The following is a 55,693-nucleotide window of genomic DNA, read 5'->3' as shown; positions in this document are numbered from 1 at the left end:
GGCGTCCCGGAAGATCTGCGCCATCCAGCCCATGGTGATGTAGGCGGCGGTGGCCTGGAGCCCGAAGAAGACGGCCAGGGCCCAGGCGGTCCGGCTCCGTGCCATGCGCAGCCGGGGCGCCTGCACGCGCGCGTGCTCCGTCGAGGCCGGAGCCGGGCCCTGCGTCGGCGTCTCCGCTGCCTTCTCCCCCACCCCGGGCGGCGTGACGTGTCCCCGGGCGAAGAACAGCCACGGCAGGACGGCCGCCACGGCGAGCCCCGCCCACAGGGCCAGGCCCGTCTGCCAGCTACCTCCGAGCGCGTCGGTCACAGGCACCGTGACCGCGGCCGCGAGGGCCGTACCGAGGGCGAGGGCCATCGAGTAGAGGCCGGTCATGGAGCCCACGCGGTCGGGGAACCAGCGCTTGACGATGACCGGCATCAGGACGTTGCTGACGGCGATGCCCATGAGGGCCAAGGCGCTCCCGGCCAGGAAGCCGGGCGTGCCGCCCGCGTACGGGCGTATCAGCAGGCCGGTGGCGATGGCGGCCATGCCGGCGCACACCACCGCGCCGGGGCCGAAGCGGCGGGCGAGCCGGGGGGCCATGACGCCGAAGACGGCGAAACACAGCGGCGGCACCGAGGTGAGCAGCCCGGCCACGCTGCCGCTCATGCCGAGCCCGTCGCGGACCTCCTCGAGGAGGGCGCCGAGGCTGGTGATGGCGGGACGGAGGTTCAGCGCGGACAGCACGATGCCGACGACGAGCAGTCGCATCGTCCACGCGCGCGGGCAGACGCCGCCCGGTGTCCCGGACTCGCGCGCGGCCGCGCTGCCGGTCGGGGGTGTCGTCGTCCGGGTTTCCTCACGAGGCATGAGACCCATCATAGAATCATAGGATGATTGACTGTCCACTCCCCGGCTGCCCCCGGGCGCCGCGGCCGTGCGAAGGTGTGCCATGCCTCTGAGCCATCCCCGTCGCTCGGCCCTGTCCGAGCAGGTCATCGCAGCACTGCGGGCCCAGATCACCTCGGGCGAGTGGCCGGTCGGCTCCCGGATCCCGACCGAGCCGGAACTGGTCGAGCAGCTCGGTGTCGCCCGCAACACGGTCCGTGAGGCCGTCCGCGCCCTGTCGCACAACGGCCTGCTGGACATCCGCCAGGGTTCCGGCACGTACGTCGTGGCGACGAGCGAGCTGGCGGGCGTGATGCAGCGGCGCTTCGCCGAGGCCGACCCCCGGCATATCGCCGAGTTGCGCTCCACGCTGGAGTCGGCCGCCGCCCGGCTGGCCGCCGAGCGGCGTACGGAGAAGGACCTCAAGCAGCTCGACGCACTGCTGCGGCGGCGCGAGGAGGCCTGGGAGTCGGGTGAGAAGGAGGCCTTCGTGACCGCGGACGCGACCTTCCACCTGGCCGTCGTGTCGGCCTCCCACAACGACGTCATGACGGCCATGTACGCGGACCTGGGCGAGGTGCTGCGGGACTGGCTGCGCGAGGACGTCGGCGAGAGGCTGACGCCGGAGACGTACATGGACCACGGGCGGCTGCTGGAGGCCATCCGCGCGGGCGAGGCGGACACGGCCGCCGCGGAGGCCGCCCGCTACCCGTTCCTGTGCCGCCCGGGCGGGCTCGGCTCCCCCGCCGGTGACTGAGGCCGCCGGACAGGTTCAGCTCCCCCGCCGGTGACTGAGGCCGCCGGACAGGTTCAGTCCCCCGCCGACGACTGACGCCACCGGACAGGACAGGTTCAGCTCCCCTCGCCGACGACTGACGCCACCGGGCAGGTACCCCGCCGGACCCTGATGCCGCGCGGCGGATCAGCTCCCCCGCCGGTGACTGACCCACACGTCGCCGACCTCTTTCCAGCACCGTCCCGTCAGCCGCACGGTCTGCGCGGGGCCGGCCTCGATCGGTGAGCTGTCGGTGTCGATGTCCCACCAGCGGGCGCACTCCACGTGCAGGCTCACACGGTCGGTCTCCGGGTAGGGGTTGTGGCAGTACGCGCTCACCTTGGAGCCGGTGACGCGGATGCGGCACGCGGCGCCGAAGGGGTCCGCGGACTCGCGCTCGCCGACGGGCACGCGCGCGTGGGGCACCGCCTCGTACGCCAGGGTCAGCACGAGCGCGACGGCGAGGGACACTGAGGCCGTTCGGCGGGACAAGCGCACAAGGAGACCTCCTCGGCCGTGCTGGGGAGGGGCTCGCGTGGTGAACGCGTACTCAACAGTGCCTGGTCGCGGGCCTCGCCCGCCCGGCCGGCTGAGCCGAACGGGTGACGCCCCGCTCCCCGCGCGCTGCGGGAAACGGGGCGTCGGGACGTGCGGGAGATCAGGCTCCGATGGCGTGCAGACCGCCGTCCACGTGGACGATCTCGCCGGTGGTCTTCGGGAACCAGTCGCTCAGCAGCGCGACGATGCCGCGCCCGGCCGGCTCAGGGTCCTTCAGGTCCCACTCCAGCGGGGAGCGGCTGTCCCACACGGAGGCCAGCTCCTCGAAGCCCGGGATGGACTTGGCGGCCATGGAACCGATCGGGCCCGCCGAGACGAGGTTGCAGCGGATGTTCTGCTTGCCCAGGTCGCGGGCCATGTAGCGGCTGGTGGCCTCCAGGGCCGCCTTGGCCGGGCCCATCCAGTCGTACTGCGGCCAGGCGAACTGCGCGTCGAACGTCAGACCGACGACCGAGCCGCCGTTCTGCATCAGCGGCAGGCAGGCCATGGTGAGCGACTTCAGGGAATAGGCCGAGACGTGCATGGCCGTGGCGACCGACTCGAACGGCGCGTTGAGGAAGTTGCCGCCCAGGGCGTCCTGCGGGGCGAAGCCGATGGAGTGCACGACACCGTCGAGTCCGCCGAGCTCCTCGCCCACGACGTCGGCCAGCCGCCCGAGGTGCTCGTCGTTCGTCACGTCGAGCTCGATGACCTTGGTCGGCTTCGGGAGCTTCTTGGCGATGCGCTCGGTCAGCGTGGGCCGCGGGAACGCGGTGAGGATGACCTCGGCGCCCTGCTCCTGGGCCAGCTTGGCGGCGTGGAAGGCGATGGAGGCCTCCGTCAGCACACCGGTGATCAGGATGCGCTTGCCCTCGAGAATTCCGCTCATGGTGATCAGTGACCCATTCCCAGTCCGCCGTCTACGGGGATGACGGCTCCAGTGATGTACGAGGCGTCGTCCGAGGCGAGGAACCGCACCGTCGCGGCGATCTCCTCCGGCTGCGCGTACCGGCCGAGCGGGACCTGCGACACGATGGCCGAGCGCTGCTCGTCGGTGAGCACCTTGGTCATGTCGGTGTCCACGAAGCCGGGCGCGACGACGTTGAAGGTGAGGTTGCGCGAGCCCAGCTCACGGGCGAGGGAGCGCGCGAAGCCGACCAGGGCGGCCTTGGAGGCGGCGTAGTTCGCCTGGCCGGGACCGCCGTACAGACCCACGACCGACGAGATGAGGACCACGCGGCCCTTCTTGGCGCGCAGCATGCCGCGGTTGGCGCGCTTGACGACGCGGAAGGTGCCGGTGAGGTTGGTGTCGATGACCGAGGTGAAGTCCTCCTCGGACATGCGCATCAGGAGCTGGTCCTTGGTGATGCCGGCATTGGCGATGAGGACCTCGACGGGGCCGTGGGTCTCCTCGATCTCCTTGTAGGCCTGCTCCACCTGCTCGGCGTCGGTGATGTCGCACTTGACGGCCAGGCAGCCCAATTCCGTCAGGGCGGCCGGCGGCTCACCCGAGCGGTATGTGATGGCGACCTTGTCGCCGGCATCGGCGAAAGCGCGGGCGATGGCGAGGCCGATGCCCCGGTTGCCTCCGGTGACGAGAACCGAGCGGCTCAACGGATCACCCTTTCGATAGCGGTCTGAATACCCCGCCCGGGCGCCTGGACGACAGGCGGTGATGACAGGCGGCTTCCTCGAAAACCTATCGGTCCGGGCACGCCCGCGGACAATCGGGCACCGACAGTGGCGTAGGGGACTACCTGTCGGGTCCCTACAGAAACCCGCGAACCCGGCTCGGGAAACTCGTGGCCCGCGCGGGGGATGGGCGACATGATCGGAGCAGTCACGACGAGCACGGCAACCACGGTCACCTCGACAGAAAGAGACGGCGGTGCCTCATACCATCGACGAGGCCTTCACGGCCCTCCCCCTACGCCCCCTCGCCGACGCGGCCCTCGCACGCGCGCGTGCGCTGGGCGCCGAGCACGCGGACTTCCGGTTCGAGCGGGTGCGGGGCGCCTCCTGGCGGTTCCGGGACGCCAAACCCGCCGGGTCGTCGGACACCACCGACCTCGGGTACGCGGTGCGGGTGGTGCACGGCGGCACGTGGGGCTTCGCCTCCGGCGTCGACCTCACCCTGGACGCCGCGGCCAGGGTCGCCGGGCAGGCGGTGGCGATGGCGAAGCTGTCCGCGCAGGTGATCAAGGCGGCGGGGTCGGACGAACGGGTCGAGCTGGCCGCCGAGCCGGTGCACTCCGACAGGACGTGGATCTCGTCGTACGAGGTCGATCCCTTCTCCGTGCCCGACGAGGAGAAGGCCGGGCTGATCGCGGAGTGGAGCGCGCGGCTGCTCGCGGCCGACGGGGTCGACCATGTGGACTCCTCGCTGCTGACGGTCCACGAGAACAAGTTCTACGCCGACACCGCCGGGACCGTGACCACGCAGCAGCGGGTGCGGCTGCACCCGGTGTTCAACGCGGTGTCCGTGGACGAGTCGAGCGGCGAGTTCGACTCCATGCGCACCCTCGCGCCGCCGGTGGGACGCGGCTGGGAGTACCTGACCGGCACCGGCTGGGACTGGGAGGGCGAGCTGGAGCAGATCCCCGAGCTGCTCGCCGAGAAGATGCGCGCGCCGAGCGTGCGCCCCGGCCTGTACGACCTGGTCGTCGACCCGTCCAACCTGTGGCTGACGATCCACGAGTCGATCGGGCACGCCACCGAACTGGACCGGGCGCTCGGCTACGAGGCCGCCTACGCCGGCACCTCCTTCGCCACGTTCGACCAGCTGGGCAAGCTGCGCTACGGCTCCGAGCTGATGAACGTCACCGGCGACCGCACCGCCGAGCACGGCCTGGCCACCATCGGGTACGACGACGAGGGTGTCGAGGGCCAGTCCTGGGACCTGGTGAAGAACGGCACGCTCGTCGGCTACCAGCTGGACCGGCGGATCGCGAAGCTGACCGGCTTCGCGCGGTCCAACGGCTGCGCCTACGCCGACTCCCCCGGGCACGTGCCGGTGCAGCGCATGGCCAACGTGTCGTTGCGGCCGGACCCGGCGGGTATGTCGACCGAGGATCTGATCGGGGGCGTGGAGCGCGGCATCTATGTCGTCGGCGACCGGTCCTGGTCGATCGACATGCAGCGGTACAACTTCCAGTTCACCGGGCAGCGCTTCTACCGCATCGAGAACGGGCGGCTCGCCGGACAGCTGCGCGATGTCGCCTACCAGGCGACGACCACCGACTTCTGGGGGTCGATGTCCGCGGTGGGCGGGCCGCAGACCTATGTGCTCGGCGGTGCCTTCAACTGCGGCAAGGCCCAGCCGGGGCAGGTCGCGGCCGTCTCGCACGGCTGCCCCTCGGCCCTCTTCAAGGGCGTCAACATCCTCAACACGACCCAGGAGGCCGGTCGATGAGCCCTCTCACCAGCAAGCCGCACGAAGTGGTCGAGCGGGCCCTCGAACTGTCCCGGGCGGACGGCTGTGTCGTCATCGCCGACGAGCAGTCCACCGCCAACCTGCGCTGGGCGGGCAACACGCTGACCACGAACGGCGTCACGCGCGGGCGCACGCTCACCGTCGTCGCCACCGTCGACGGCAAGGAGGGCACCGCCTCCGGGGTCGTGTCACGGTCCGCCGTGACCCCCGACGAGCTGGAGCCCCTGGTGCGGGCCGCCGAGGCCGCAGCGCGCGGCGCCGGGCCCGCCGAGGACGCCCAGCCGCTGGTCACGGGCCTGGCGCAGTCGCCGGAGTTCACGGAGGCGCCCGTCGAGACCTCCTCGGCGGTGTTCGCCGACTTCGCTCCGGCGCTCGGCGAGGCCTTCGCCCGCGCGCGGGCGGGCGGCCGCGAACTCTACGGCTTCGCCAACCACGAGCTGGTGTCGTCGTACGTCGGCACGTCCACCGGTCTGCGGCTGCGGCACGACCAGCCCAACGGGACGCTGGAGCTGAACGCCAAGTCGCCGGACCGGACCCGCTCCGCGTGGGCCGGCCGCTCCACGCGGGACTTCAAGGACGTCGACCCGGCGGCCCTGGACGCGGAGCTGGCCGTGCGCCTCGGGTGGGCCGAGCGGCGCGTGGAGCTGCCTGCCGGGCGCTACGAGACGCTGCTGCCGCCGACGGCCGTGGCGGACCTGCTGATCTACCTGATGTGGTCGGCGTCGGGCCGGGACGCTGTCGAGGGTCGCACGGTGTTCTCCAAGCCGGGCGGGGGCACGCGGGTCGGCGAGAGGCTGACCGACCTGCCGCTGACCCTGCGCAGCGACCCGAACGAACCGGGCCTGGAGTCGGCGCCCTTCGTGATCGCCCATTCCTCCGGGGGCGACCAGTCGGTGTTCGACAACGGGCTGCCGCTCGCCCCCACCGAGTGGATGCGCGAGGGTGAGCTGCGGCACCTGACGACCAGCCGGCACAGCGCGGGCCTGACCGGCCTGCCGGTGGCGCCGGGCATCGACAACATCGTCCTGGACGGGGGCGAGGACCGTTCCCTGGAGGAGATGGTCGCGAACACCGGGCGCGGGCTGCTGCTGACCTGCTTGTGGTACATCCGCGAGGTCGACCCGGCGACGCTGCTGCTGACGGGCCTGACTCGGGACGGCGTCTACCTCGTCGAGAACGGCGAGGTGACGGGCGAGGTGAACAACTTCCGGTTCAACGAGTCGCCGGTGGGGGTGCTGGGCCGGGCCACGGAGGCCGGGCGGACCGAGAAGACGCTGCCCAGGGAGTGGAGCGACTGGTTCACCAGGGCGGCCATGCCCGCGCTGCGGGTCCCGGATTTCAATATGAGCTCTGTCAGTCAGGGCGTATAACCTCGTAGTCGGCTGTCACCCGACTGCCCCAAGATCATCGAGGAGACACGAGAACCGTGACGGACATCGTCGACGAGCTGAAGTGGCGCGGGCTGTTCGCCCTGTCCACTGACGAGGACGCTTTGCGCAAGGCGCTCGCGGACGGTCCCGTCACGTTCTATTGCGGCTTCGACCCGACGGCGCCGTCACTGCACGTGGGGCACCTGGTGCAGGTGCTCACCGTGCGCCGGCTCCAGCAGGCCGGTCACCGGCCGCTGGCGCTGGTCGGCGGTGCCACGGGCCTGATCGGTGACCCGCGCCCGACCGCGGAGCGCACGCTGAACGACCCGGAGACGGTCACCGGCTGGGTCGCCAAGCTGCGCGCCCAGATCGAGCCGTTCCTGGACTTCGGGGGCGAGAACGCGGCCGTCATGGTCAACAACCTCGACTGGACGGAGAACCTCTCCGCGATCGAGTTCCTCCGCGACATCGGCAAGCACTTCCGCGTCAACAAGATGCTGACGAAGGACTCCGTGGCCCGGCGTCTGGAGTCCTCCGAGGGCATCAGCTACACGGAGTTCAGCTACCAGCTCCTGCAGGGCATGGACTTCCTGCAGCTGTACAGGCGCTACGGCTGCACGCTCCAGCAGGGCGGCAGCGACCAGTGGGGCAACCTCACGGCGGGCCTGGACCTGATCCACCGGCTGGAGCCGGGTGCCACGGTGCACGCCATGGCGACACCGCTGATGACCAAGGCGGACGGCACCAAGTTCGGCAAGACCGAGGGCGGCGCCGTGTGGCTCGACCCGGAGATGACGACGCCGTACGCGTTCTACCAGTTCTGGCTGAACGTGGACGACCGGGACATCTCGAAGTACATGCGCATCCTGTCCTTCCGCTCCCGCGAGGAGCTGGAGGACCTGGAGCAGCAGACCGCGGAGCGTCCGCAGGCCCGGGCGGCGCAGCGCGCGCTGGCCGAGGAGCTGACCACGCTGGTGCACGGCGCCGATCAGACCGCCGCCGTGATCGCCGCGTCCAGGGCTCTCTTCGGGCAGGGAGAGCTGGCGGCGCTCGACGAGAGGACGCTGGCAGCGGCCCTGTCGGAGGTACCGCACGTCCAGGTGGCCGAGCTCGGCCCGGCCGTGGACCTGTTCGCCGAGGTCGGCCTGGTGGCCAGCAAGTCGGCCGCGCGCCGCACCGTCAAGGAAGGCGGCGCCTACGTGAACAACGTCAAGGTCGCCGGTGAGGACGCGGTCCCCGCGAAGGAGGACCTGCTGCACGGCCGCTGGCTGGTGCTGCGCCGGGGCAAGAAGAACCTGGCCGCGGTCGAGGTCACGGGCGGCTGAGAGCGCGACGGCGAAGGGGGCGGTCTCCGTTTTCGGAGGCCGTCCCCTTCGCCGTGCGCCCCGTCATGCCCTGCTCCCCCGTCATGCCCTGCTCCTGCCTCCTCTGGCCGCCGTCCAGGCCCGGTCGCCCAGACCCACGAGGATGATCGCCATCACCAGCTGGAAGACATGCCGCCACCAGTCGATTCCCGAGGTGGCGTCGACGCCGGCCGCCCGGGCGATGGCGTTGCCGGCGATGCCGCCGATCATGCCCAGGATGACGGTCAGCCACAGCGGAAGGTGCTGCTTGCCCGGAATGATCGCCTTGGCGAGCAGACCGAGTACCAGTCCCACGATGATCGCCCAGACCCAGCCCATCGCTGCCTCCTCGTACGGCTTGACGCGAGCCCTACGGCCAGTGTCGGCCCGGACGCAGTACGCCGCATGCCGACGCGGGCCGTACACGGGACGGCGCAGGCCTGTTCCGCGGGCGGTGCGCCACCCCGTCTCGTAGCCGGCCCGGCCGCGGCGTAACGTGGGAGCTGTCCCGGCCAGGTTCTCCGACCGGCCGAGGCTGCTACGGGGCAGGGAAAGTCCGATACGGGCGGATGGTGGAATGCGATGCGGAAGCAGCATGGCGGCGGCAACGTCCAGGTTTTCCGGATCACCGGCGCCCGGACGGGACTGCAGGAGGACGTACGCGGGCGGCAGCGCCGGTACGTGATCTCGATGACGGTCCGCACGATCTCCGTGATCCTCGCGGCCACCCTGTGGAACGTCGAACGGCACGTCGCCATCGTGGCGTTGGTGCTCGGGCTGGTGCTGCCGTACATCGCGGTGGTGATCGCCAACGCGGGGCGTGAGAACGCGCCGTCTCTGCCGTCGACGTTCGTGGTGTCACAGTCGCGTCCGATGATCGGCCCGTCGGGTCCGGATGACCGGTCGGGGGAATCGGTTGCGGAAGATGCCGTGTCCGGGCCGGGGGCGGGTGCGCGGAGCGAATCGCACGAGCGGTAGGGGCACCCCGGCGGGAGATCGCGGGAGAGCACGGAAGATCGGGAAGGGAAGTCAGCTTCTCGCCAAGCTCAAGAAAAGCTCAGATCAATCATGTTGTTCCAGTGCCGGGGTCGGGGTTACCCGTGACATACTTCGTACGCGCTCCGCATCCCCCGTCGGAGCGACGGACCGACGCCGGGCAGCTCCCCCCGTGGCTGCTCGGCGTCGCCTTTTCTGTGAGACGAAAGCTGTGAGTGACGAGACGCCCATCTGTTCCGCGAAGGGCTGCCGTGTCGACGCCGTGTGGGTGCTGGCGTGGAACAACCCGAAGATCCATACGCCGGAGCGGCGCAAGACGTGGTTGGCCTGTGAGGAGCATCGCGAGCATCTGTCGCAGTTCCTCGGGGTGCGGGGATTCCTGAAAGACGTGGTTCTTCTCAAGGACTGGGAAGCGCAGGACGCGTGACGCTTTCGGGTGCGGGTGCGCTGTGGCTTGTCGCGCGGTTCCCCGCACCCCCTGGGTGTCTCTAGCCACCGATCGCTGACATGGGCCTGGTCGGCTGCACGAACGTCGGGTCGTCCAGGCCCGCTCCCGCCTTCTTGCCCCACATCGCCAGGCGCCAGATGCGGGCGATCTCCTCGTCCGGGGCGCCGGAGCGCAGCGCGGCGCGCAGGTCCGTCTCCTCCTGGGCGAACAGGCAGGTGCGGACCTGTCCGTCGGCCGTGAGGCGGGTGCGGTCGCACGCCGAGCAGAAGGGGCGCGTGACGGAGGCGATGACGCCGACCACATGCGGGCCGCCGTCGACGAGCCAGCGCTCCGCCGGGGCCGAGCCCCGCTTCTCCTCGCCCTCGGCGGTCAGCTCGAAGCGGGTGCGCAGGGAGGCCAGGATGTCGCCGGCAGTGATCATGCCGTCGCGCTTCCAGCCGTGCTGGGCGTCGAGCGGCATCTGCTCGATGAAGCGCAGTTCGTAGTCGTGCTCCACGGCCCAGGCGAGGAGGTCCGGGGCCTCGTCGTCGTTCAGGCCCGGCATCAGGACCGAGTTGACCTTGACCGGGGTCAGGCCCGCGTCACGGGCGGCGTAGAGGCCCTCGATGACGTCCTTGTGGCGGTCGCGGCGGGTGAGGGTCTTGAAAACGTCCGGGCGGAGCGTGTCGAGGGAGACGTTGACCCGGTCCAGGCCCGCCTCCTTCAGGGCGGTGGCCGTGCGCTTGAGGCCGATGCCGTTGGTCGTCAGTGACATCTGGGGGCGCGATTCCAGGGCCGCGACGCGCTCGACTATGCCGACCAGGCCGGGGCGCAGCAGGGGCTCGCCGCCGGTGAAGCGGACCTCCTCGATCCCGAGGGAGGTGACCGCGATGTCGATCAGGCGGACGATCTCGTCGTCGGTGAGCAGATCCGGCTTGGCCAGCCACTGCAGGCCCTCCTCGGGCATGCAGTACGTACAGCGCAGGTTGCACCTGTCGGTCAGTGAGACCCTCAGGTCGGTGGCCACCCGGCCGTAGGTGTCGATGAGCACGTGGGCCCCCTCCCTCGTCGCGGATCGTGCGTGCGGCGCCGTTTCTCCGACACCAATGAGCCTACGTGACGCCACCGACAACGCCACAGGCCCGATCCCACGAGGCGGGACGCGGCCGGGCCGCAGGGACCTGGAGGTTCCTACGGCCCGGCCGCGCGGGAGTGGTCGTGCTCAGTGGGCTCCGGTGCCGGTCAGGGACCGCACCTCCAGCTCCGCGTACTTCTTGGCGTCGGGCTCCTCCTTGGACAGGACCGTGCCGAGCCAGCCCATGAGGAAGCCGAACGGGATGGAGATGATGCCCGGGTTCTTCAGCGGGAACCAGGCGAAGTCGACCTCGGGGAACATCGCCTTGGGGTCGCCGGAGACGACGGGCGAGAACAGCACCAGGCCGACGGCGACGATCAGGCCGCCGTAGATCGACCACAGCGCGCCCTGGGTGGTGAAGCGCTTCCAGAACAGGCTGTAGAGGATCGTCGGCAGGTTGGCGGAGGCGGCGACAGCGAAGGCGAGGGCGACCAGACCGGCCACGTTCAGGTCGCGGGCGAGGGCGCCGAGGCCGATGGAGACGATGCCGATGGCGACGGTCGCCCAGCGGGCCGCACGGACCTCCTCGGCGCCGGAGGCCTTCCCCTTGCGGATGACGTTGGCGTAGATGTCGTGCGCGAAGGAGGACGACGAGGCCAGGGTGAGGCCGGCGACGACGGCGAGGATCGTCGCGAAGGCCACCGCCGAGATCGTGGCGAGCAGGATCGCGCCCCAGGTCGAGTCGACACCGCCGAGGTGCAGGGCGAGCAGGGGTGCCGCCGTGTTGCCGGACGGGTTGGAGGCGATGATCTCCTCCTGCGAGATGAGCGCGGCGGCGCCGAAGCCGAGCGCGATCGTCATCAGGTAGAAGCCGCCGATGATGCCGATCGCCCAGTTCACGGACTTACGGGCGGCCTTGGCGTCGGGCACCGTGTAGAAGCGGATCAGGATGTGGGGCAGACCGGCGGTGCCGAGCACCAGGGCGATGCCGAGGGAGATGAAGTCCAGCTTGGAGGTGCCGGTCGCGCCGTACTGGAGGCCCGGCTCCAGGAAGGCGGCGCCCTTGCCGCTGTTCTCGGCGGCGGTGCCGAGCAGGTCGGAGATGTTGAAGTTGAACTTCAGCAGCACCAGGAAGGTGATCAGGAGGGTGCCGCCGATGAGCAGCACGGCCTTGACCATCTGGACCCAGGTGGTGCCCTTCATGCCGCCGATGGAGACGTAGACGATCATCAGGAGGCCGACGAGGGCGACGATGAGGATCTTGCCGGCGTCGGAGGTGATGCCGAGCAGGAGTGAGACGAGGACGCCCGCACCGGCCATCTGGGCCAGCAGGTAGAAGATCGACACCACGATCGTGGAGGTACCGGCGGCGGTGCGGACCGGGCGCTGGCGCATGCGGTACGCGAGGACGTCGCCCATGGTGTAGCGGCCGGAGTTCCGCAGCGGCTCGGCCACCAGGAGCAGGGCGACCAGCCAGGCGACCAGGAAGCCGATGGAGTAGAGGAAGCCGTCGTAGCCGAAGATGGCGATCGCGCCCGCGATGCCGAGGAACGACGCGGCGGACATGTAGTCGCCGGAGACGGCGAGGCCGTTCTGGAAGGCGCTGAACTGGCGGCCGCCGGCGTAGAAGTCGGCGGCGTCCTTGGTCTGGCGGCCCGCCCAGACGGTGATGCCGAGGGTCGCGAGGACGAACAGCGCGAACAGGGTGATGATCAGCGGGCGGTGCTCGCTGGCCTCGTTCGCGGCGAGGAAGGTGTGCTGTACGGGGCTCATGCGCCGCTCTCCATCCGGGACTTGATGGCCTCGGCCTTGGGGTCGAGCTTCGCGGCGGCGTGCCGCGAGTACCACCAGGCGATGAGGAACGTGGTGACGAACTGGGCGACGCCGAGGACGAAGGCGACGTTGATGTTGCCGAACAGCTTGGTGCCCATGAAGCCGCCCGCGTAGTTCGAGAGCAGGACGTACAGCAGGTACCAGGTGATGAAGCCGACGGTCAGCGGGAAGGCGAAGGAGCGGTAGGAGCGGCGCAGTTCACCGAACTCCGCGCTCTCGTGCACCTCGGCGAACTCCTCGGGTGAGGGGAGTTTGTGTTGCTCTTTCGAGGGGGGCGGTGCGTCGGTGGCCACGGAGTCTCCTCGCAAGGACGGCAGCGGTTGTGAACGTGGGCGGAGGCGCGTGTCCTCGCGCTCCTTGTTCAACGTCACGGCGGCGCGTGAGAACCGGTTCAAACGCCCGGCGTTGTTTCCCAAGTCGTTTCGAGAAAGCGTTGCTGGCCAGCGAGAGGCCGGGATAGCTTCGCCCTGCAACACGTCATGTACCTGCCCGGGCACCACCTGTGCCTCGGGCCGGTTTTCGTTTCCGGAGGATGTGGAGACCCCATGTCTCACTTGCGTTCCAGACGCCGGCTCGCTCTCGCCGTGCCCGTCGTGCTGTCCCTGACTGCCTCGCTGGGCTTCCTGCCCGCCGCCGCGTCGGCGGCCCCGCAGGCGGAGCCGGCCGTCCGGACGGCGGCGGACGCGCCGAAGCTGGCGTACGTCGTCAACACCAAGGTGGACCGCCACACGATCGCCTCGGTGAAGAAGGCGATCGGGAAGGCCGACGGCTCGGTCGTGGCCACGTACGCGCGAATAGGCGTGATCGTCGTCCACTCCTCGAATCCCGACTTCGCCAAGACGATCCGCAAGGCCCGGGGGGTCCAGTCGGCGGGTGCGACGCGGACGACGCCGCTGACGGCCGCGGGGACGAAGGAGGAGGGCGCGGTCGAGTACCTGACGGCCGCCCAGGCCAAGCGCGCCCAGGCCGCCTCGGCGAAGACGCCCGAGAGCGAGCCCCTCGAGGCCGACCAGTGGGACCTGCGCGCGATCGGCGCCGACAAGGCCGCGCGGATCAACCCGGGCAGCCGCAAGGTGACCGTCGCCGTGATCGACACCGGTGTGGACGACACCCACCCCGACATCGCCCCGAACTTCTCCGCGTCCCAGTCGGCCAACTGCGCCGGCGGCAAGCCCGACACCAGTGAGGGCGCCTGGCGGCCGTACACCGCCGATGACTACCACGGCACGCATGTCGCGGGCGAGATAGCCGCCGCCCGCAACGGCGTGGGCGTGGCGGGCGTCGCTCCCGGTGTGAAGGTGTCCAGCATCAACGTGACCGACCGGGCGAACGGCCTCTTCTACCCGGAGAGCGTCGTGTGCGCGTTCGTGTTCGCCGCCGACCACGGCGTCGAGATCACGAACAACAGCTACTACGTCGACCCGTGGCTGTACAACTGCATGGACGACCCGGACCAGCGGGCCATCGTCGACGCGGTCAACCGGGCCCAGCTGTACGCCCAGAAGAAGGGCACGCTGAACGTCGCCGCGGCGGGCAACTCCAACCACGACCTGGACGCGGACGCGATCGTCGACGACTCCAGCCCGGACGACTCCACCCCGGTCGAGCGCACCATCGACCCGCACGAGTGCTTCGACGTGCCGAACCAGCTGCCGGGTGTCGTCACGGTGAGCTCGACGGGCGTCAACAATGTCAAGTCGTACTTCTCCACGTACGGCAAGGGCGTCGTCGACGTCGCGGCGCCGGGCGGTGACGGGCGCTACCAGATCCCGGACACGCCCTCGAAGAACGGCCGCATCCTGTCCACCCTGCCGAACGGCACGTGGGGCTTCCTGCAGGGCACCTCGATGGCCTCGCCGCACGCCTCCGGCGTCGCCGCGCTGCTGAAGTCCAAGTACCCCTGGGCGTCTCCGGCCCAGCTGCAGGCACTGCTGAAGGCGCAGGCCGACAAGACCGCCTGCCCCGCCTCCTACGACCAGGACGGCGACGGCACGCAGGACGCGGTCTGCAAGGGCGGCAAGCGCGTCAACGGCTTCTACGGGCACGGCATCGTCAACGCGCTGCGCGCGGTCAAGTGACCCGTCCCGCCACCGAGGCCTTCGCAAGATCAGCTCGTATCGTGAACGAACTGGAGACACCATGACTGCGCCGTACGCGCGCTACCGACGCGCCGTCGCGATCCCGGCCGGGATGGCCGTGGCCACGGCCCTGGCGTTCCTGCCGAACACCGTGGCCACGGCCGCCGAGGACGCCCCGGCCCCCACAGCGGCCGAGGCGACCTCGCTCAGCTACGTCGTCAACGTCAAGCCGGGGCGCGGCACTTCGGCGCATGTGAAGAAGGCCGTCGCCAAGGCGGGCGGCACGATCGTGACGTCGTACGACCAGATCGGCGTCATCGTCGTCCACTCCTCGAACGCCGACTTCGCCAAGACGATCCGCACAGTGCGCGGCGTGCAGTCGGCGGGGGCCACCCGCACCGCGCCGCTGCCCTCGGCGTCGACGGGCGACCTGGGCGCGCCGAAGGTGCTGAGCGCGGCCGAGGTCGCCGCGGCCGATGCCCCGGCCGGGCAGGACCCGCTGCAGCCCCAGCAGTGGGACCTGCCCGCCATCAAGGCGGACAAGGCCCACGCGAAGACGCTGGGCAGCAAGAAGGTCACGGTCGCCGTCATCGACACCGGCGTGGACGACACCCACCCCGACATCGCGCCCAACTTCGACCGCAAGGCGTCGGCCAACTGTGTGTCCGGCAAGCCGGACACGACCGACGGGGCGTGGCGGCCGGGTGCCGCGGAGAGCCCGCACGGCACCCACGTCGCCGGTGAGATCGCCGCCGCCAAGAACGGCGTCGGCATGACCGGTGTCGCGCCCGGGGTGAAGGTCTCCGGCATCAAGGTGTCCAACCCGGACGGCTTCTTCTACACGGAGGCCGTGGTCTGCGGCTTCGTGTGGGCGGCCGAGCACGGGGTCGACGTGACGAACAACAGCTATTACACGGACCCCTGGTACTTCAACTGCAAGAACGACCCGGACCAGAGGGCGCTGGTGGACGCCGTCACCCGGGCTTCGCGGTACGCGGAGAAGAAGGGCGCGGTCAACGTCGCCGCGGGCGGCAACGAGAACTACGACCTCGCCTCCGACGAGATCACCGACCCGTCGTCCCCGAACGACAGCACGCCGGGCGACCGGGTCGTCGACCCCTCGAAGTGCCTCGACATCCCGACCCAGCTGCCGGGTGTCGTCACGGTCGCCTCGACGGGCGCGAAGGGCATCAAGTCGTCCTTCTCCAACTACGGTCTGGGCACCATCGACATAGCCGCCCCGGGCGGTGACTCGACCGCCTACCAGAAGCCGGAGGCGCCGGCCACGAGCGGCCTCATCCTGGGCACGCTGCCAGGTGGCAAGTGGGGCTACATGGCCGGTACGTCGATGGCGTCCCCGCACGTCGCGGGCGTCGCCGCGCTCATCAAGTCGACGCACCCGTACGCCTCTCCGGCCCTGGTGAAGGCGCTGCTGTACGCGCAGGCCGACGCCAAGGCGTGCACGGACCCGTACGACATCGACGCCGACGGCAAGATCGACGCGGTGTGCGAGGGCTCGAAGAACCGCAACGGTTTCTACGGCTGGGGCATGGCGGACGCGCTGGACGCTGTGACCAAGTAGAGCTCGTGGGAAGGTGATCCGGGCCGGGCGGGGGCACCCGTCCGGCCCGCTGCGCGTCCGCGGCAGGATTCGTTGTCATGAGGCCAGGCCCCGGACGCGGTCGAGAACCCAGCCCATGGTGGTGCGTGTCCTGGCCGGAGCTGCGTCACATGGTGGTGCGGGTCCTGGCCGGAGCTGCGTCACATGGTGGTGTGTGTCCTGGCCGGAGCTGCGTCACATGGTGGTGTGTGTCCTGGCCGGAGCTGCGTCACATGGTGGTGCGTGTCCTGGCCGGAGCTGCGTCACGAGGGCGACGCCGCGTACCACACGGCACGGGTGGACAAGGCCGTGGCGAAGTGGACGGAGCGGGCCCCGGCACCGGTCGTGCCGAAGAAGCCGAGGCCGGCCGTGGAGTGTGCGATGCCCCTGCGAACGTACCGGGGGGACGGCGGCCGGTGCGTCGCCGAGGTCGCCCTGGCGCGGGGGTGGGAGCTGCGGCCGACGGTCGGGCACAAGGAGGTGCGGCTACGGTGGTCGGCCGCACCGGAGGTTACTTGAGGCCCTGTGCCGACTTGCCCGGCCGTGTGAAGGTTGGTGAAGATCCTGGGGTGACCCTGACACAACCCCAGCCCGGGCCGGCCGATCGGGACGGGCCCGTGCGGCGCACCGGTGCGGGCCGGGCCGTCGCCGTCCTGGTGCTGGTGGCACTGGCCGCGCTGATCCCGCTGCTCGGCCCGTCCGCCGCGCTGCACGGCACCGGGGAGGCCGAGGCGCCCGGCGCCGGCGGCATCGCCCTGCTCCGCACGGTGCTCTTCGCGGCGCTGTGCATACCCGTCGGCGAACTGTTCGTGAACCGCCTGGCGCGATCGCTGCCCGGCACGGAGGCCGCTCCCCCGGTTCTGCCCCGCAGCCGGTCCCCGCTCGCGGCCGGCGCCGGTTTCCTGGCCGCCCTCGGGCTCGCCGCGGTCGTGGCCACCGGCAATCTCGTGCCGGGCGATGGAGCGGACATCGACGTCGGGGGGCTTTACGCCTCCCGGGACGGCAAGCTCGCTCTGCTGGAGGTCAACGCGTTCCTGGTGGCGGGGCTGTGCGCCGTGTCGCGCCGGCCGGTCACGCAGGTCTGGCCGCTGGCCGCCGTGGTCGCCGCCGAGGCGCTGCGCGCACACCCCACGACCGAGCACACTCCGCTGACCGGCGCCGGGCTGACGTTCGTTCATCTGACCTGCGCGGCACTGTGGGCGGGCGGCCTGCTGCATGCGCTGCGCGTCCTGCGGCTGTGGCACGGCCGGCCCGACGCGGCGGCGGGAGCGGCCCTGCTGGGTCTCTACGCGCGCGTGGCGGTCGTCCTGCTCGCCGCCATCACCGCCACGGGTGTGTGCAGTTCACTGCGCCGGATGCCACCGGAGACGATCCTGGAACAGCTGACCGGGACCGCGTACGGGCGCGCGCTGCTCGCCAAGGTGCTGCTCGTGGCGATCGTCGCCGCCCTCGCGGTGTGGGCCCGGCGACGGCTGCGCCGGGCGGACGACCCGCTGACCGCGTGTGCACCGGCCCGGGCGGAGGTCGTCGCCCTGGGCCTGGCGGTCGCTGTGTCCGGGGTCCTGACGGCGCTTCCGGTGCCCATCCGCTGGTGACGCCGGTGCGTCTGGGGCCTCGGGGATATCGGTACATCGGTTGACGCCAAGCCGGTGGCCCATCGCGTGCAGCGCAGGCGGCAGTCCCGGCGACGAGGTTCGGCGGAAGACAAACCCGGTCGTCTTGTTCGCCGTACCGATGTTCCCCAGGGCCCGTCTCAGACGGCGCGCATCTCGCCGTAGGTGGCGGCCGGTGCCCTGCGTGCGTCGAGCGCCCCGATCGTGCCGACCGTCAGCAGGGTCTGCGCGGCGACGTACGTGAGCATGATCCAGAAGTCCGGCGCGGGCAACTGCGGCCATTCGGCCACACCGGTCGCGATGAGCGTGTCGGACAGCAGGAACAGCGCCCCGCCGAGCCCTGCGAAGAGACCGAGCCGGATGCCGGAACGGTATGCCATGGCGGTGAGCAGCAGGCTGTAGCCGGCGACGGGCACGCGCAGGGCCGCGGGCAGGTCCGGCCAGAGCAGCGCGACGGTCGTCACGAGGGCGGCGGCGTAGCCGAGGGCCAGGACGCCCGCACGCGCGCGTGGCACCGCGTTCCGGCTGCCGTACGTCGTGAAGAGCACGAGGTAGCAGACGTGGCCCGCCGCGAAGGAGGCCATGCCCGCGAGGAAGGCCGGCTCGGCGTCCGACAGCAGCAGGACGTCACCGCCCCAGCCGAACAGCAGGGCGGCCAGAAGCGGCCGGGGTGCCTTGCGCAGGGCCGCCCACAGGGCCAGGAGCGGCATCAGCAGGGGCTTGGCGACGGTGTGCCCGGCGTCGGCACCGGTCGCGAGGCAGACGAGGTCGACGGCGACGGCGAGGCCGAAAGCGGTCAGGAGGAGACGCGAGGGGGTCACGCCGGCGTGCTCTTCCCGGCCGGAGCCGTCCCGGCACCGGGGGCGGTCCCGGCACCGGAGGCGGCCTCGGCGACCGGCACGGCCTCGGCGAGGGACAGGGTCTCGGGGTCCGGGGTGCCCTCGGACACCAGCCCGCTCTCGGCGACCGGCGCGCTCTCAGGGACCGGCGCGCTCTCAAGGGCCGGCGTGGTCGCGGCGGCCGGAGACGGAGCCGGTGCGGCGGCCGGTGACGGAGCCGGTGCCGCCGGTCCCGGCCCCCAGCCCGGTCCGCGGAACACGCGTCCCGCGCGCTCGCGCCAACTGCGAGCCGTTCGCAGGTCCTTGGCGATGGCCACGTACTCGTGCGTGGCCACTTTGAACAGGTTGTACGTGGTGATGTTCTTGGTCAGCCCGTACCGGGGCCGCTCCGTCTCCGCGACGAACGACCCGAACAACCGGTCCCAGACGATGAGGATGCCGCCGAAGTTACGGTCCAGATAGCCGCCCTGGGAGGCGTGGTGGACGCGGTGGTGGGAGGGGGTGTTGAAGACGAACTCGAACCAGCGGGGCATCTTGTCGATGCGTTCGGTGTGGATCCAGAACTGGTAGACGAGGTTCGCCGAGGAGCAGAACGCGAGCGCGGCGGGGTGCACGCCGGCGACGATGAGGGGGACGTAGAACGGCCACACGGTCAGGGACGTCCACGGCTGGCGCAGCGCAGTGGTGAGGTTGAACTTCCGGCTGGAGTGGTGGACGACGTGGCAGGCCCACAGGATGCGGATGACGTGGTGGCCGCGGTGGGACCAGTAGTAGAAGAAGTCCTGCCCGAGCAGCATCAGCGGGACGGTCCACCAGAGCACGGGCACGCGCAGCGGCGTGAGTTCATAGAGGGCCGTGTAGATCGCCAGAATCGGGATCTTCCATACGAAGTCGAAGGCGAGACTGCCGAGCCCCATGCCCACGCTCGTCGCGGCGTCCTTCACCTCGTAGCCCTCCGCGTCCTCGTCGGGATGGAGGCGGTAACTCACCATTTCGACCACGGTGAGCAGCACAAAGGCGGGGACGGACCACAGCACGACATCGGGCAGGTTCGGCATGCAAGCACCGTAGGACCGGAGTCCCGCGCCGACCAGACGTTGTTACCCACAAGTATTACCGACGGTACGCGCTTGCTTCTTGGCGATCTCCGCCAATCCGGTACGGGGCGAATTCAGACGTGGGAGGGCGAGACGTACGTCTGATCGACTGAGGACCGATCAGACGTACACCCCTCGAACGGACAGACCGGACAACACGCCTGAGGGGGTGTCGGAGGAGTCCGGCCGGCACACCTGACGGACGGCGGTGTCAGTCGCGGCCCGTATCCTCAGTGACCATGCTGGAAGACCTGACGACCGCAGTGTTCTCGGCCACGCCGTGGCCGGCCGCGTATCCCAAGGGGTACGCGGTCGTTGACGTGGAGACCACGGGCCTGGCCCGGGACGACCGCATCATCTCCGCTGCGGTCTACCGGCTGGACGAGCGCGGTGAGGTCGAGGACCACTGGTACACGACGGTCAACCCCGAGCGTGACCCGGGCCCCGTGTGGATCCACGGACTGACGAGCGAGGCGCTCGAAGGGGCGCCCCTCTTCCCGGACATCGCCGAGGAGTTCACTGCCCGGCTGGCGGGACGTGTGCTCGTCGCGCACAACGCCGTCTTCGACTGGCAGATGATCGCCCGGGAGTACGCGCGTGCCGAGCGCGAGGCGCCGGTGCGGCAGCGGCTGTGCACCATCGCGCTCTCCAAGGAGCTCGGGCTGCCGTTGCCCAACCACAAGCTGGAGTCCCTCGCGGCGCACTTCGGCGTCGTCCAGCAGCGGGCGCACCACGCCCTGGACGACGCGCGCGTGCTGGCGGAGGCGTTCCGGCCGAGCCTGCGGGCCGCGGCGGCGAACAACGTACGGCTGCCGCTGCACGAGTGCCGGCCGCTGACCGAGTGGACGGACCGCCCCGCCGCACCCCGCATCGGACAGCAGGCGGGCCCGGGCGGATACGGCGGCTACCGGCCGAGCAGTTGGCGCCCGGCCCGCAAGCGCCCCGCCTGCCCCTACCCCAACCCCGGCCGCTACGAGCCGGGCGGGCGGCTCAAGCAGGGCATGCGCGTCGCCTTCTCGGGTGACACCTCCACCGAGCGGGACCTGCTGGAGGACCGCGCGACCGAGGCCGGGCTGCATGTGGCCACGAGCCTGTCCCGCCTGACCAGCCTGCTCGTCACGAACGACCCGGACTCGGGCACCTCCAAGGTCGTCAAGGCCCGCCAGTTCGGCACGCCGGTCGTCGACGAGGCGGCTTTCGGGCAACTCCTCGCGGATGTGGAGCCGGCGTCGGAAGGGTGAGCCGCGTCCAGGCGTGACGCATGCCCCAGGGGGACGCCCGCCGCAGGGTGACACACGCCCCAGGGTGACGCACGTCGCAGGGTGACCGTACGGACGGGTGATTGCCGGGCGACTCGCCCGGCGCCCGCTCGCTCGCACGGGGACGACGGCTCACCCTGTGGCGCATGGCGACCTGTGAGGTATGTGGCAATCAGTACGGAATGACCTTCGAAGTGCACGCGCAGGGCGCGGTGCACGTCTTCGACTGCTTCTCCTGCGCGATCCACCGCATGGCCCCCATCTGCGAGCACTGCCGGGTGCAGATCATCGGCCAGGGTGTCGAGGTCGAGGGCCACTGGTACTGCGGCGCCCACTGCGCCCGCGCGGAGGGAAAGGCAGGAATTGTCGACAAGGTCTGACCCTGTACCCGACTGAATGCACCCCACGACCGAGTTGTACGGTCGTGGGGTGTACCGCTTCCTGATGTCCCGGCAGTGGGTGATCCTCACGTTGATCGCCCTGCTCCTCATCCCCACGATGATCAGGCTGGGCATCTGGCAGATGCATCGCTACGAGGAGCGCACCGCCCGGAACCAGCTGGTCACCGATGCGCTGTCGGCCGATCCGGTGCCCGTGGAGAAGCTGACCGCGCCCGGGCACACCGTGACCAGCGCCGAGCGGTACCGCACAGTGACGGCGAAGGGCCGTTTCGACACGGACGACGAGGTCGTCGTCCGGCGCCGCACCAACTCGGACGACGAGGTCGGCTACCACGTGCTGACCCCGTTCGTCCTGGACGACGGCAAGGTACTGCTGGTCAACCGGGGCTGGATCCCCTCCGACGGCCCGAGCCAGACGACGTTCCCGAAGGTGCCCGCGCCGCCGAGCGGCGAGGTCACCGTCGAGGGGCGGCTGATGCCCGACGAGACGACCGCGGCGAGCGGAATCAAGAACCTCCAAGGCCTGCCGGACCGGCAGATCATGCTGATCAACAGCGAACAGCAGGCCCGGCGGCTGGACGCCCGGGTGCTCGGCGGCTACATCGCCCAGACCGCCCCCGAGCCCAAGGGTGACGTCCCCGAACTGCTGGGCGACCCCGGGAAGGAGGACGCGGCGCTGAACTACGCGTACGCCGTCCAGTGGTGGCTGTTCTCCGCGGCTGTCCCGGTCGGCTGGGTGGTCCTGGCCCGCCGCGAAGCCCGCGAGCGGGCCCAGAAGGCGGCCAAGGAATCCGACACGACGCAGACCGAGCCGGCAGCGGTGTAGACGTCGCCGACGGATCGGCCCGGGGCGGGCGGAACTCCGCCCGGCCGGCCAGGATGCGTCACTCCCGGGGCCCCCGCCCCGCCGGCCAGGACACGTCACTCCCGCGGCCCCCGCCCCGCCGGCCGGGACACGTCACTCCCGCGGCCCCGCCCTGATTGCCGCGCCGACTTGCCGGGAACCCGCACTGGGTGCCCAGCATCGAGGACTACGCGCTCATCGGCGACGAACAGACCGCGGCCCTGGTCGGTACGGACGGATCCGTCGACTGGTTGTGCCTGCCCCGCTTCGACTCGGCCGCCTGCTTCGCCCGACTGCTCGGCGACGAGGACAACGGTTTCTGGCGCATCGCGCCCGTGGGGGCGGACCGCTGCACCCGGCGCGCCTACCGCCGCGACACCCTCGTCCTGGACACCGAGTGGGAGACCGAGCAGGGGGCGGTCCGGGTCACCGACCTGATGCCTCAACGCGACCGCTCCCCCGACCTGGTCCGTGTCGTCGAGGGCCTCGACGGCGAGGTGACGTTGCACAGCGCCCTCAAGCTGCGCTTCGACTACGGCTCGATCGTCCCCTGGGTGCGCAAGGCCGACGGCCACCGCGTCGCGGTGGCCGGCCCTGACTCGACCTGGCTGCGCAGTGAGCCGGAGGTGACCAGCTGGGGCGAGGACTTCGGCACGCACGCCGAGTTCACCGTCAAGAAGGGGGAAAAGGTCGCCTTCGTCCTGACCTGGCACCCCTCCCACGAACCGCGCCCGCCCCTCGTCGACCCGTTCGACGCCCTGCGCCACAGCGTGGAGGACTGGCGGGCCTGGGTGTCGCGCTGCCGCTACGACGGCCCGTACCGGGACGCCGTCGTCCGCTCCCTGATCACCCTCAAGGCGCTCACCTACGCCCCCACGGGCGGCATCGTCGCCGCCCCCACCACCTCGCTGCCCGAGGAACCGGGCGGGGTGCGCAACTGGGACTACCGCTACTGCTGGCTGCGCGACTCCACCCTCACCCTGAACGCGTTGCTCGCCGCGGGCTACCAGGAGGAGGCGGAGGCCTGGCGGAACTGGCTGCTGCGCGCGGTCGCGGGCGACCCGGCGGACCTGCAGATCATGTACGGCGTGGCGGGCGAGCGCCGGCTGCCGGAGTTCGAACTGCCATGGCTCTCCGGTTTCGTCGGGTCCGCCCCCGTACGCATCGGCAACGACGCCGTGAAACAGCTCCAGCTGGACGTCTACGGCGAGGTCATGGACTCCCTGTCGTTCGCCCGCGAGTCGGGCCTGTCCGCCCAGCCGGACGTGTGGGCGCTGCAGACGGCCCTGCTGGACTTCCTGCGCACCCACTGGCAGCGGCCGGACGAGGGGCTGTGGGAGGTGCGCGGCGGCCGGCGCCAGTTCGTGCACTCGAAGGTGATGGTGTGGGTGGCCGCCGACCGGGGCGTACGCACCCTGGAGCGCCATCCCGAGCTGGACGGCGACCTGGACGGCTGGCGCGCGCTGCGCGACGAGGTGCACGAGGAGGTGTGCGAGAAGGGCTACGACGCGGAACGCAACACCTTCACGCAGTCCTACGGCTCACGCGAACTGGACGCCGCGCTGCTGCTCATCCCGCGCGTCGGATTCCTGCCCCCGGACGATCCGCGGGTGATCGGCACGATCGACGCCGTCCGCGAGGAGCTGGCCCACGGCGGCTTCCTGCGCCGCTACAGCACGGACGACGCGGTCGACGGACTGCCGGGCGGCGAGGGCACCTTCCTGGTGTGCTCGTTCTGGCTCGCGGACGCCCTGTACATGACGGGTCGCACGAAGGAGGCCCGCGAGCTGTTCGAGCGGCTGGCGGGACTCGCCAACGACGTCGGGCTGCTGTCCGAGGAGTTCGACCCGGTGACGGGCCGGCACCTCGGCAACTTCCCGCAGGCGTTCAGCCACATCGGGCTGGTGAACACCGCCCTCGCCCTGTTCGGTGAGGACGGGGCAGGATAGGAACCATGGATCTTGGACTGAAGGACCGGGTGTACGTCGTCACCGGGGCCACACGGGGCCTCGGCAACGCCACCGCGCGTGAGCTCGTCGCGGACGGGGCGAAGGTGGTCGTCTCGGGGCGGGACGAGAAGACCGTCGCCGAAGCGGCGGCCGAGCTGGGACCGAACGCGGTCGGGGTCGCCGTCGACAACGCCGACCCGGAGGCGGCGGCCCGGCTGATCGCGGCCGCGCGGGAGCACTGGGGCCGTTTCAACGGCGTGCTCGTCAGCGTGGGCGGCCCGCCGGCCGGGTTCGTCGCGGACAACACGGACGAGCAGTGGCAGACGGCGTTCGAGTCGGTGTTCCTCGGTGCGGTACGGCTGGCCCGCGCCGCGGCCGCCGAGATGGAGGCCGGGGGTGTCATCGGGTTCGTGCTGTCCGGGTCCGTGTACGAGCCGATCCCGGGGCTGACCATCTCGAACGGGCTGCGGCCGGGACTCGCGGGATTCGCCAAGTCGCTCTCCGACGAGCTGGGGCCACGGGGCATCCGGGTGGTCGGTGTCCTGCCCGGGCGCATCGACACCGACCGGGTACGTCAGCTGGACGCGCTGTCGGCGGATCCCGAGGCGACCCGGGCCGCGTCGGAGTCGCGGATTCCGCTGCGCCGGTACGGGACTCCGGAGGAGTTCGGGCGGGTGGCGGCGTTCCTGATGTCGCCGGCGGCTTCCTATCTGACCGGGGTCATGGTGCCGGTCGACGGCGGGGCGCGGCACGGGTTCTGAGGGGCCGTGACCCGCTCGCGCGTCCTCAACTCACCCGTTCCGCGCCGTGCTTGACGCCCTTCAGCCGCACCTCTGCCGGGAGTGAGGCGAGACCCGCCGACGTCTTGGCGTGGGTGAGGGCGCCGGTGGTGAAGTCGTTCAGGGCCGTTCCCGGGTCCACGTGCGGTGCCAGTTCGAGGCGCACGTGGGCCTTGGGGGTGTTGCGGCGGCCCTTCAGACGGGCGCGCGCTCCGTCCACGCCGTCGATGTGGGCCGTCTCCTGGGTGAGGACGTTCTCCAGGGCCCGGCCGCGCAGGAGCGCGCCCTCGCCGTCGCCGGTGTCGACGAGGACCTCGGCCAGGCGCCGCCTGCGCAGCACCGCGACGAGCCACCACAGGGCGAGCAGCAGCAGGACCGCGAGGACGGCGATGACGACCGGCCACCACCAGCCGTCGTCGCGCCAGCGGGTGCGCTCGGCGTAGCTCAGCAGCACGTCGTGCTCGCTGTCGTGGATCCACCACGAGGGCGCCGGGGCGCCGAGGCCGACGGCCAGGACGGAGCCGCCGAGCACCAGCAGGACCAGGCCCACCAGGCCGAGGAACACGCGGTTGACGGTCCTGAGCACCACTCTCACCCCTTCCGGCCGGGCCGCCGGACGCGCACCGACAGCGAGGGCGACTTGGACAGCCCCAGCCCGTGGACCGCGTCGGCGAGCACGGCATCCAGATCGGTTCGTACGTCGTCCGGTTCCCGGAAGTGCGACACGGCACGGACGTCCGCCCGCCGCCGGCGCACCCTCACGCGTGCCGACTGCACGCCGGACACCTCCATGGCCCGGTCCCGCAGCGCGGTGGCGGCGGCGTCCCGGTGCAGTCCGGCGCGTACCTCGGCGTGTGTGCGCCGCATCGGGAGCACGTCCCGCAGGCCGGGTGTGGCGGCCAGGATCAGCAGCCAGAGGCCGAGGACGGCGGCGACCCCGGCGCCGACGAGCACCCACGTGTCGTCGAGGGGCCGTTCGGCGAGCTGCCGGGCCAGTTCCCGCCGCCAGTACGTGCCGGGCCGGTCGGCGCGCACCGAGACGATGTCGTAGAGGAACAGCCCGATGAGGCCCAGGAGCAGCAGGGCGACGATGCCGGCGGGGACGCGGCGCACCGACCAGAAGCGGCTCTCGTGGCCGCCCTCGCCCTCGGACGCGGGTGGCGGTTCGCCGGCCGCCGACCCCTCGGACCGGTCGGTTCCGTCGCCGTTCTCCGTCTCCTGAGTCTCCTGCTGGTCGAGGACGGGCAGGCGCTGCGTGGTGCCCTCGGGGGGTCGTTCCTCGTCCCGGGGTTCGCTCATCGCGTCCTCCCCTGTCCCGCTCCGGGTGCCGCGGTCAGGTGCAGTTGTTCCACCTGGACGACGACCTCCGGCACCCGCATCCCCACCAAGGAGTTGACCCGCTCGACGACTTGGTGGCGCACGGTGCGGCAGCGGGCGCCGATGTCGCAGGGGTAGTCCAGTTCGACGTGGACCCGGACGTGGGCGACCTCGTGGTGGACCGCCACGGACGCGGACGGCCGGCCGACGCCGGGCGGCAGCGCGCCGACGGCCTCGCGGGCCGCCTGCGAGGCGACCTTCGCGACGACCCGGTCGGCGATCCGGGTCGCGCCGCGCTCACCCGGCGGGACGACGGTCGCAGATCTGTCGAGCTCACCGGTCCCCGTACTCACGGGCGTCACCGTCGCCGTTCACGTTCGCGAGGGCGGAAGAAGTCGCCGAACTCCAGGTCTCCGTCCAGGAACCGGCCGACGACGAGGCCGACAGCGCCCAGTGCCGCCACCAGCAGGAAAGCGCCGAATCCGCCGAAATATCCGGCGAAGGCCAGCGCCATGCCGGCGATCATGCCGACCACTGCCATGCTCATGCGCTCCTCAGCTCCTCAGCCGCTGTGTCGTGGTGTGTTGGCCCGTGCCTCACTGGATTCGGCGCTCCGGTTCCTCTTCCTCTTCGTCCGGCAGCTTCACGTCGCTCACCGCGATGTTGACCTCGACGACCTCCAGGCCGGTCATCCGCTCCACGGCGGTGATGACGTTCTCCCGTACGTCGCGGGCCACATCGGCGATCGACACGCCGTACTCGACCACGATCTCCAGGTCGAGGGCCGCCTGGACTTCGCCGACCTCGGCCTTCACGCCGCGCGCCACCGACTTGGTGCCACCGGGCACACGGTCGCGCACTGCTCCGAACGTGCGGGACAGGCCGCTGCCCATGGCGTGCACGCCGTCGACGTCGCGCGCGGCGAGTCCGGCGATCTTCTCCACCACGCCGTCCGCGATGGTCGTCCGGCCTCGTGAGCCCGGGTCCCCTCCCGCACGCTTGGCCAGCGGGCTCCTGCGCGCTGCCGACGTCTCGGACTCCCCGCCCCGGTTCTCGGTCATGTCAGTCATCGCCGTACGTCCTTTTCGGTCGTCGTCCTTGAACCACCGTAAGCACGGTTGCGTGAGTGCGCGCTCCTGATACGGCAGGCTGGAGGAATGACGGCCGACCGATGGACGCAGGCAGTGAGATATCAGCTGGGAATCGGCAGGCTGCTGCCGCTGGGTGACGCGCGGGACGGCGCGTGGATCGCGGAGCGCGCAGCCGAGGCGGTGCTGCGGAGCGCGGCGTGGGATGCGCCGGGTGTGCGCCTCGACGCGCTCCGTATCGCGGTCGCCGACGCGGAGGACACCGTGGAGCCCGCCGTGCCGGCTCCGCCGAGTGCTCTGCCGCCCGGGCCGCTGCGGGTGACGGCGGAGTTCGCCGCCACGGCCTCGCAGCCCCTGCCGGCGACGGCGTCCCTGCTGCGGGCGACGCTGGCGACGGCAGCGGACCAACGGCTCGGCCTGCTGGTGACGGAGGTGGATCTGCGAGTGACGGGGCTTCTGGACGACGAGGAGCCCGCGCATCCCGGGGCCGACGCCACGGGTCTTCCCGAACCCCCGGCTGCCGCACGGGTCGAGGGCGGCGACGAGGCCCGGGTGGCCGACGCCGCGCTCGGAGTCCCGGGCGTACTCCGTCTGACGGGCACGCTGGGCCACCCGGTGCACATCGATGAACTCCCCGGCGCGGACGCCGCGCTGCCCCACCGCCATGTCCGGCTGGAGCTGGCGGTGGGCTCGGACCAGCGGGCCCGGGACGTGGCCCGCGAGGTCCGGACGGCGGTCAGGCGGACGCTGTCGGATCACCCGACGGTGGCGGTCGTGGTGAGCGCGATCGGCTGACTGCGCTTCCGGCCCCGACCCGGCGGCGCGCGCCGCGCGGCCCGAGGGCGGCGGCCGGGCCTCGCCCGGCGAGGCTCCCGCCCCGGGCGCGGCTCAGTCCTCGATGCCCGCGAGGTCCCGCAGCCTGCGGGCCTGGGACTGGCGCTCGGCCGCGCGCTGCTCCTCGTACGTGCGGTCCTGGGCGCCGCGCAGCAGGGCCTTGGTCTCGATGACCGCGTCGCGGGGCGCGGCGAGCACGGCCGAGGCGAGGTCGCGGACCGTGTCGTCCAACTGGCCGGCGGGCACGGCGAGGTTGGCCAGGCCGGTGTGCACGGCCTCCTCGGCCGTGACGAAGCGCCCGGTCACGCAGATCTCCAGCGCGCGGGCGTATCCGACGAGTCCCACCAACGGGTGCGTGCCCGTCAGGTCGGGCACGAGTCCGAGGCTGGTCTCACGCATGGCGAACTGCACGTCGTCGGCGACGACGCGCAGGTCGCAGGCGAGGGCGAGCTGGAAGCCCGCCCCGATGGCGTGCCCCTGGACAGCCGCGACGGAGACGATGTCGCTGCGCCGCCACCAGGTGAACGCCTCCTGGTATTCGGCGATGGTCGCGTCCAACTCGGCGTCGGCGCCGCGCGCGAGGTCGATGAACGACGGTTCGCCGTCGAAGCCCTCGGGCGTGAACGCCTGTCGGTCGAGTCCGGCCGAGAAGGACTTGCCCTCGGCCCGCAGCACCACGACGCGGACGGAGCCCGGCAGCTGCCGCCCGGCCTCGGTCAGCGCCCGCCACAGAGCGGGGCTCTGCGCGTTGCGCTTGTCCGGGTTGGTCAGCGTCACCGTGGCGATCGCGTCGTCGACGGTGAGCCGTACGCCGTCCTTGTCGAGTACGGGAACGAGGTCCTTGTCGGGCGAAGCCATGGGACGCCTCCGATGTGTGCGGTCTTACGAGGCCGCACGACGGCTGCGCCGTCGTGGCGGGCCACGCTCAAGTGACTGCACAGTAACCACCCGGCCGATCAGTCGACCGACCGGGTGGCCACCATCGGAGCCGAGGGGCCACCCGGGGTCAGGCCGTGGCCTTTTTGCCCCGGGTCGCCCCGCCACGCCCTCGCAGCGTGACGCCCGACTCACTGAGCATGCGGTGCACAAAGCCATACGAGCGGCCGGTCTCCTCGGCCAACGCCCGGATGCTCGCACCGGCGTCGTACTTCTTCTTCAGGTCTGCCGCGAGCTTGTCGCGCGCGGCGCCGGTCACCCGGCTGCCCTTCTTCAGAGTCTCGGCCACCCGTGCCTCCTCATGGGAAGTGCGCTCTGGTCTCCTCATGATCACCCCTCCGGGCCTTCCTGGCCACCCATTCGGCAAGGTCCGTGAGACAAGGTTGTGACGACGGGAGCACATCCCCACATGCGGAATGTGAGATTCCGAAGCGTGGTGTCCATACGGCCGAACGGATTGTTCCGGAAAATGCCAGGTCAGAAAGGCGGCGCGGCCGAGCCCGGAAGAATCGGGGACTCGGCCGCGAAATCGATGTAGGACACACCTCGGTACGAGGAGATCTCACACAGATGATGGATCACCGCTGGGCCGAATGATCCATACGCCGTTGATCACGCCTTCGATCAAGCGAGGGCGCCGGGCCCCGGCCGCCGTGGCGCTGATCCTCGGGGCGGGCCTGCTGGCCGCACCGGCCGCCTCGGTGTCGCTCAGGCCAGGGCGACGAGATCCGCGTAGTCGGCGCCCCACAGGTCCTCGACGCCGTCCGGCAGCAGGATGATCCGCTCCGGCTGGAGCGCCTCGACCGCGCCCTCGTCGTGCGTGACGAGGACGACCGCGCCCTTGTAGGTGCGCAGCGCACCGAGGATCTCCTCGCGGCTGGCGGGGTCGAGGTTGTTGGTCGGCTCGTCGAGGAGCAGCACGTTCGCCGAGGACACCACGAGGGTGGCGAGGGCGAGGCGGGTCTTCTCCCCGCCGGAGAGGACGCCGGCCGGCTTGTCGACGTCGTCGCCGGAGAACAGGAACGAGCCGAGCGTCTTGCGGACCTCCACCAGGTCCAGGTCGGGGGCGGCGGAGCGCATGTTCTCCAGGACCGTGCGCTCCGGGTCGAGGGTCTCGTGCTCCTGGGCGTAGTAGCCGAGCTTGAGGCCGTGGCCCTCGATGACCTTGCCGGTGTCGGGCTTCTCGGCACCGCCGAGCAGGCGGAGCAGGGTCGTCTTGCCCGCGCCGTTGAGGCCGAGGATGACGACGCGCGAGCCCTTGTCGATGGCCAGGTCGACGTCGGTGAAGATCTCCAGCGATCCGTAGGACTTCGACAGCCCCTCGGCCATGAGCGGGGTCTTGCCGCAAGGGGAGGGCTCGGGGAAGCGCAGCTTGGCGACCTTGTCGGACTTCCGCTCGGCCTCCAGGCCGGCCAGCAACTTGTCCGCCCGGCGGGCCATGTTCTGCGCGGCGACGGTCTTGGTGGCCTTGGCCCGCATCTTGTCGGCCTGCGAATGCAGCGCGGAGGCCTTCTTCTCGGCGTTCTGCCGCTCGCGCTTGCGGCGCTTCTCGTCGGCCTCGCGCTGCTGCTGGTAGAGCTTCCAGCCCATGTTGTAGATGTCGATCTGGGCGCGGTTGGCGTCCAGGTAGAACACCTTGTTCACGACCGTCTCGACCAGGTCGACGTCGTGGGAGATCACGATGAAGCCGCCGCGATAGGTCTTCAGGTAGTCGCGCAGCCAGACGATCGAGTCGGCGTCGAGGTGGTTCGTGGGCTCGTCCAGCAGCAGGGTGTCCGCGTCGGAGAACAGGATGCGGGCCAGCTCGATACGGCGGCGCTGACCGCCGGAGAGGGTGTGCAGGGGCTGGCCGAGCACCCGGTCGGGCAGGTTGAGCGCGGCGGCGATGGTGGCGGCCTCGGCCTCGGCGGCGTACCCGCCCTTGGTGAGGAACTCCGTCTCCTGGCGCTCGTACTGCCTGAGCGCCTTCTCGCGGGTGGCGCCCTGGCCGTTGGCGATGCGCTGTTCGTTGTCACGCATCTTGCGGATCAGTACGTCCAGGCCGCGCGCGGACAGGATGCGGTCGCGGGCGAGGATGTCGAGGTCGCCGGTGCGGGGGTCCTGCGGGAGGTAGCCGACCTCGCCGGAGCGGGTGATGGTGCCGCCGGCGGGCATGCCCTCGCCCGCCAGGCACTTGGTGAGGGTGGTCTTCCCCGCGCCGTTGCGGCCGACCAGGCCGATGCGGTCGCCCTTGGCGATGCGGAACGAGGCGTTTTCGATGAGGACACGGGCACCGGCGCGCAGCTCGATACCGGAGGCGGAGATCACGGACAGACTCCAGGGCGGATACGGGGGCGGGATGGACGGCTGAGGACGTTCCCGCCGTCTAATGCGCGAGGAGAATGGCCATGGGGGACAGTCTAACGGGGGCGTGCAACCACTTTTTCTGTGTGCGGGTGTTCGATCACCGGCGGCCGGGCGCAAGGCCGTTGCCGGCGTCCGATGGAACACTGAGGGGGACAGCCCCGCGAGACACGAGGAAGTGATCGCCATGGCAGGCACGTCCGGCGGGCGTCCGAGCGTCTACCCGACGCTGTTGTACGCGGACGCGAAGGCGGCGATCCGGCAGCTCACGGAGGCCTTCGGCTTCACGGAGCTGTCGGTGTACGAGGGCGAGGACGGCTCGGTGCTGCACGCCGAGCTGGCGCAGGGCAACGGCGCGGTGATGGTGGGCACCAAGGGCCGGGGCGGCCTGTTCGACACGGCCATGAAGAACGCGGGCACCACGGGGGTGTACGTGGTGGTGGACGACGTGGACGGGCACCACCGCCACGCCGTGGATCACGGCGTGGAGGTGCTGATGCCCCCGACGGACCAGGACTACGGCTCGCGGGACTACATGGCCCGGGACCTCGAGGGCAACGTGTGGAGCTTCGGGACGTACGCGCCGGAGATCACGACGGGCTGACGTTCCCCAGGGCCCTAGTTGCCGCCGGTGTGCACCTGGAAGGCGGCCCGGCGGACCGCCTTGGCCAGGGCCGGGTCGGGGTGTGCGGCGGCGAGGGCGACCAGCACCTGCACGGTGCGCGGGTGCCCCACGGCGCGTACCTCGTCCAGGAGCCTCGGGATGGTCGGCTGCACCGCCGCCTCCAGGTGGCGCACCAGCAGCGGCGCCTCTCCGTGGTCGGCGACGGCGGCGGCGGTGTCCACCCACAGCCAGGTCGCCTCCTCGCGGGTGAGGACCTCGTGGGCGTCCTCGGGGTCGGCGCCGTCGTGCTCGGCCAGCCACAGCAGCGCGTACGGCCTGAGGGTGGGCTCGTCCAGCACGCCGCGGACGTCCGGCTCGGCGGGGGCGCCGACCACGCGCAGCGCCTCGAAGGCGAGACCGCGCAGCAGGGCGTCCTCGCCGCGGGCGGCACCCAGGAGCTCGGTGACGGCGCTGCCGACCGGTCGGGCGGCGAGCCAGGCCCGGTACTCGGCGCGGGCCGCGTTCGGGCGCAGCTGGGCGCACCCGCGGAGCATGTCGTCGGCGGCCTGCTCGATGTTCCCGGCGGGGCTCTGCGCGGCGACGCAGATCTGCTCCAGCTTGACCCAGACGGCCCAGCTGCCCAGGGGGGTGAGGGTGGCCTGGCCGTCGCCGTAGGTGAGGGCACCGACGGAGGCGAGGGCGCGCAGGGCCCAGTCGAGCAGCGGGGCGAGCGGGGCGTCTGTGGGCTCCGGTTCGGCCGACGGCTCGGGCTGGGGGCCGTAGGGGATCTCGCAGCGGGCGGTCCGCAGCTCGGTGACCCGCTGCTCCAGGAGGTCGAGGAGCTGCTCCACGGGGACGGGTCCGGCGGACAGCTGGAGGAAGGAGAGCGCCTGCGGCATGGCCGAGACGACCTCGGCGACGGCGGCGGGCTCGTGCTCGGCGGGCTCCGGGTAGGCGAGGGACCAGGCGTCGAAGAGCGCGACCCAGCCGCGCAGCACGGCACTGTCGTCACGGTCCCAGGCGCGCAGCCGCCAGCCGGGGCGGGCGCTGTCGCCGTGCACCTCGACGAGGCCGGCGAGGCGGGCGGTGTCCCAGTCGGCTCTGACCTGAGCCGGGGTCAGGCCCAGATCGCGGGCGGCCCGTTCGGCGGTCGCGTCGGAGAGGGTGGCCTTGCCGTCGTCGGTGGCGCTGTCCCGGCCGGGGCCGAGCGCGGCGTCCGCCCAACGGGCGACGCGGGCCGCGTCGGCAAGACCTGAGCGAGCCATTCTGGCCAGCTCCGCCGGTGCCGGGGTGCCCTCCGGGGGGCGCGGCGCGGGGCGGCGCGAGCGCCGCTGGTTCATCGCTGGGGGGGCGGCGGCCAGGGGTCGCGGGCGGACGAGTCGGAGCCTGGAGTCGCGCGGGATACGGGACGTCACGGGGGCAGTCTTCCGGTTGACGGTCCGAAAACCCAAACGGAATGTCACGGCGGGCGACGGGGATGGCCAACGCACCGGCTCGCGGGAGTGGTCGAGGGGCCGGGAATCGGCCAGTGGTACGACGCTAAACGGAATCGTGGCGACCGGTCCGCGGGAAGCGGGAAGAGACGTGGTTGCGACGGGGCGAAGGGGGCGTGAACGGGGGGTGCGTGAGAGGCCGCCGGGAAAGGCGCGGCGGCGGGTGAGCCGGAGAGGGGTCAGACAAGGGGCGTCAGGAAGCGCCGGAGCGCCTCCTCGTAGCCTTCCGGGTCGGCGTTCCACATGGCGCCGTGGGGGGCGTCGGCGACGGTGCGGAGGGCGACCAGGTCGGGGCGGGCTTCGGCGAGCCGGCGCGACAGCCGCCAGGGGGCGACGGTGTCGCCCGGCCCGTGGAGCACGAGCGCCGGGACGCGCAGCCCGTCGGAGGGGACCGTGCCCGCGACGCGGTCGCCGGTCAGGCCGGTGCGGCCCTCGGCGGCGCGGACCGCGAGCGGCAGCAGCGCGCCCGGGGTGCGGCGGGCCGAGGCGAGGGCGCGCAGGGTGGTCTCCCAGCTGAGTACCGGGGAGTCCAGGACGAGCCCGGAGACGCGGTCGCGCAGCCCCGAGTGCGCGGCGGCGTGCAGGGCCATGGTGGCGCCGGTGGACCAGCCGTGCAGGACGACCTTCCGGGCCCCGTAGCGCACGGCGTAGCGGATGGCCGCGTCGAGGTCGCGCCACTCGGTCTCGCCGAGGTGGTTCAGGCCGTCGGGCGGGCGCGGTGCGCCCAGGTCGCCGCGGTAGGCGAGGGCGAGCACCGGGAAGTGGCTGCGGTGCCAGAACCCCATGACGTTCATGGCGAGTTCCCGGGTGGTGCCCAGGCCGTGCACGGCGATCACCCAGGTGGTCCGCTTGCCCGGCACGAACCACGCGGGCAGCGCGCCGAGTTCGCCGGGGACGTCGACGTCGGCGTGTTCGAGTCCGAGGGCGGATCCGGGGGTGCCGACGTACACGTTCGGCGTGAGCCAGACCTTGTCCCCGGACCTCAGCGTGCCGTGCGTGACGCCCTCCAAGCGGCGCACGACGGTGTCGGCCGGGTGCTGGGCGCCGGTCAGGACGGGGCCGACGACGGCGTGGGAACCGTCGCCGGAGAGTCCGTAGCGGCCGGGGCGCAGGGCGGCGAGGTCCCGGGTGAGGCTGATCTGCCCGGCGGCGGTGCCGTGGACGGTGAGCCGGGGTTCGGTGGGCAGGGGCCTGCCGGGGGGCGCCTTGAGTGCGGCGTCGCTGGCGAGCCGGCCGGCGGCCACCGCGGCGACACCGGCCCCGATCACGGCGGTGACGGCAGCGGCCGTCGCTTTGGCAGTGCGCACGGCTCCAGTGTCCCGGCGGACGGCGCGGGCGACCAGTGGGAGGGAGCCCGGGAGTGATCTCCCACGACCAGCGGCAGCGAGCCGGGGGGATCTCCCACGACCAGCGGGAGGGGCCGGGGGTCTCCCACGACCAGCGGGAGGGGCCGGGGGTCTCCCACGACCAGCGGGAGGGGCCGGGGGTCTCCCACGACCAGCGGGAGGGGCCGGGGATCTCCCACGACCAGCGGGAGGGGCCGGGGGTCTCCCACGACCAGCGGGAGCGAGCCGGGGAGAACCCCCACGACCAGCGGGAGCGAGCCAGGGGGATGATCTCCGCGGCGGCCGGGGACGGCTCAGCCGCGCTGGCCGTAGCCGCGCAGGCGCTCCTCCACCTCCGTCAGCTGCTCCCGGGACAGCAGGCTCGGGGTCAGGCCGGGCACCGAGGAGGCGCTGAGCCACAGGCGGCACATCCACTCCAGCTGGGCGGTGCGGTCGTAGGCCTGGGCGAGGGTGCTGCCGTGGGTGAGGGTGCCGTGGTTCTGAAGCAGGCACCCGGAGCGGCCGGCGAGGGCCTGGAGCATGTTCTCGGCCAACTCGTCGCTGCCGTACGGGGCGTACGGGGCGACCCGGACGGGGCCGCCGAGCGCGGCGGCCATGTAGTGGATCAGCGGGAGCTCGGTCACGAGCGTCGAGACGGCCGTCGCGTGCACGGCGTGGGTGTGGACGACGGCCAGCGCGCCGGTCGTGCGGTAGACGGCGAGGTGCATGGGCAGCTCGCTGGTCGGGACGAGGGTGCCGAGGACCTGCCGGCCGTCGAGGTCGACGCCGGTCACGTCGTCCGGCGTCAGCCGGTCGTAGGGGACGCCGGTCGGCGTGACCAGGACGGTGTTCCCGACGCGCACCGAGACGTTGCCGGACGTGCCGACGACGAGTCCGTCCGAGACCGTCCGGCGGGCCGTCGTGACGAGGTCCTCCCAGGCGCGGACCACCTCGGGGCGCGCGGTCCCGCGGAGCGGCTCCCCGGCACCTGCCGCGCTCCCCTGTACGTCCGCCGTGCGCCGCTCGTCGCCTCGCTGCTCAGCCATGCGGCGATCCTGCCAGGCGGCGCTTCGCAGCGCCGCAGAAACGGGGGTACTTCGTACACAACGGCGGCGGCACCCGGCCGGGTGAACTGACACCCCTCGACGGGTCACTCGACCGGCTGAAGCGGTTCGCCCGCGGCCGCCGGCCGCCGGAGCGCCGGGCCGCCGGGCCGGGGCGGAATATCGACCCCCCGTTGCGGTCACCCCTGCGCCCCTCCCAGTTCATCTTCCGTTCACCCAGGTTCCCTACGTTCATCGAGCCAACAACCTCGAACGATTGCCTGGGTAAATGGAAAGCTTCTCGCTGATCCTCGCGATTGTGGTGGTAACCGCACTCGCGTTCGATTTCACGAACGGTTTCCACGACACCGCGAACGCGATGGCCACCACCATTTCCACGGGCGCCATGAGGCCCAAGGTTGCGGTGGCCATGTCCGCGGTCCTCAACCTGGTCGGCGCCTTCCTGTCCGTCGAAGTCGCCAACACGATCTCCAAAGGCCTCGTCGACGAGGCCGGCATCCGTCCCGAGGTCATCTTCGCCGCCTTGGTCGGCGCGATCCTCTGGAACCTGCTGACCTGGCTGGTCGGTCTGCCCTCCAGCTCCTCCCACGCCCTCATGGGCGGTCTGATCGGCGCCACGATCGCCTCGGCGGGCGTCGGCGCGGTGCACGGGGACGTGCTGGTCACCAAGGTGCTGATCCCGGCGATCGCCGCCCCGCTGGTCGCGGGCATCGCGGCGATGCTCGCCACGCGGCTGACGTACTCCCTCGGCAGCAAGGCCGACGACAAGGCGTCCAAGAAGGGCTACCGGGCCGGCCAGATCGCCTCCGCGGGCCTGGTCTCCCTGGCTCACGGCACCAACGACGCGCAGAAGACGATGGGTGTCATCACCCTCGCCCTGGTCGCCGGCGGCGCCGTCGCGCCCGACTCCGACCCGCCCATGTGGGTCATCCTCTCGGCGGGTCTCGCCATCGCGCTCGGCACCTACCTGGGCGGCTGGCGCATCATCCGGACCATGGGCAAGGGACTGACCGACCTCCAGCCGCAGCAGGGCTTCGCCGCCCAGACCTCCGCGGCTACGGTCATCCTGGCCTCCTCGCACCTCGGTTTCTCCCTGTCCACGACGCACTCGGTGTCCGGCTCGGTGATGGGTGCCGGGCTCGGCCGCAAGGGTGGCGTGGTCCGCTGGTCCACCGCGACGCGGATGTTCGTCGCCTGGGGTCTGACGCTGCCGGCGGCGGCCCTGGTGGCTGCTCTCGCCGAGTACGTCACCGGCTTCGGCAACTGGGGCACCGCCGTGGTGGCCGTCTTCCTCGTCGCCTCCAGCGCGGTGATCTGGAAGCTCTCGCGGCGTGAGATCGTCGACCACACCAACGTCAACGACACCGACGAGGTGGAGCCCGCGGGCGTGGTCACCACGGCGATGGCCGCGGTCACGCCGCCGCCGGCGGGTGGCACGGCCACGGCGTCGGAGGACCCGGTCCCCTCGTTCCCGTCGCAGGCCACCGCCGAGCGAACGCCGACCACGACCACCACGGTCTGACCCGCCACCGGTTACAAGGAAGAGTCTCCGATATGAAGATCGACTGGGCGGCCCTCGGCTCCGTCTTCGGCGTCAGCCTCGTGGTCACCGTGGCCCTCGTCGGCCTGTTCACCCTCGGCATCACCGGCCTGTCGCGCCGCGAGCGGGCGGTGGCGGAGGGCGGATCCGCGAGCCTCGCGGTCACCGGCGCGTACGCGTGCTTCGCGGCGTGTGCGGCGGCCGTGGGGTACGGGATCTATCTGATCGTGGCCTGACCGACCGCACGTCGTGTCCGCCGGGCGGCACGGGACTTCGGGTCCCGTGCCGCCCGGTCGTCGTGTGGGGGCAGGGGCGATGTGGGGTTCTCCACACTCTCCCCCCGCAGGTCAACGGCAAGTTGACGGCGGTTCCCGGCCATGGTGGACTGCCGGGGCCAGTACGGCGGCAGGAGAGGAAGCCGGTGCGAGTCCGGCGCGGTCCCGCCACTGTCACCGGGGTAGCAATCCCCGGGAGCCAGGAACTCTCACCGCCGGTCTCGTCGAACCAGGGCGTGGACACCCTGAGTGAGGACACATATCGCCATGCGCGGCTGCCGATCGAGGTTCACCACCCCACCCCTGCCCGCCCTCCTGGCCGGCTGAGCCCATGGGTGCCGGTCGCGTCTTCGCGTACGGCGCCGCCGCCGGTCTGATCGGTGACCTGCTGCTCGGTGATCCTCGCCGGGGGCATCCGGTCGCCGCGTTCGGACGGGCCGCGGGTGCCGTGGAACGAGTGCTGTGGCGGGACCACCGCGGGTGGGGCGCGCTGCACACCGCCGTGTGTGCCGGAGGGGCCGTCGCCCTCGGGTCCGTCGCCGCGCGTGCCGTGCGGACGTCCCCCGTCGCGGCCGTCGCACTGACCGGAGCCGCCACCTGGGCCGTCGTCGGGGGGACTTCACTCGCCCGGGAGGCGCGGACCATCGGGCGCGCTCTGGAGGCCGGGGACGTCGAGGCGGCCCGGGCGCGGCTGCCTCATCTGTGCGGGCGGGACCCGCAGGCCCTTGATGCCGACGGCATGGCCCGGGCCGTGGTCGAGTCCGTCGCCGAGAACACCTCCGACGCGGTGGTGGGGGCGCTCGTGTGGGGGGCCGTCGCAGGGGTGCCGGGGCTGCTCGGGTTCCGGGCCGTCAACACCCTGGACGCCATGGTCGGGCACAAGTCGGCCCGCTACCGCCGCTACGGGTGGGCTTCCGCGCGGCTGGACGACCTCGCCGGGTGGCCGGGAGCGCGGCTGACCGCCGTACTCTCCACCCTGGCCGGGCCGGATCCGCGGGGGGCCGTGCGGGCCTGGCGGGCCGATGCGGCCAAGCATCCGAGCCCCAACGCCGGGCCCGTGGAGGCCTCGTTCGCGGGGGCGCTCGGGGTGCGGCTCGGCGGGACGCTCTCCTACGGCGGGCGGGTGGAGCACCGGCCCGTGCTGAACACGCAGGGGCGTGCCGTGGGCACGCACGACGTCGAACGCGCCGTGCGGCTGTCGAAGCGCGTCACCTGGCTCGCGCTCGGGGTGTGCGCCGGGGCGCGGTTGCTCACAAGTGCGCGGGTGCTCAGCAGTGCGCCGTCGCTCAAGGGCGCGCGGTCGCCGAAGAGGGGGAAATGACATGAGCGGTGGGCTTCTCGTCGCCGGTACCACCTCCGACGCCGGCAAGAGCGTCGTGACCGCCGGGATCTGCCGGTGGCTGGTGCGCCAGGGCGTCAAGGTCGCGCCCTTCAAGGCGCAGAACATGTCCCTGAACTCCTTCGTGACGACGGAGGGGGCCGAGATCGGGCGGGCGCAGGCCATGCAAGCCCAGGCCTGCCGCATCGAGCCGACCGCGCTGATGAATCCGGTGCTGCTCAAGCCCGGCGGCGAGCAGAGCAGTCAGGTCGTGCTGCTGGGCAAGCCGGTCGGGGAGATGAGTGCGCGCGGCTACCACGGCGGCCGGCAACAGCGGTTGCTCGGTACGGTGCTGGACTGCCTGGAGCAGTTGCGGGGCACGTATGACGCGGTGATCTGTGAGGGGGCCGGTTCTCCCGCCGAGATCAATCTGCGGCGGACGGACATCGTGAACATGGGGATCGCCCGGAACGCCGGGCTGCCCGTACTCGTCGTCGGCGACATCGACCGGGGCGGTGTGTTCGCCTCGTTCTTCGGGACGGTGGCGCTGCTGTCGCCCGAGGACCAGGAGTGTGTCGCCGGGTTCCTCGTCAACAAGTTCCGCGGGGACGTCTCCCTGCTGGAGCCGGGCCTGGACATGCTGCACGGGCTCACCGGGCGGCGGACGTACGGCGTGCTGCCGTTCCGGCACGGGCTCGGGATCGACGAGGAGGACGGGCTCAGGGTCTCCCTGCGGGGGGCCGTGCGGGAGTCCGTCGTCGCCCCGCCCGTCGGCGAGGACGTGCTGCGCGTCGCGGTCTGTGCCGTGCCGCTCATGTCCAACTTCACCGACGTGGACGCGCTGGCCGCCGAACCGGGCGTCGTGGTGCGGTTCGTGGACCGGCCGGAGGAACTGTCCGACGCCGACCTCGTCATCGTGCCCGGCACCCGCGGGACGGTCCGGGCGCTGGAGTGGCTGCGGGAGCGCGGACTCGCCGAGGCCCTGGTCCGCAGGGCCGCCGACCAGCGGCCCGTGCTCGGCATCTGCGGCGGTTTCCAGATCCTCGGCGAACACATCGAGGACGACGTCGAGAGCCGCCGGGGTCACGTCGACGGGCTCGGAATCCTGCCCGTGCGGGTGCGGTTCGCCCGCGAGAAGACCCTCACCCGGCCGTCCGGGGAGGCCCTCGGGGAGCAGGTCGAGGGCTACGAGATCCACCACGGGGTCGCCGACGTCACGGCAGGGACTCCGTTCCTGGACGGCTGCCGGGTCGGCCAGACCTGGGGCACGCACTGGCACGGCTCGCTGGAGTCGGACGGCTTCCGGCGGGCCTTTCTGCGCGAGGTGGCGGCCGCCGCGGGCCGCCGTTTCGTGCCCGCGCCGGACACCTCGTTCGCCGCGCTGCGCGAGGAGCAGCTCGACCGGCTCGGCGACCTGATCGAACAGCACGCGGACACGGACGCGCTGTGGCGGCTCATCGAGTCCGGCGCGCCGCAAGGACTGCCCTTCATTCCACCGGGAGCACCCGCATGAGCACTGTGTTGTTGTTGTCGACCGCCGACACGGACCTGCTGGCGGCCCGAGCCGCCTCCGGTGCCGACTACCGGATCGGCAACCCCACCCGCGTGGACGTCCGGGAGGAGCTACCTGCCCTGCTGGACGGGGCGGGCATCGCCGTCGTCCGGCTGCTCGGCGGCAAGCGGGCCTGGGAGGACGGGCTCGCCGCGCTGAAGGCCTCCGGCATCCCCACCGTGCTGCTCGGCGGCGAGGCCGTGCCGGACGCGGAGCTGATGGCCGAGTCGTCCGTACCGGCCGGTGTCGTCGCGGAGGCGCTGAGGTACCTCGTGGAGGGCGGGCCGGACAACCTCACCGAACTCGCCCGGTTCCTCTCCGACACCGTGCTGCTGACGGGCGAGGGGTTCGTCGAGCCGCGGAAGATGCCGGAGTACGGCGTCCACGGCGAGCGTGAGCTCGTGCCGGGCCGTCCGACCGTCGGCGTGCTCTTCTACCGGGCCCACGAGCTGAGCGGCAACACCGCCTTCGTCGACACCCTGTGCGACGCGATCGAGGCGCGCGGTGCCAACGCGCTGCCCGTGTACTGCGGTTCGCTGCGCGGGGCGGACGAGGGGCTCTACGAGATCCTCGGGCAGGCGGACACCCTGGTCGCCACCGTGCTCGCCGCCGGCGGCACCCACGCCTCGCAGGCCTCGGCGGGCGGCGACGAGGAGGCCTGGGACATCGGCGCCCTCGCCGAGCTGGACATCCCGGTGCTGCAGGGCCTGTGCCTGACGTCCTCGCGGCAGGCCTGGGCGGACTCCGACGCCGCCCTCTCCCCCATGGACGCCGCGATGCAGGTGGCCATCCCGGAGTTCGACGGGCGGCTGATCACCGTGCCGTTCTCCTTCAAGGAGCAGGGCCCGGACGACGTGCCCGTCTACGTCGCGGACCCGGAGCGTGCGGGGCGCGTCGCCGGCATCGCCGTACGGCACGCGCGACTGCGGCACAAGGAGAACGCCGAGAAGAAGCTCGCGCTGGTCTTCACCGCCTACCCGACCAAGCACTCGCGGGTCGGCAACGCGGTCGGGCTGGACACCCCGGCCTCGGCGGTGCGGGTGCTGGACGCGCTGCGGGACGCCGGGTACGTCGTCGAGGGGCATCCGGACGAGGGTGACGAGCTGATCCACCGGCTCATCAACGCCGGCGGGCACGACGTGGAGTGGCTGACGGAGGAGCAGCTGGCCGCCGCGCCCGCGCGGGTGCCGCTGGCCGACTACCGGGCGTGGTTCGAGAAGCTCGACCCGGAGCTGAAGGACGCCATGACCGAGGCGTGGGGCGAGCCGCCCGGCAGTCTCTACGTCGACGGCGACGACATCGTGCTGGCGTCCCTGCAGTTCGGGAACGTCGTCGTGATGATCCAGCCGCCGCGCGGTTTCGGTGAGAACCCGATCGCGATCTACCACGACCCGGACATGCCGCCGTCCCACCACTACATGGCGGCCTACCGGTGGCTGGAGAACAGCTTCGGCGCGGACGCCATCGTCCACATGGGCAAGCACGGCACGATGGAGTGGCTGCCCGGCAAGGGCCTCGGGCTCAGCGGCGGCTGCGCCCCGGACGCGGTCCTCGGGGACCTGCCGCTGATCTACCCGTTCATCGTCAACGACCCGGGCGAGGGCACCCAGGCCAAGCGCCGCGGGCACGCCACGGTCGTCGACCACCTCGTGCCGCCGATGGCCCGCGCCGACACCTACGGCGACCTGGCCAAGCTGGAGCAGCTCCTCGACGAGTACGCGCTGGTCTCGGACCTGGACCCGACGAAGGCCCCGACCGTGCGCGCCCAGATCTGGACGCTGGTCAAGGCGGCCGAACTCCACCACGACCTGCACGTCGACGAGCAGCCGGACGACGAGGAGTTCGACGAGTTCGTCATGCACATCGACGGCTATCTGTGCGAGATCAAGGACGTGCAGATCCGTGACGGCCTGCACATCCTGGGCGGCGGGCCGGTCGGCGAGCCGCGCGTCAACCTCGTGCTGGCCGTGCTGCGCGCCTCGCAGGTGTGGGGCGGACAGGCCAACGCGCTGCCGGGGCTGCGGGCCTCGCTGGCGGAGCACTTCGGGCTGGTGGAGAAGGAGTTGCTGGCCGAGCCGGGCGCCCCGGTGAAGGTGCCCGTCGAACTGACGGACCTGGTCGAGGGCCCGTCCCGCAGCGCCGCCGACGCGATCGACCTGCTGGAGCAGCTGTGCCGGCGGATCGCGGAGGGCATGGAGGAGCGCGGCTGGGCGGTCGACGGGAGCGCGCCGCTGGTCCGGGAGGTCCTCGGCACCGAACTGCCCGAGGCCGTCGCCGTGCTGGAGTTCGCCTGCACCGAGGTCGTGCCCCGGCTGGAGAAGACCACCGACGAGATCGGGCACATCCTGCGGGCGCTGCGGGGCGGTTACGTCCCGGCCGGCCCGTCCGGTTCGCCGACCCGCGGGCTGGTCAACGTCCTGCCGACGGGCCGCAACTTCTACTCCGTCGACCCCAAGGCCATTCCGTCCCGGCTGAGCTGGGAGGTCGGGCAGTCGCTCGCGGACTCGCTGGTGCAGCGGTATCTGCAGGACACCGGTGAGTACCCGACGTCCGTCGGCCTGACGGTGTGGGGCACCTCGGCGATGCGCACCCAGGGCGACGACATCGCCGAGATCCTGGCGCTGCTGGGCTGCCGGCCTGTGTGGGACGACGCCTCGCGGCGCGTGACCGGCTTCGAGGTGGTGCCCCTGGCGGAGCTCGGCCGGCCGCGCATCGATGTGACGGTCCGCATCTCGGGCTTCTTCCGGGACGCGTTCCCGCACGTGGTGGGCCTGATCGACGACGCCGTCCGCACGGTCGCCGAGCTGGACGAGCCCGCCGAGTCCAACTACGTCCGGGCGCACGCCGACCAGGACACCGCCGAGCACGGCGACCGCCGCCGCGCCACGGCCCGCATCTTCGGCTCCAAGCCGGGGGCGTACGGGGCCGGTCTGCTGCCGCTGATCGACGCCCGCAACTGGCGCTCCGACGCGGACCTCGCCGAGGTGTACGCGGTGTGGGGCGGCTACGCCTACGGCCGCGGGCTCGACGGCCGGGCCGCGCGCGGGGACATGGAGACGGCGTTCAAGCGGATCGCCGTCGCCGCGAAGAACGTCGACACCCGCGAGCACGACCTGGTCGACGCCGACGACTACTTCCAGTACCACGGCGGCATGGTCGCCATGGTGCGGCACCTGACGGGCGCGAGCCCCGAGGCGTACGTCGGTGACTCGGCCACCCCGGACCAGGTGAAGACCCGCACGCTCGGCGAGGAGACGCACCGCGTCTTCCGCGCCCGGGTGGTCAACCCGCGCTGGATGGCGGCCATGCGGCGCCACGGCTACAAGGGCGCCTTCGAGATGGCGGCGACCGTGGACTACCTGTTCGGGTACGACGCCACGGCCGGGGTCGTGGACGACTGGATGTACGAGAAGCTCAGCGCCGAGTACGTCTTCGACCCGGAGAACCGGGACTTCATGAAGAAGTCCAACCCCTGGGCGCTGCGCGGCATCACCGAGCGGCTGCTGGAGGCCGCCGACCGCGGACTGTGGGCCGAGCCCGACGCGGAGACGCTGGAGCGGCTGCGCGCCACCTACCTGGAACTCGAAGGCGACTTGGAGGGCGACGAGAAGTGACCACCCCCTTTCCGTTCACGGCCGTCGTCGGCCAGGACGACCTGCGGCTCGCGCTGCTGCTGAACGCGGTGTCCCCGGCGGTCGGCGGTGTGCTGGTGCGCGGCGAGAAGGGCACGGCCAAGTCGACGGCCGTGCGGGCGCTGTCGGCGCTCATGCCCACGCTGGACGTCGTCTCCGGCTGCCGCTTCTCCTGCGACCCCGGCTCCCCCGACCCCGGCTGCCCGGACGGGCCGCACGAGCCGGGGGCGTTCGAGACCCGGGCCGCGCGCATGGTCGAACTGCCCGTCGGCGCCTCCGAGGACCGGCTGGTGGGCGCGCTGGACATCGAGCGGGCCCTGTCCGAGGGCGTGAAGGCCTTCGAGCCGGGCCTGCTGGCCGACGCGCACCGCGGGATCCTCTACGTCGACGAGGTGAACCTCCTCCACGACCACCTGGTCGACCTGCTGCTGGACGCCGCCGCGATGGGCGCCTCCTACGTCGAGCGCGAGGGCGTCTCCGTGCGGCACGCCGCCCGCTTCCTGCTCGTCGGCACCATGAACCCCGAAGAGGGCGAGCTGCGGCCGCAGTTGCTCGACCGGTTCGGGCTGACCGTGGAGGTCGCGGCCTCCCGGGAGCCGGACCAGCGGGTGGAGGTCGTCCGGCGGCGCCTCGCCTACGACGACGACCCGGCCGCCTTCGCCGCGCGCTGGGCCGAGGAGGAGGCCGCCGTACGGGCGCGGATCGTCGCGGCGCGGGAGCTGCTTCCCTCCGTGCGGCTGGGCGACGGGGCGCTGCGGCAGATCGCGGCGACCTGCGCGGCCTTCGAGGTGGACGGCATGCGCGCGGACATCGTGATGGCGCGGACCGCCACGGCGCTGGCGGCCTGGGCCGGGCGTACGGACGTGCTCGCGGAGGACGTCCGGCAGGCGGCGCTGCTCGCGCTGCCGCACCGGCGGCGGCGCAACCCCTTCGACGCGCCGGGGCTCGACGAGGACAAGCTCGACGAGACCCTGGAGGAGTTCGGCGGCTCGGACGACGACGATCCGGACCCGGACCCCGGGCCGGACGGGCCCGGCGGAGGCGGCGGCGGAGGCGGCGGACAGCCGGAGCCCGACGACGCGCCCCAGGGCGGCGACGACACCGCGGCCCGGCCCGAGGCCGGCGAGAACGGGCAGCCGCAGCCCTCGGGGGCCGGTGAGCAGTCGGCCGTACGGGCTTCCGAGCCGTTTCGCACCAAGGTGCTGAGCGTGCCCGGGATCGGCGAGGGCGCCGCCGGGCGGCGGTCCCGGGCACGGACCGAGCACGGGCGGACGACCGGGGCCCGGCGGCCGCGGGGCGCGCTCACCAAGCTGCACCTGGCGGCGACCGTGCAGGCGGCGGCGCCGCACCAGCGGGCGCGCGGACGGTCCGGGCCGGGCCTGGTCGTGCGCCGGGACGACCTGCGGCAGGCCACCCGCGAGGGGCGCGAGGGCAATCTCGTGCTGTTCGTCGTGGACGCCTCCGGTTCGATGGCGGCACGGCAGCGGATGAGCGCCGTGAAGGGCGCCGTGCTGTCGCTGCTGCTGGACGCCTACCAGCGGCGCGACAAGGTGGGCCTGGTGACCTTCCGCGGTACGGAGGCGGACGTCGCGCTGCCGCCGACCTCGTCGGTGGACGCGGCGGCGGCCCGGCTGGAGACGCTGCCGACGGGCGGGCGTACGCCGCTCGCGGCGGGGCTGCTACGCGCGCATGACGTGCTGCGCGTGGAGCGGCTGCGCGATCCGGCGCGGCGGCCGCTGGTCGTGCTGGTGACGGACGGGCGCGCCACCGGCGGCCCGGAGCCGGTCGCCCTGGCCGGGCGTGCGGCCCGGCTGTTCGCCGCCGACGGGGTCGCCTCGGTCGTCGTGGACTGCGAGTCGGGGCCGGTGCGGCTGGGGCTGGCCGGGCAGCTCGCGGGTGAGCTGGGCGGTACGGCGGTGACATTGGACGAGCTGCGCGCGGACAGCATCGCCGGGCTCGTGAAGGACGTGCAGAGGAGGGCCGCGTAATGCCGCAGGGACAGCCGAGTGTGGTGCCGGACGACGGACTGACGACCCGCCAGCGGCGGAACCGGCCGCTGGTCGTCGTCCACACGGGCGTCGGCAAGGGCAAGTCCACCGCCGCCTTCGGGCTCGCGCTGCGGGCCTGGAACCAGGGGTGGCCGATCGGGGTGTTCCAGTTCGTCAAGTCGGCGAAGTGGAAGGTCGGCGAGGAGAACGCGCTGCGGGTGCTGGGCGCCAGCGGTGAGGGCGGGTCCGTCGACTGGCACAAGATGGGCGAGGGCTGGTCCTGGGTGCAGCGCGATGCCCAGATGGACAACGAGGAGAAGGCCCGGGAGGGCTGGGAACAGGTCAAGCGGGACCTGGCCGCCGAGACGTACAAGCTGTACGTGCTCGACGAGTTCGCCTACCCGATGCACTGGGGGTGGGTGGACACGGACGAGGTGATCTCCGTGCTGCGCGACCGGCCCGGGACGCAGCACGTCGTCATCACCGGGCGGAACGCGCCCGACAAGCTCGTCGACTTCGCCGATCTCGTGACCGACATGTCCAAGGTCAAGCACCCCATGGACGTGGGCCAGAAGGGCCAGAAGGGCATCGAGTGGTGAGTGTTTCCGTCCCTCGGCTGGTCATCGCCGCGCCCTCCTCGGGCAGCGGCAAGACCACCGTTGCCACGGGGTTGATGGCCGCGTTCGCCGCGCGGGGGCTCGCCGTGTCCCCGCACAAGGTCGGGCCGGACTACATCGACCCCGGGTACCACGCGCTCGCGACCGGGCGGGTGGGACGGAACCTCGACGCGTACCTGTGCGGGCCCGAGCTGGTCGGGCCGCTGTTCCTGCACGGGGCACGAGGGTGTGACATCGCCGTCGTCGAGGGCGTGATGGGGTTGTACGACGGGGCCGCGGGCGAGGGTGAGCTCGCGTCCACGGCCCATGTCGCGAAGCTGTTGCGGGCGCCGGTGGTGCTGGTCGTGGACGCGTCGTCGCAGTCCCGTTCGGTGGCGGCGCTGGTACACGGGTTCGCCTCCTGGGATCCGGAGGTGCGGGTCGGGGGCGTGATCCTGAACAAGGTCGCCTCGGACCGGCACGAGGAGTTGCTGCGGGAGGCGTTGGAGCAGGCCGGGGTGCCGGTGCTGGGGGTGTTGCGGCGGGCTGCGCAGGTGGACACGCCGTCGCGGCACCTGGGGCTGGTGCCGGTCGCCGAGCGGCACGCTGCCGCGGTGGAGGCGGTTGCGGCGATGGCGGCACAGGTCTTGGACGGTTGTGATCTGAGGGCGTTGGAAGCGCTGGCGCGTGCTGCCGGTGCCGTACCAGGGGACTCGGCCCCCTGGACCCCCGCCTCGCCCGCCCACCACCCGACTCGGTCGGACGAAAGGCGAGCGACTCCCGCCGACCCGACGCGGTCGGACGAACGACGGGCAACCCCCGCCGACCCGGCCCGGTCGGACGAACGACGGGCGACCCCCGCCGACCCGGCGCGGCCGGACGAGCAGCGTGCGCCCGTCGTCGCCGTTGCCGGTGGGCCCGCCTTCACGTTCTCCTATGCCGAGCACACCGAGCTTCTCTCCGCCGCCGGGGCCGAGGTCGTCACCTTCGATCCGCTGCGGGACGAGGAACTGCCCGAGGGGACCGCCGGGTTGGTGATCGGGGGCGGGTTCCCCGAGGTGTACGCCGCCGAGCTGTCCGCCAACGAACCCCTGCGCAAGGCCGTCGCCGCGCTGGCAGCAAGCGGCGCTCCCGTGGCCGCCGAGTGCGCCGGGCTGCTGTATCTGTGCCGGGAGCTGGACGGGCTGCCGATGTGCGGGGTGCTGGATGCCCGGGCGCGGATGACCGAGCGGCTCACACTGGGCTACCGGGACGCAGTGGCCCTGGGCGACAGTGTGCTCGCGGCGGCCGGGACGCGGATGCGGGGGCACGAGTTCCACCGGACCGTCGTGGAGCCCGGCTCGGGGGCGGAAGCCGCCTGGGGGGTCCGCGGGCCCCGGCCACGGGTCGAAGGTTTTGTACAGCGCGGTGTGCACGCGAGCTATCTGCACACGCACTGGGCGTCCGAGCCCGGTGTCGCCCGTCGGTTCGTGGAGAGGTGCCGGACGTCATGAGCAGCAGGCTGGTCGGAGTCGGGGTCGGGCCCGGGGATCCGGAACTGGTGACCGTCAAGGGCGTCAACGCCCTGCGGGAAGCCGAGGTCGTGGTGGTGCCCGTGATGGCCGCGCCCGACGGGAAGGACGGCGGGGAGCGCGGGCGGGCCGAGGCGACCGTGTTGCACTACGTGCCCGAGGAGAAGGTCGTCCGGGTCGTGTTCGCGCTGAACGAGCGCAGCGACCGGGAGCGGCGCGAGGCAGCCTGGGACGCGGCCGGCGAGCGGGTCGCCGAGTTGCTGCGGCGGCATCCGTCGGTGGCCTTCGCGACCATCGGGGACCCCAACGTGTACTCGACGTTCACCTACCTCGCGCAGACCATCGCCGGGCTCGTGCCGGGGACCGTCGTCGAGACGGTGCCGGGTATCACCGCCATGCAGGACCTCGCCGCCCGGTCGGGTGCCGTGCTGACCGAGGGGACCGAGCCGCTCACGCTCGTGCCCGTCACCGCCGGGGCGGCCGTGCTGAAGGACGCCCTGGCCGGGCCCGGGACCGTGGTCGCCTACAAGTTCGGGCGGCAGGCGCACGAGGTCGCCGAGGCGCTGCGGGAGACCGGGCGGCTCGGCGACGCCGTGTGGGGGTCGGCGCTCGGCCTGCCGGAGGAGTCCGTACGCCGGGCCGCCGAGCTCGACGACACGCCCCTGCCCTATCTGTCGACGCTCATCGCACCCGCCCGGCGCGACGGCGGACGCGGCGGAAAGCTCTGACGCGCCCGTCCCCCTCGCCCCTCCCCCGTTCCACCCCCTGTACGAGAGGACCCATCCCATGGCCGACGCCCCCGCCGGCAAAGTGACCTTCGTCGGCGCCGGTCCCGGCGCCGCCGACCTGCTGACGTTCCGCGCCGCGCGCGCCATCGCCGAGGCCGACGTCGTGATCTGGGCGGCCAGCCTGGTCCAGGAGGAGGTCCTGGAGCACGCCCGCGAGGGCGCGGAGATCCTCGACTCGGCGACCATGTCCCTGGAGGACGTCGTCGCCGTGTACGAGCGGGCCCGCGGTGAGGGGCTGAAGGTCGCCCGGATCCACTCCGGCGACCCGGCCCTGTGGGGCGGCACGCAGGAGCAGGTCGACCGCTGTGCCGAGATCGGCATCGCGACCGAGATCGTGCCCGGGGTGTCCTCCTTCTCGGCCGTCGCGGCGCTCGCGCAGCGCGAGCTGACCATCCCGGAGGTGGCGCAGTCGGTCGTGCTGACCCGGCTCGGCGGCGGCAAGACGCCCATGCCGCCCGGGGAGGAGGTCCGGGAGTTCGCCAAGCACGGCACGACCATGGCGGTGTTCCTCTCCGCCGCCCGCAGCGGGCAGCTCGTGCGGGAGCTGCTGGAGGGCGGCTACCCGACGACGACCCCGGTCGTCGTGGCGTACCAGGCGACCTGGCCGGAGGAGCTGGTCGTGAAGTGCACGATCGGCACGCTGGAGGAGACGGTCAAGGAACACAAACTCTGGAAGCACACCCTGTTCCTGGTCGGCCCGGCGCTCGACGCGCACGGCACCCGCTCGCACCTGTACCACCCGGGTCACTTCCACGGCTACCGCAAGGCCGACCCGGAGGCCCGCCGGGCGCTGCGCGAGCGGGGGGCGAGTACGTGATCACGGTGGTCGGCGCGGGGACGGGGGCGGCGCCTTCCGGCGACGTCCTCGCCGGTGCCGAGCTGATCGTGGGCGGGCGGCGGCATCTCGACGCCGTACAGCTGCCCGAGACCGCGGAGCGGGTCGTGCTCGGGCCTCTCGCGCCGGCCCTCGACACCATCGGCGAGTACGTCGCGAAGGACCGTCCCGTTGCGGTACTGGCCTCCGGCGACCCCGGGTTCTTCGGGATCGTGCGGGTGCTGGCCGAGCGGTTCGGGCCGGAGCGGCTGGACGTGCGGCCCGGAGTGTCGTCCGTCGCCGCCGCGTTCGCGCGGATCGGGCTGCCGTGGGACGACGCCGTGGTGGTGAGCGCCCATGGGCGACAGCTGCGGACGGCCGTCAACATGTGCCGGGCGCAGGCGAAGACGGCCGTGCTGACCGGCCCGGGCGCGGGCCCGGCGGAGCTGGGCGCCGCGTTGCGGGACGTGGCACGGGTGCTGGTCGTCGCCTCCGGCCTCGGCTCGCGGGCGGAGCGGGTGGAGCGGGTGACGCCCGCCGAGGCCGCCGCCCGGGACTGGGGCACGGCGGTGAACGTGGTGCTGTGCCTGGACGAGGCACGGGCGCTCGGCCCCGTACGGACGGTCGCGGGGCCCGGTGAACGGCCCGCCGGCTGGGCTCTGGACGAGGCGGAGTTCACCCACCGGGACTCGATGATCACCAAGTTCGAGGTGCGGGCGCTGGCCCTGGCCCGGCTGGGACCGCGCCCCGGTGACCTGGTGTGGGACGTGGGCGCGGGCTCGGGGTCCGTGGCCGTGGAGTGCGCGCGGCTGGGTGCGGCCGTCACCGCCGTGGAGAAGACCGCGGACGGGGTGGAGCGGGTCCGCGCCAACGCCGCCGCGCACGGTGTCGACGTGAACGTGGTGCGGGGCGCGGCACCGGACGCGCTGGCGGATCTCGCCGAGGAGCCCGACGCCGTGTTCGTGGGGGGTGGCGGGCGTGAACTGCCCGCCATCGTCGCCGCGTGCGCGCGGCGTGCCCGGCGCGCGGTGGTCGTCGCGATGGCGGCGCTCGACCGGGTGCCGGCCGCACGCGAGGCCCTGACGAGCGCCGGTCTCTCCTGCGACGGCGTGCTGCTGCAGTCGTCGCGGCTGGCGCCGCTGCCCGGGGACGTGACCCGGCTCGCGGCGACCAACCCCGTTTTCCTGCTGTGGGGCGTCCGGCCTCCGGCAGCTGTCGAAGAATTCGAAGAAGGAGTCGCTCAGTGATCGGCCTCATTTCCGCCACGGCGGCGGGAGCGGCTGCGCGGGACCGGCTGGCCGCCGCGTGGCCGGACCGCACCCGTGTCTACGAAGGTCCCGTCGGGGACGCCGTACGGACCGCGTTCGCGCAGTGCGAGCAGCTCGTGTGCTTCCTGGCGACGGGGGCGGTGGTGCGGCTGGTGGCACCGCTGCTGTCCGGCAAGACCGAGGACCCGGGCGTGGTGTGCGTCGACGAGGGCGGGCGGTTCGCCGTGTCCCTGCTGGGCGGGCACGCGGGCGGAGCCAACGAACTGGCCCGCGAGGTGGGTGACCTGCTGGGTGCCGAACCGGTGGTGACGACGGCCACGGACGCCGTGGGCCTGCCGGGCCTGGACACTCTCGGGCTGCCCGTGGAGGGCGATGTGGCCGGGGTGTCGCGGGCGCTGCTGGACGGTGAGGCGGTGGCTCTGCGGGCCGAGGTGGCCTGGCCGCTGCCCCCGCTGCCGGTGGCGGAGGAGGGGGCGTACACGATCCGGCTCACCGACCGGCTCGTGACGGCGGCCGACCGCGAGGTCGTGCTGCGTCCGCCGACCCTGGTCGTCGGGGTCGGGGCGTCGAAGGGCGCCCCCGTGGAGGAGGTCCTCGGGCTGGTCCGGGGCGCCCTGCGGGAGGCCGGGCTGTCCGAGGCGTCCGTCGCCGAGCTGGCCACCGTCGACGCCAAGGCCGGTGAGCCCGGCATCGTCGAGGCCGCGGGGCGGCTCGGGGTGCCGCTGGTGACGTACTCCCCCGAGGAGCTGGCCGGGGTCGACGTGCCCAACCCGTCCGACGCGCCGCTCGCGGCCGTGGGCACCCCGTCGGTGGCGGAGGCCGCCGCGCTCGTCGGCGGGGGCGAACTCCTCGTTCCCAAGCGGAAGTCCGCCGCGAGCCCGGCCATGGCGACCTGTGCCGTCGTACGTCGGCCGGGGCGCGGACGGCTCGCGGTGGTCGGGCTCGGGCCCGGCGCGCGGGATCTGCTGACGCCGCGTGCGCAGGCCGAACTGCGGCGGGCTTCCGTGCTGGTGGGGCTCGACCAGTACGTCGACCAGATCCGTGATCTGCTGCGGCCCGGCACCCGGATCCTGGAGTCGGGGCTCGGCGCCGAGGAGGAGCGGGCACGCACGGCGGTCGAGGAGGCCCGCAAGGGGCAGGCCGTCGCGCTGATCGGAAGCGGGGACGCGGGCGTCTACGCCATGGCCTCGCCCGCGCTCGCCGAGGCCTCCGACGACATCGACGTGGTCGGTGTGCCCGGCGTGACGGCCGCGCTCGCGGCCGGTGCGATCCTGGGCGCCCCGCTGGGCCACGACCACGTGTCGATCAGCCTGTCCGACCTGCACACGCCGTGGGAGGTCATCGAGCGGCGGGTGCGGGCGGCTGCCGAGGCGGACATCGTGGTCACCTTCTACAACCCCCGTTCCCGCGGCCGCGACTGGCAGCTCCCCAAGGCGCTGGGCATCCTCGCCGAGCACCGGACACCGCAGACGCCGGTCGGTGTGGTGCGCAACGCCTCGCGTCCGGACGAGTCCAGCCGGCTCACCACGCTGGGCGCCCTCGACCCGGCGACGGTCGACATGATGACGGTCGTGACCGTGGGCAACACGGCGACCCGGGACATCGCGGGGCGCATGGTGACCCCGCGCGGCTACCGCTGGCAGACAGGGCAGGAGGGGGCCGAGTGAACCGCGTCGTCCATCCCATCGAGGTGGAGTCCTACCGGCGCATGCGCGCCCGGCTGGACACCTCGCACTTCCCGCCGCTGACCCGGGCGGTCGTGGAGCGGGTCGTCCACTCCGCCGCCGACCTCGACTACGCCGCCGACCTCGTCATGGACGAGACCGACCTGGAGAAGGCGCACGCGGCGCTCCACGCGGGGGCGCCCGTGGTCGTGGACGTGGCGATGGTCGGCGCGGGCATCACCCGGCGCGAGACCGTCTGCCGCCTCGGGGACGCCGAGTCCGGTCCCGGTCTGACCCGGTCCGCGCACGCCATCCGGCTCGCTTACGAGCAGGTCGGCCCCGGCGCCCTCTGGGTGATCGGCAACGCGCCGACCGCGCTGGAGGAGCTCCTGACGCTCGACGCCGACCCCGCGCTCGTCATCGGACTGCCCGTCGGGTTCGTCGGAGCCGTCGAATCGAAGGCCGCGCTGCGCGAGAGCGGACTGCCCGCCGTGAGCAACGTGTCCGAGAAGGGCGGGTCGGCGGTCGCCGCCGCCGCGCTCAACGCCCTGCTGTACCACCCCACTTCCGCCGAGGAGAAACTGTGACCACCCCGCCCGCCCTGCTCATCGCCGGCCACGGCACCCGGGACGACGCCGGAGCCGAGGCGTTCCGCGACTTCGTACGGCGGCTGGGAGCCCGGCACCCCGAACTGCCCGTCGCGGGCGGCTTCATCGAGCTGTCCCCGCCGCCGCTGGGCGAGGCCGTCACCGAGCTGGTGGAGCAGGGCGTGCGGCGGTTCGCCGCCGTCCCGCTGATGCTGGTGTCCGCCGGGCACGCCAAGGGCGACATCCCGGCGGCCCTGGCCCGCGAGAAGGAGCGGCACCCGGGCATCTCGTACACGTACGGGCGCCCGCTCGGTCCGCACCCGGCACTGCTGAACGTGCTGGAGCGGCGGCTGGACGAGGCCCTGGGGTCGGCGGGCCGCACGCCCGGCGACCGGGCCGACGTGACGGTGCTGCTGGTCGGGCGCGGCTCCACGGACCCGGACGCCAACGCCGAGGTGCACAAGGCGGCCCGGCTGCTGTGGGAGGGACGCGGGTACGCCGGCGTCGAGACGGCGTTCGTGTCGCTGGCGGCGCCGGACGTGCCGAGCGGGCTGGACCGCTGTGTGCGGCTGGGCGCGCGGCGGATCGTGGTCCTGCCCTACTTCCTGTTCACGGGCATCCTGCCGGACCGGGTGCGGCACCAGACGGAGGGCTGGGCGGCCGCGCACCCGGAGGTCGAGGTGCTGTCGGCCGACGTCATCGGGCCGGAGCCGGAGCTGCTGGACCTGGTGTGGGAGCGGTACGAGGAGGCCGTCAAGGGCGACCTGCGGATGAACTGCGACTCGTGCGTGTACCGCATCGCGCTGCCGGGCTTCGAGGACAAGGTGGGCATGCCGCAGCAGCCGCACTTCCACCCGGACGACGACGACCACCACCACGGGCACGGTCACGGGCACCACCACGGCGCTCACTCGCATGCGCACTGAGAGCGGGCACGATCTGCGTCACCACGGTGACGCGGAGGTCCGGGACGACGGCGGCTCGCTCGTCGACCTCGCCGTGAACGTCCGCGCGGACACGCCTCCGGTGTGGCTGCGGGAGCACATCGCCGCGTCGCTGGGCGGGCTCGCGGCCTACCCGGACGGGCGGGCCGCGCGGGCGGCGGTGGCCGCGCGGCACGGGCTGCCGGTGGAGCGGGTGCTGCTGACGGCCGGGGCGGCGGAGGCGTTCGTGCTGCTGGCGCGGGCGCTGAAGGTGCGCCGGCCGGTCGTCGTGCATCCCCAGTTCACGGAGCCGGAGGCGGCGCTGCGGGACGCGGGGCACACGGTCGGCCGGGTGCTGCTGCGGGAGACGGACGGCTTCCGGCTGGACCCGGCGGCCGTCCCCGAGGACGCGGACCTCGTGGTGATCGGCAACCCGACGAACCCCACGTCGGTGCTGCACCCGGCGGACGCGATCGCCGGACTCGCCCGGCCCGGGCGGGTGCTGGTGGTGGACGAGGCGTTCATGGACGCGGTGCCGGGCGAGAGCGAGGCCCTGGCGGGCCGTGTCGACGTGCCGGGCCTTGTGGTGCTGCGCAGCCTGACCAAGACCTGGGGGCTGGCCGGGCTGCGGATCGGATACGTGCTGGCGGCGCCGGAGACCGTCGAGGAGCTCCAGCGGGCACAGCCGCTGTGGCCGGTGTCCACACCGGCGCTGGCCGCGGCCGAGGCGTGCGTGGGTCCGCGGGCTGTGGCGGAGGCGGCCCACGCGGCGCACCGCATCGCCGCGGACCGCGCCCATCTGCTGACCGGCCTGGCCCGTTTCGCCCCGGCGGGGCTACGGGTGGCCGGGCCCGCGCAGGGCCCCTTCGTCCTGGTCCGCCTGCCCCGGGCGTCCGCCGTCCGCCGGCGCCTGCGCGACCTCGGCTGGGCCGTGCGCCGCGGGGACACGTTCCCCGGGCTGGACGAGGAGTGGCTGCGGCTCGCGGTACGGGACCGCAGGACGACCGACGGGTTTCTGGAGGCACTGGAGCGGGTGCTGGAGGACTGAGCCCGGGTTTCTGGAGGCACACCCTCGGGGCCGACACCGCGGCACCCTCGGGGCCGACACCGCGGCA

General features: G+C 72.4%; 53 protein-coding genes and 1 riboswitch (1 of these 54 cut by a window edge). Of the genes, 32 read left to right on the top strand and 21 right to left on the bottom strand.

Annotated features, from left to right (window positions below; translation table 11 throughout):
• On the bottom strand, positions 1 to 864 hold the 5' portion of the coding sequence (locus tag ACZ7EG_RS25035) for a CynX/NimT family MFS transporter (protein WP_471082965.1). 474 nt of this gene lie to the left of the window's left edge; only the first 864 of its 1,338 coding nucleotides appear in the window; it begins with the start codon at positions 862 to 864; its stop codon lies beyond the left edge, outside the window.
• Positions 865 to 934: 70 nt separating this feature from the next.
• Here ACZ7EG_RS25035 and ACZ7EG_RS25030 point away from each other — a divergent pair, with 70 nt between their 5' ends.
• Positions 935 to 1,627, top strand: coding sequence for a FadR/GntR family transcriptional regulator (locus ACZ7EG_RS25030; RefSeq protein WP_471082962.1), 693 nt, complete (start codon positions 935 to 937; stop codon positions 1,625 to 1,627).
• Positions 1,628 to 1,792: 165 nt separating this feature from the next.
• On the opposite strand, the gene ACZ7EG_RS25025 is transcribed toward ACZ7EG_RS25030, so the two are convergent.
• The 3 genes from ACZ7EG_RS25025 to fabG form a co-directional block, all read right to left on the bottom strand.
• Positions 1,793 to 2,143: a hypothetical protein gene (locus tag ACZ7EG_RS25025; protein WP_471082959.1), complete on the bottom strand. Its 351-nt coding sequence runs from the start codon at positions 2,141 to 2,143 to the stop codon at positions 1,793 to 1,795.
• Between the two features lie 160 nt (positions 2,144 to 2,303).
• On the bottom strand, positions 2,304 to 3,071 hold the full coding sequence (gene fabI, locus ACZ7EG_RS25020; RefSeq protein ID WP_471082956.1) for an enoyl-ACP reductase FabI: 768 nt from the start codon (positions 3,069 to 3,071) through the stop codon (positions 2,304 to 2,306).
• Between the two features lie 5 nt (positions 3,072 to 3,076).
• On the bottom strand, positions 3,077 to 3,796 hold the full coding sequence (fabG, locus tag ACZ7EG_RS25015; RefSeq protein ID WP_471082953.1) for a 3-oxoacyl-[acyl-carrier-protein] reductase: 720 nt from the start codon (positions 3,794 to 3,796) through the stop codon (positions 3,077 to 3,079).
• A gap of 274 nt (positions 3,797 to 4,070) precedes the next feature.
• Here fabG and ACZ7EG_RS25010 point away from each other — a divergent pair, with 274 nt between their 5' ends.
• The 3 genes from ACZ7EG_RS25010 to tyrS are packed head-to-tail and all read left to right on the top strand — an operon-like array spanning position 4,071 to position 8,310.
• Positions 4,071 to 5,594, top strand: coding sequence for a TldD/PmbA family protein (locus ACZ7EG_RS25010; RefSeq protein WP_471082950.1), 1,524 nt, complete (start codon positions 4,071 to 4,073; stop codon positions 5,592 to 5,594).
• Positions 5,591 to 6,985 carry a metallopeptidase TldD-related protein gene (locus tag ACZ7EG_RS25005; protein WP_471082947.1) on the top strand — a complete coding sequence of 465 codons (1,395 nt, stop codon included), beginning with the start codon at positions 5,591 to 5,593 and terminating at the stop codon, positions 6,983 to 6,985. Before ACZ7EG_RS25010 ends, ACZ7EG_RS25005 begins: the two co-directional genes overlap by 4 nt.
• Positions 6,986 to 7,041: 56 nt before the next feature.
• Complete coding sequence (gene tyrS / locus ACZ7EG_RS25000) at positions 7,042 to 8,310, top strand: tyrosine--tRNA ligase (RefSeq protein ID WP_471082944.1); 1,269 nt, start codon at positions 7,042 to 7,044, stop codon at positions 8,308 to 8,310.
• 81 nt (positions 8,311 to 8,391) lie between these two features.
• Here tyrS and ACZ7EG_RS24995 read toward each other — a convergent pair whose 3' ends face one another.
• Positions 8,392 to 8,667, bottom strand: a complete 276-nt coding sequence (locus ACZ7EG_RS24995; RefSeq protein WP_471082941.1) for a GlsB/YeaQ/YmgE family stress response membrane protein — start codon at positions 8,665 to 8,667, stop codon at positions 8,392 to 8,394.
• A 243-nt stretch (positions 8,668 to 8,910) separates the two neighbouring features.
• Between ACZ7EG_RS24995 and ACZ7EG_RS24990 the strand changes: the two genes are divergently transcribed.
• Both ACZ7EG_RS24990 and ACZ7EG_RS24985 read left to right on the top strand, forming a co-directional pair.
• Complete coding sequence (locus tag ACZ7EG_RS24990) at positions 8,911 to 9,306, top strand: DUF3099 domain-containing protein (RefSeq protein WP_471082938.1); 396 nt, start codon at positions 8,911 to 8,913, stop codon at positions 9,304 to 9,306.
• 229 nt (positions 9,307 to 9,535) lie between these two features.
• The gene (locus tag ACZ7EG_RS24985) at positions 9,536 to 9,751 is read left to right on the top strand and encodes a hypothetical protein (RefSeq protein WP_344459394.1); all 216 of its coding nucleotides are present in this window, start codon (positions 9,536 to 9,538) and stop codon (positions 9,749 to 9,751) included.
• A gap of 61 nt (positions 9,752 to 9,812) precedes the next feature.
• On the opposite strand, the gene moaA is transcribed toward ACZ7EG_RS24985, so the two are convergent.
• From moaA to ACZ7EG_RS24970, 3 genes are all read right to left on the bottom strand, one after another.
• Positions 9,813 to 10,802 carry a GTP 3',8-cyclase MoaA gene (moaA, locus tag ACZ7EG_RS24980; RefSeq protein ID WP_471082934.1) on the bottom strand — a complete coding sequence of 330 codons (990 nt, stop codon included), beginning with the start codon at positions 10,800 to 10,802 and terminating at the stop codon, positions 9,813 to 9,815.
• A gap of 171 nt (positions 10,803 to 10,973) precedes the next feature.
• On the bottom strand, positions 10,974 to 12,599 hold the full coding sequence (locus ACZ7EG_RS24975) for a solute symporter family protein (RefSeq protein WP_471082931.1): 1,626 nt from the start codon (positions 12,597 to 12,599) through the stop codon (positions 10,974 to 10,976).
• Positions 12,596 to 12,952 (bottom strand): DUF485 domain-containing protein, encoded by a 357-nt coding sequence (locus ACZ7EG_RS24970; RefSeq protein WP_471082927.1) that lies wholly within the window; start codon positions 12,950 to 12,952, stop codon positions 12,596 to 12,598. Before ACZ7EG_RS24970 ends, ACZ7EG_RS24975 begins: the two co-directional genes overlap by 4 nt.
• A gap of 252 nt (positions 12,953 to 13,204) precedes the next feature.
• On the opposite strand from ACZ7EG_RS24970, the gene ACZ7EG_RS24965 reads away from it, so the two are divergent.
• The 4 genes from ACZ7EG_RS24965 to ACZ7EG_RS24950 all read left to right on the top strand — a co-directional run bounded on the left by ACZ7EG_RS24965 (position 13,205) and on the right by ACZ7EG_RS24950 (position 17,932).
• Positions 13,205 to 14,737 carry a S8 family peptidase gene (locus ACZ7EG_RS24965; protein WP_471082924.1) on the top strand — a complete coding sequence of 511 codons (1,533 nt, stop codon included), beginning with the start codon at positions 13,205 to 13,207 and terminating at the stop codon, positions 14,735 to 14,737.
• Between the two features lie 61 nt (positions 14,738 to 14,798).
• On the top strand, positions 14,799 to 16,319 hold the full coding sequence (locus tag ACZ7EG_RS24960; protein ID WP_471082921.1) for a S8 family peptidase: 1,521 nt from the start codon (positions 14,799 to 14,801) through the stop codon (positions 16,317 to 16,319).
• 261 nt (positions 16,320 to 16,580) lie between these two features.
• Positions 16,581 to 16,856: a hypothetical protein gene (locus ACZ7EG_RS24955; RefSeq protein WP_471082918.1), complete on the top strand. Its 276-nt coding sequence runs from the start codon at positions 16,581 to 16,583 to the stop codon at positions 16,854 to 16,856.
• A gap of 50 nt (positions 16,857 to 16,906) precedes the next feature.
• Positions 16,907 to 17,932, top strand: a complete 1,026-nt coding sequence (locus tag ACZ7EG_RS24950; protein ID WP_471082915.1) for a CopD family protein — start codon at positions 16,907 to 16,909, stop codon at positions 17,930 to 17,932.
• Between the two features lie 158 nt (positions 17,933 to 18,090).
• Here ACZ7EG_RS24950 and ACZ7EG_RS24945 read toward each other — a convergent pair whose 3' ends face one another.
• Together ACZ7EG_RS24945 and ACZ7EG_RS24940 are read right to left on the bottom strand one after the other, a co-directional pair.
• The gene (locus ACZ7EG_RS24945) at positions 18,091 to 18,771 is read right to left on the bottom strand and encodes a lysoplasmalogenase (RefSeq protein WP_471082912.1); all 681 of its coding nucleotides are present in this window, start codon (positions 18,769 to 18,771) and stop codon (positions 18,091 to 18,093) included.
• Positions 18,768 to 19,847, bottom strand: coding sequence for a sterol desaturase family protein (locus tag ACZ7EG_RS24940; protein ID WP_471082909.1), 1,080 nt, complete (start codon positions 19,845 to 19,847; stop codon positions 18,768 to 18,770). The genes ACZ7EG_RS24945 and ACZ7EG_RS24940 overlap by 4 nt, the downstream gene beginning before the upstream one ends.
• Before the next feature lie 278 nt (positions 19,848 to 20,125).
• On the opposite strand from ACZ7EG_RS24940, the gene ACZ7EG_RS24935 reads away from it, so the two are divergent.
• From ACZ7EG_RS24935 to ACZ7EG_RS24915, 5 genes are all read left to right on the top strand, one after another.
• Positions 20,126 to 21,127, top strand: coding sequence for a DEDDh family exonuclease (locus ACZ7EG_RS24935; protein WP_471082906.1), 1,002 nt, complete (start codon positions 20,126 to 20,128; stop codon positions 21,125 to 21,127).
• A gap of 164 nt (positions 21,128 to 21,291) precedes the next feature.
• Positions 21,292 to 21,525 (top strand): hypothetical protein, encoded by a 234-nt coding sequence (locus ACZ7EG_RS24930; protein WP_078615365.1) that lies wholly within the window; start codon positions 21,292 to 21,294, stop codon positions 21,523 to 21,525.
• A 49-nt stretch (positions 21,526 to 21,574) separates the two neighbouring features.
• The gene (locus tag ACZ7EG_RS24925; RefSeq protein WP_471082903.1) at positions 21,575 to 22,372 is read left to right on the top strand and encodes an SURF1 family cytochrome oxidase biogenesis protein; all 798 of its coding nucleotides are present in this window, start codon (positions 21,575 to 21,577) and stop codon (positions 22,370 to 22,372) included.
• A 188-nt stretch (positions 22,373 to 22,560) separates the two neighbouring features.
• Complete coding sequence (locus ACZ7EG_RS24920; protein ID WP_471082900.1) at positions 22,561 to 24,339, top strand: glycoside hydrolase family 15 protein; 1,779 nt, start codon at positions 22,561 to 22,563, stop codon at positions 24,337 to 24,339.
• Between the two features lie 5 nt (positions 24,340 to 24,344).
• The gene (locus tag ACZ7EG_RS24915; protein ID WP_471082897.1) at positions 24,345 to 25,100 is read left to right on the top strand and encodes an SDR family oxidoreductase; all 756 of its coding nucleotides are present in this window, start codon (positions 24,345 to 24,347) and stop codon (positions 25,098 to 25,100) included.
• A gap of 25 nt (positions 25,101 to 25,125) precedes the next feature.
• On the opposite strand, the gene amaP is transcribed toward ACZ7EG_RS24915, so the two are convergent.
• The 5 genes from amaP to ACZ7EG_RS24890 are packed head-to-tail and all read right to left on the bottom strand — an operon-like array spanning position 25,126 to position 27,505.
• Positions 25,126 to 25,713 (bottom strand): alkaline shock response membrane anchor protein AmaP, encoded by a 588-nt coding sequence (gene amaP / locus ACZ7EG_RS24910; RefSeq protein ID WP_471082894.1) that lies wholly within the window; start codon positions 25,711 to 25,713, stop codon positions 25,126 to 25,128.
• Positions 25,710 to 26,417, bottom strand: coding sequence for a DUF6286 domain-containing protein (locus tag ACZ7EG_RS24905; protein WP_471082891.1), 708 nt, complete (start codon positions 26,415 to 26,417; stop codon positions 25,710 to 25,712). The genes amaP and ACZ7EG_RS24905 overlap by 4 nt, the downstream gene beginning before the upstream one ends.
• Positions 26,414 to 26,797 (bottom strand): Asp23/Gls24 family envelope stress response protein, encoded by a 384-nt coding sequence (locus ACZ7EG_RS24900; protein WP_471082888.1) that lies wholly within the window; start codon positions 26,795 to 26,797, stop codon positions 26,414 to 26,416. Before ACZ7EG_RS24900 ends, ACZ7EG_RS24905 begins: the two co-directional genes overlap by 4 nt.
• Entirely contained in the window at positions 26,794 to 26,982 is a 189-nt protein-coding gene (locus tag ACZ7EG_RS24895) for a hypothetical protein (RefSeq protein WP_471082885.1), read from the bottom strand. Before ACZ7EG_RS24895 ends, ACZ7EG_RS24900 begins: the two co-directional genes overlap by 4 nt.
• 49 nt (positions 26,983 to 27,031) lie before the next feature.
• On the bottom strand, positions 27,032 to 27,505 hold the full coding sequence (locus ACZ7EG_RS24890) for an Asp23/Gls24 family envelope stress response protein (protein WP_471082882.1): 474 nt from the start codon (positions 27,503 to 27,505) through the stop codon (positions 27,032 to 27,034).
• Between the two features lie 87 nt (positions 27,506 to 27,592).
• On the opposite strand from ACZ7EG_RS24890, the gene ACZ7EG_RS24885 reads away from it, so the two are divergent.
• Positions 27,593 to 28,318 (top strand): nucleopolyhedrovirus P10 family protein, encoded by a 726-nt coding sequence (locus tag ACZ7EG_RS24885; protein WP_471082879.1) that lies wholly within the window; start codon positions 27,593 to 27,595, stop codon positions 28,316 to 28,318.
• A gap of 93 nt (positions 28,319 to 28,411) precedes the next feature.
• On the opposite strand, the gene ACZ7EG_RS24880 is transcribed toward ACZ7EG_RS24885, so the two are convergent.
• From ACZ7EG_RS24880 to ACZ7EG_RS24870, 3 genes are all read right to left on the bottom strand, one after another.
• Positions 28,412 to 29,215 (bottom strand): enoyl-CoA hydratase/isomerase family protein, encoded by an 804-nt coding sequence (locus tag ACZ7EG_RS24880; RefSeq protein WP_471082875.1) that lies wholly within the window; start codon positions 29,213 to 29,215, stop codon positions 28,412 to 28,414.
• A gap of 148 nt (positions 29,216 to 29,363) precedes the next feature.
• Positions 29,364 to 29,582, bottom strand: a complete 219-nt coding sequence (locus ACZ7EG_RS24875) for a helix-turn-helix domain-containing protein (protein WP_010037790.1) — start codon at positions 29,580 to 29,582, stop codon at positions 29,364 to 29,366.
• A 419-nt stretch (positions 29,583 to 30,001) separates the two neighbouring features.
• A complete protein-coding gene (locus ACZ7EG_RS24870) occupies positions 30,002 to 31,600 on the bottom strand; it encodes an ABC-F family ATP-binding cassette domain-containing protein (protein ID WP_471082872.1) in 1,599 nt (532 codons plus the stop codon).
• 223 nt (positions 31,601 to 31,823) lie between these two features.
• Here ACZ7EG_RS24870 and ACZ7EG_RS24865 point away from each other — a divergent pair, with 223 nt between their 5' ends.
• Positions 31,824 to 32,240, top strand: coding sequence for a VOC family protein (locus ACZ7EG_RS24865; RefSeq protein WP_471082869.1), 417 nt, complete (start codon positions 31,824 to 31,826; stop codon positions 32,238 to 32,240).
• Between the two features lie 14 nt (positions 32,241 to 32,254).
• Here the strand turns inward: ACZ7EG_RS24865 and ACZ7EG_RS24860 are convergent, their stop codons facing one another.
• The 3 genes from ACZ7EG_RS24860 to ACZ7EG_RS24850 all read right to left on the bottom strand — a co-directional run bounded on the left by ACZ7EG_RS24860 (position 32,255) and on the right by ACZ7EG_RS24850 (position 36,104).
• Positions 32,255 to 33,655, bottom strand: a complete 1,401-nt coding sequence (locus ACZ7EG_RS24860; protein ID WP_471082866.1) for a hypothetical protein — start codon at positions 33,653 to 33,655, stop codon at positions 32,255 to 32,257.
• A 257-nt stretch (positions 33,656 to 33,912) separates the two neighbouring features.
• The gene (locus ACZ7EG_RS24855; protein WP_471082863.1) at positions 33,913 to 35,040 is read right to left on the bottom strand and encodes an alpha/beta hydrolase family protein; all 1,128 of its coding nucleotides are present in this window, start codon (positions 35,038 to 35,040) and stop codon (positions 33,913 to 33,915) included.
• 332 nt (positions 35,041 to 35,372) lie between these two features.
• Positions 35,373 to 36,104 carry a class II aldolase/adducin family protein gene (locus ACZ7EG_RS24850; RefSeq protein ID WP_471082860.1) on the bottom strand — a complete coding sequence of 244 codons (732 nt, stop codon included), beginning with the start codon at positions 36,102 to 36,104 and terminating at the stop codon, positions 35,373 to 35,375.
• 286 nt (positions 36,105 to 36,390) lie between these two features.
• Between ACZ7EG_RS24850 and ACZ7EG_RS24845 the strand changes: the two genes are divergently transcribed.
• The 15 genes from ACZ7EG_RS24845 (at position 36,391) to cobC (ending at position 55,626) form a co-directional block, all read left to right on the top strand.
• Complete coding sequence (locus tag ACZ7EG_RS24845; RefSeq protein ID WP_471082857.1) at positions 36,391 to 37,644, top strand: inorganic phosphate transporter; 1,254 nt, start codon at positions 36,391 to 36,393, stop codon at positions 37,642 to 37,644.
• A gap of 32 nt (positions 37,645 to 37,676) precedes the next feature.
• Positions 37,677 to 37,898 carry a hypothetical protein gene (locus ACZ7EG_RS24840; protein WP_175431774.1) on the top strand — a complete coding sequence of 74 codons (222 nt, stop codon included), beginning with the start codon at positions 37,677 to 37,679 and terminating at the stop codon, positions 37,896 to 37,898.
• Positions 37,899 to 38,010: 112 nt separating this feature from the next.
• Positions 38,011 to 38,168: riboswitch (cobalamin riboswitch) on the top strand.
• Between the two features lie 100 nt (positions 38,169 to 38,268).
• Positions 38,269 to 39,258: a cobalamin biosynthesis protein gene (locus tag ACZ7EG_RS24835; RefSeq protein ID WP_471082854.1), complete on the top strand. Its 990-nt coding sequence runs from the start codon at positions 38,269 to 38,271 to the stop codon at positions 39,256 to 39,258.
• A gap of 1 nt (position 39,259) precedes the next feature.
• Complete coding sequence (locus tag ACZ7EG_RS24830) at positions 39,260 to 40,768, top strand: cobyric acid synthase (RefSeq protein ID WP_471082851.1); 1,509 nt, start codon at positions 39,260 to 39,262, stop codon at positions 40,766 to 40,768.
• Positions 40,765 to 44,421: a cobaltochelatase subunit CobN gene (gene cobN, locus ACZ7EG_RS24825; RefSeq protein WP_471082848.1), complete on the top strand. Its 3,657-nt coding sequence runs from the start codon at positions 40,765 to 40,767 to the stop codon at positions 44,419 to 44,421. Before ACZ7EG_RS24830 ends, cobN begins: the two co-directional genes overlap by 4 nt.
• Entirely contained in the window at positions 44,418 to 46,427 is a 2,010-nt protein-coding gene (locus ACZ7EG_RS24820) for a putative cobaltochelatase (RefSeq protein WP_471082845.1), read from the top strand. Before cobN ends, ACZ7EG_RS24820 begins: the two co-directional genes overlap by 4 nt.
• Complete coding sequence (cobO, locus tag ACZ7EG_RS24815; protein ID WP_471082842.1) at positions 46,427 to 47,026, top strand: cob(I)yrinic acid a,c-diamide adenosyltransferase; 600 nt, start codon at positions 46,427 to 46,429, stop codon at positions 47,024 to 47,026. Before ACZ7EG_RS24820 ends, cobO begins: the two co-directional genes overlap by 1 nt.
• The gene (locus ACZ7EG_RS24810; RefSeq protein WP_471082838.1) at positions 47,023 to 48,516 is read left to right on the top strand and encodes a cobyrinate a,c-diamide synthase; all 1,494 of its coding nucleotides are present in this window, start codon (positions 47,023 to 47,025) and stop codon (positions 48,514 to 48,516) included. The genes cobO and ACZ7EG_RS24810 overlap by 4 nt, the downstream gene beginning before the upstream one ends.
• Positions 48,513 to 49,262, top strand: coding sequence for a precorrin-2 C(20)-methyltransferase (gene cobI / locus ACZ7EG_RS24805; protein ID WP_471082834.1), 750 nt, complete (start codon positions 48,513 to 48,515; stop codon positions 49,260 to 49,262). Before ACZ7EG_RS24810 ends, cobI begins: the two co-directional genes overlap by 4 nt.
• Before the next feature lie 58 nt (positions 49,263 to 49,320).
• Complete coding sequence (cobM, locus tag ACZ7EG_RS24800; RefSeq protein ID WP_391895631.1) at positions 49,321 to 50,139, top strand: precorrin-4 C(11)-methyltransferase; 819 nt, start codon at positions 49,321 to 49,323, stop codon at positions 50,137 to 50,139.
• The gene (gene cbiE / locus ACZ7EG_RS24795; RefSeq protein WP_471082831.1) at positions 50,136 to 51,383 is read left to right on the top strand and encodes a precorrin-6y C5,15-methyltransferase (decarboxylating) subunit CbiE; all 1,248 of its coding nucleotides are present in this window, start codon (positions 50,136 to 50,138) and stop codon (positions 51,381 to 51,383) included. Before cobM ends, cbiE begins: the two co-directional genes overlap by 4 nt.
• Positions 51,380 to 53,071, top strand: a complete 1,692-nt coding sequence (gene cobJ / locus ACZ7EG_RS24790; RefSeq protein ID WP_471082828.1) for a precorrin-3B C(17)-methyltransferase — start codon at positions 51,380 to 51,382, stop codon at positions 53,069 to 53,071. The genes cbiE and cobJ overlap by 4 nt, the downstream gene beginning before the upstream one ends.
• Positions 53,068 to 53,655 carry a precorrin-8X methylmutase gene (locus tag ACZ7EG_RS24785; protein WP_471082825.1) on the top strand — a complete coding sequence of 196 codons (588 nt, stop codon included), beginning with the start codon at positions 53,068 to 53,070 and terminating at the stop codon, positions 53,653 to 53,655. Before cobJ ends, ACZ7EG_RS24785 begins: the two co-directional genes overlap by 4 nt.
• The gene (locus ACZ7EG_RS24780; RefSeq protein ID WP_189589933.1) at positions 53,652 to 54,581 is read left to right on the top strand and encodes a sirohydrochlorin chelatase; all 930 of its coding nucleotides are present in this window, start codon (positions 53,652 to 53,654) and stop codon (positions 54,579 to 54,581) included. Before ACZ7EG_RS24785 ends, ACZ7EG_RS24780 begins: the two co-directional genes overlap by 4 nt.
• A complete protein-coding gene (cobC, locus tag ACZ7EG_RS24775) occupies positions 54,571 to 55,626 on the top strand; it encodes an Rv2231c family pyridoxal phosphate-dependent protein CobC (RefSeq protein WP_471082822.1) in 1,056 nt (351 codons plus the stop codon). The genes ACZ7EG_RS24780 and cobC overlap by 11 nt, the downstream gene beginning before the upstream one ends.
• Positions 55,627 to 55,693: the final 67 nt, after the last annotated feature.

Source organism: Streptomyces sp. NPDC037100, assembly GCF_055606225.1.
The sequence above is the reverse complement of the archived record's forward strand: the minus strand, read 5'-3'. Positions and strand labels throughout refer to the sequence as shown.

What these genes read in the sequence shown, in the direction of transcription:
- ACZ7EG_RS25030 (WP_471082962.1), top strand. Translation starts at nt 935, where the DNA reads ATGCCTCTGAGCCATCCCCGTCGCTCGGCCCTGTCCGAGCAGGTCATC.
- fabI (WP_471082956.1), bottom strand. Translation starts at nt 3,071, where the DNA reads ATGAGCGGAATTCTCGAGGGCAAGCGCATCCTGATCACCGGTGTGCTG.
- ACZ7EG_RS25005 (WP_471082947.1), top strand. Translation starts at nt 5,591, where the DNA reads ATGAGCCCTCTCACCAGCAAGCCGCACGAAGTGGTCGAGCGGGCCCTC.
- ACZ7EG_RS24995 (WP_471082941.1), bottom strand. Translation starts at nt 8,667, where the DNA reads ATGGGCTGGGTCTGGGCGATCATCGTGGGACTGGTACTCGGTCTGCTC.
- ACZ7EG_RS24990 (WP_471082938.1), top strand. Translation starts at nt 8,911, where the DNA reads ATGCGGAAGCAGCATGGCGGCGGCAACGTCCAGGTTTTCCGGATCACC.
- ACZ7EG_RS24975 (WP_471082931.1), bottom strand. Translation starts at nt 12,599, where the DNA reads ATGAGCCCCGTACAGCACACCTTCCTCGCCGCGAACGAGGCCAGCGAG.
- ACZ7EG_RS24965 (WP_471082924.1), top strand. Translation starts at nt 13,205, where the DNA reads ATGTCTCACTTGCGTTCCAGACGCCGGCTCGCTCTCGCCGTGCCCGTC.
- ACZ7EG_RS24960 (WP_471082921.1), top strand. Translation starts at nt 14,799, where the DNA reads ATGACTGCGCCGTACGCGCGCTACCGACGCGCCGTCGCGATCCCGGCC.
- ACZ7EG_RS24940 (WP_471082909.1), bottom strand. Translation starts at nt 19,847, where the DNA reads ATGCCGAACCTGCCCGATGTCGTGCTGTGGTCCGTCCCCGCCTTTGTG.
- ACZ7EG_RS24935 (WP_471082906.1), top strand. Translation starts at nt 20,126, where the DNA reads ATGCTGGAAGACCTGACGACCGCAGTGTTCTCGGCCACGCCGTGGCCG.
- ACZ7EG_RS24930 (WP_078615365.1), top strand. Translation starts at nt 21,292, where the DNA reads ATGGCGACCTGTGAGGTATGTGGCAATCAGTACGGAATGACCTTCGAA.
- ACZ7EG_RS24915 (WP_471082897.1), top strand. Translation starts at nt 24,345, where the DNA reads ATGGATCTTGGACTGAAGGACCGGGTGTACGTCGTCACCGGGGCCACA.
- ACZ7EG_RS24905 (WP_471082891.1), bottom strand. Translation starts at nt 26,417, where the DNA reads ATGAGCGAACCCCGGGACGAGGAACGACCCCCCGAGGGCACCACGCAG.
- ACZ7EG_RS24895 (WP_471082885.1), bottom strand. Translation starts at nt 26,982, where the DNA reads ATGAGCATGGCAGTGGTCGGCATGATCGCCGGCATGGCGCTGGCCTTC.
- ACZ7EG_RS24890 (WP_471082882.1), bottom strand. Translation starts at nt 27,505, where the DNA reads ATGACTGACATGACCGAGAACCGGGGCGGGGAGTCCGAGACGTCGGCA.
- ACZ7EG_RS24885 (WP_471082879.1), top strand. Translation starts at nt 27,593, where the DNA reads ATGACGGCCGACCGATGGACGCAGGCAGTGAGATATCAGCTGGGAATC.
- ACZ7EG_RS24880 (WP_471082875.1), bottom strand. Translation starts at nt 29,215, where the DNA reads ATGGCTTCGCCCGACAAGGACCTCGTTCCCGTACTCGACAAGGACGGC.
- ACZ7EG_RS24865 (WP_471082869.1), top strand. Translation starts at nt 31,824, where the DNA reads ATGGCAGGCACGTCCGGCGGGCGTCCGAGCGTCTACCCGACGCTGTTG.
- ACZ7EG_RS24850 (WP_471082860.1), bottom strand. Translation starts at nt 36,104, where the DNA reads ATGGCTGAGCAGCGAGGCGACGAGCGGCGCACGGCGGACGTACAGGGG.
- ACZ7EG_RS24845 (WP_471082857.1), top strand. Translation starts at nt 36,391, where the DNA reads ATGGAAAGCTTCTCGCTGATCCTCGCGATTGTGGTGGTAACCGCACTC.
- ACZ7EG_RS24840 (WP_175431774.1), top strand. Translation starts at nt 37,677, where the DNA reads ATGAAGATCGACTGGGCGGCCCTCGGCTCCGTCTTCGGCGTCAGCCTC.
- ACZ7EG_RS24835 (WP_471082854.1), top strand. Translation starts at nt 38,269, where the DNA reads ATGGGTGCCGGTCGCGTCTTCGCGTACGGCGCCGCCGCCGGTCTGATC.
- ACZ7EG_RS24830 (WP_471082851.1), top strand. Translation starts at nt 39,260, where the DNA reads ATGAGCGGTGGGCTTCTCGTCGCCGGTACCACCTCCGACGCCGGCAAG.
- cobN (WP_471082848.1), top strand. Translation starts at nt 40,765, where the DNA reads ATGAGCACTGTGTTGTTGTTGTCGACCGCCGACACGGACCTGCTGGCG.
- cobO (WP_471082842.1), top strand. Translation starts at nt 46,427, where the DNA reads ATGCCGCAGGGACAGCCGAGTGTGGTGCCGGACGACGGACTGACGACC.
- cobI (WP_471082834.1), top strand. Translation starts at nt 48,513, where the DNA reads ATGAGCAGCAGGCTGGTCGGAGTCGGGGTCGGGCCCGGGGATCCGGAA.
- cobM (WP_391895631.1), top strand. Translation starts at nt 49,321, where the DNA reads ATGGCCGACGCCCCCGCCGGCAAAGTGACCTTCGTCGGCGCCGGTCCC.
- cobC (WP_471082822.1), top strand. Translation starts at nt 54,571, where the DNA reads ATGCGCACTGAGAGCGGGCACGATCTGCGTCACCACGGTGACGCGGAG.